This window comes from Haliscomenobacter sp. (genome assembly GCF_033763495.1).
In the GTDB taxonomy this organism is placed as follows: Bacteria; Bacteroidota; Bacteroidia; order Chitinophagales; family Saprospiraceae; genus Haliscomenobacter.
The window spans coordinates 1-57,671 of the sequence record NZ_JANRKL010000192.1 but is presented as its reverse complement, the minus strand read 5'-3'; the positions used below and the strand labels follow the sequence as shown (position 1 = coordinate 57,671).

Annotated in this window: 44 protein-coding genes; 24 read left to right on the top strand and 20 right to left on the bottom strand. The window is 46.5% G+C overall.

Annotation, left to right across the window (positions count from 1 at the left end; translation table 11 throughout):
• The first annotated feature begins 239 nt into the window (after positions 1 to 239).
• From recF to SFV55_RS22070, 3 genes are all read left to right on the top strand, one after another.
• A complete protein-coding gene (gene recF / locus SFV55_RS22080) occupies positions 240 to 1,346 on the top strand; it encodes a DNA replication/repair protein RecF (protein WP_320031728.1) in 1,107 nt (368 codons plus the stop codon).
• 161 nt (positions 1,347 to 1,507) lie between these two features.
• Positions 1,508 to 2,614, top strand: a complete 1,107-nt coding sequence (locus SFV55_RS22075; protein WP_320031727.1) for a carboxypeptidase-like regulatory domain-containing protein — start codon at positions 1,508 to 1,510, stop codon at positions 2,612 to 2,614.
• A gap of 79 nt (positions 2,615 to 2,693) precedes the next feature.
• Complete coding sequence (locus tag SFV55_RS22070) at positions 2,694 to 3,962, top strand: outer membrane beta-barrel family protein (RefSeq protein ID WP_413776729.1); 1,269 nt, start codon at positions 2,694 to 2,696, stop codon at positions 3,960 to 3,962.
• A gap of 44 nt (positions 3,963 to 4,006) precedes the next feature.
• On the opposite strand, the gene SFV55_RS22065 is transcribed toward SFV55_RS22070, so the two are convergent.
• From SFV55_RS22065 to SFV55_RS22045, 5 genes are all read right to left on the bottom strand, one after another.
• Positions 4,007 to 5,632 (bottom strand): sulfatase, encoded by a 1,626-nt coding sequence (locus SFV55_RS22065; protein ID WP_320031726.1) that lies wholly within the window; start codon positions 5,630 to 5,632, stop codon positions 4,007 to 4,009.
• Between the two features lie 159 nt (positions 5,633 to 5,791).
• The gene (locus SFV55_RS22060; protein WP_320031725.1) at positions 5,792 to 7,900 is read right to left on the bottom strand and encodes a glycan-binding surface protein; all 2,109 of its coding nucleotides are present in this window, start codon (positions 7,898 to 7,900) and stop codon (positions 5,792 to 5,794) included.
• Positions 7,901 to 7,923: 23 nt separating this feature from the next.
• Complete coding sequence (locus tag SFV55_RS22055; RefSeq protein WP_320031724.1) at positions 7,924 to 9,114, bottom strand: glycan-binding surface protein; 1,191 nt, start codon at positions 9,112 to 9,114, stop codon at positions 7,924 to 7,926.
• A gap of 27 nt (positions 9,115 to 9,141) precedes the next feature.
• The gene (locus SFV55_RS22050) at positions 9,142 to 10,800 is read right to left on the bottom strand and encodes a RagB/SusD family nutrient uptake outer membrane protein (protein WP_320031723.1); all 1,659 of its coding nucleotides are present in this window, start codon (positions 10,798 to 10,800) and stop codon (positions 9,142 to 9,144) included.
• A 95-nt stretch (positions 10,801 to 10,895) separates the two neighbouring features.
• On the bottom strand, positions 10,896 to 14,099 hold the full coding sequence (locus SFV55_RS22045) for a TonB-dependent receptor (RefSeq protein ID WP_320031722.1): 3,204 nt from the start codon (positions 14,097 to 14,099) through the stop codon (positions 10,896 to 10,898).
• A gap of 293 nt (positions 14,100 to 14,392) precedes the next feature.
• On the opposite strand from SFV55_RS22045, the gene SFV55_RS22040 reads away from it, so the two are divergent.
• The 3 genes from SFV55_RS22040 to SFV55_RS22030 all read left to right on the top strand — a co-directional run bounded on the left by SFV55_RS22040 (position 14,393) and on the right by SFV55_RS22030 (position 16,750).
• A complete protein-coding gene (locus tag SFV55_RS22040; RefSeq protein WP_320031721.1) occupies positions 14,393 to 14,950 on the top strand; it encodes a hypothetical protein in 558 nt (185 codons plus the stop codon).
• Positions 14,951 to 15,170: 220 nt separating this feature from the next.
• Entirely contained in the window at positions 15,171 to 15,635 is a 465-nt protein-coding gene (locus SFV55_RS22035; RefSeq protein WP_320031720.1) for a hypothetical protein, read from the top strand.
• A 20-nt stretch (positions 15,636 to 15,655) separates the two neighbouring features.
• Positions 15,656 to 16,750, top strand: coding sequence for a DUF6544 family protein (locus SFV55_RS22030; RefSeq protein WP_320031719.1), 1,095 nt, complete (start codon positions 15,656 to 15,658; stop codon positions 16,748 to 16,750).
• Positions 16,751 to 16,793: 43 nt separating this feature from the next.
• On the opposite strand, the gene SFV55_RS22025 is transcribed toward SFV55_RS22030, so the two are convergent.
• The gene (locus SFV55_RS22025; protein WP_320031718.1) at positions 16,794 to 17,510 is read right to left on the bottom strand and encodes a DUF5020 family protein; all 717 of its coding nucleotides are present in this window, start codon (positions 17,508 to 17,510) and stop codon (positions 16,794 to 16,796) included.
• Between the two features lie 194 nt (positions 17,511 to 17,704).
• Between SFV55_RS22025 and SFV55_RS22020 the strand changes: the two genes are divergently transcribed.
• Complete coding sequence (locus SFV55_RS22020; RefSeq protein WP_320031717.1) at positions 17,705 to 18,880, top strand: hypothetical protein; 1,176 nt, start codon at positions 17,705 to 17,707, stop codon at positions 18,878 to 18,880.
• Positions 18,881 to 18,899: 19 nt separating this feature from the next.
• Here SFV55_RS22020 and SFV55_RS22015 read toward each other — a convergent pair whose 3' ends face one another.
• The 3 genes from SFV55_RS22015 to SFV55_RS22005 all read right to left on the bottom strand — a co-directional run bounded on the left by SFV55_RS22015 (position 18,900) and on the right by SFV55_RS22005 (position 23,619).
• Positions 18,900 to 19,463 (bottom strand): hypothetical protein, encoded by a 564-nt coding sequence (locus SFV55_RS22015; protein ID WP_320031716.1) that lies wholly within the window; start codon positions 19,461 to 19,463, stop codon positions 18,900 to 18,902.
• 233 nt (positions 19,464 to 19,696) lie between these two features.
• Positions 19,697 to 21,043 (bottom strand): ammonium transporter, encoded by a 1,347-nt coding sequence (locus tag SFV55_RS22010; RefSeq protein WP_320031715.1) that lies wholly within the window; start codon positions 21,041 to 21,043, stop codon positions 19,697 to 19,699.
• A gap of 230 nt (positions 21,044 to 21,273) precedes the next feature.
• Positions 21,274 to 23,619: a mechanosensitive ion channel family protein gene (locus tag SFV55_RS22005; protein ID WP_320031714.1), complete on the bottom strand. Its 2,346-nt coding sequence runs from the start codon at positions 23,617 to 23,619 to the stop codon at positions 21,274 to 21,276.
• 364 nt (positions 23,620 to 23,983) lie between these two features.
• Between SFV55_RS22005 and SFV55_RS22000 the strand changes: the two genes are divergently transcribed.
• The 10 genes from SFV55_RS22000 to SFV55_RS21955 all read left to right on the top strand — a co-directional run bounded on the left by SFV55_RS22000 (position 23,984) and on the right by SFV55_RS21955 (position 37,038).
• Complete coding sequence (locus SFV55_RS22000) at positions 23,984 to 28,210, top strand: T9SS type A sorting domain-containing protein (RefSeq protein WP_320031713.1); 4,227 nt, start codon at positions 23,984 to 23,986, stop codon at positions 28,208 to 28,210.
• Between the two features lie 38 nt (positions 28,211 to 28,248).
• Positions 28,249 to 29,544, top strand: a complete 1,296-nt coding sequence (locus SFV55_RS21995; RefSeq protein ID WP_320031712.1) for an ABC transporter permease — start codon at positions 28,249 to 28,251, stop codon at positions 29,542 to 29,544.
• A 9-nt stretch (positions 29,545 to 29,553) separates the two neighbouring features.
• Entirely contained in the window at positions 29,554 to 30,207 is a 654-nt protein-coding gene (locus SFV55_RS21990) for a hypothetical protein (RefSeq protein ID WP_320031711.1), read from the top strand.
• 157 nt (positions 30,208 to 30,364) lie between these two features.
• Positions 30,365 to 31,312 carry a magnesium transporter CorA family protein gene (locus SFV55_RS21985; RefSeq protein ID WP_320031710.1) on the top strand — a complete coding sequence of 316 codons (948 nt, stop codon included), beginning with the start codon at positions 30,365 to 30,367 and terminating at the stop codon, positions 31,310 to 31,312.
• Between the two features lie 443 nt (positions 31,313 to 31,755).
• Positions 31,756 to 33,570: a DUF6089 family protein gene (locus tag SFV55_RS21980; RefSeq protein ID WP_320031709.1), complete on the top strand. Its 1,815-nt coding sequence runs from the start codon at positions 31,756 to 31,758 to the stop codon at positions 33,568 to 33,570.
• Between the two features lie 25 nt (positions 33,571 to 33,595).
• Positions 33,596 to 34,309 (top strand): DUF6089 family protein, encoded by a 714-nt coding sequence (locus SFV55_RS21975; protein ID WP_320031708.1) that lies wholly within the window; start codon positions 33,596 to 33,598, stop codon positions 34,307 to 34,309.
• 99 nt (positions 34,310 to 34,408) lie between these two features.
• A complete protein-coding gene (locus SFV55_RS21970) occupies positions 34,409 to 34,975 on the top strand; it encodes a Crp/Fnr family transcriptional regulator (RefSeq protein ID WP_320031707.1) in 567 nt (188 codons plus the stop codon).
• 104 nt (positions 34,976 to 35,079) lie between these two features.
• Entirely contained in the window at positions 35,080 to 35,898 is an 819-nt protein-coding gene (locus tag SFV55_RS21965; protein ID WP_320031706.1) for an SDR family oxidoreductase, read from the top strand.
• A gap of 104 nt (positions 35,899 to 36,002) precedes the next feature.
• Positions 36,003 to 36,536: a TetR/AcrR family transcriptional regulator gene (locus SFV55_RS21960; protein ID WP_320031705.1), complete on the top strand. Its 534-nt coding sequence runs from the start codon at positions 36,003 to 36,005 to the stop codon at positions 36,534 to 36,536.
• A gap of 67 nt (positions 36,537 to 36,603) precedes the next feature.
• Positions 36,604 to 37,038 (top strand): hypothetical protein, encoded by a 435-nt coding sequence (locus SFV55_RS21955; protein ID WP_320031704.1) that lies wholly within the window; start codon positions 36,604 to 36,606, stop codon positions 37,036 to 37,038.
• Between the two features lie 71 nt (positions 37,039 to 37,109).
• Here the strand turns inward: SFV55_RS21955 and SFV55_RS21950 are convergent, their stop codons facing one another.
• The 8 genes from SFV55_RS21950 to SFV55_RS21915 form a co-directional block, all read right to left on the bottom strand.
• Positions 37,110 to 39,350: a T9SS type A sorting domain-containing protein gene (locus SFV55_RS21950; RefSeq protein ID WP_320031703.1), complete on the bottom strand. Its 2,241-nt coding sequence runs from the start codon at positions 39,348 to 39,350 to the stop codon at positions 37,110 to 37,112.
• Between the two features lie 184 nt (positions 39,351 to 39,534).
• The gene (locus SFV55_RS21945) at positions 39,535 to 40,566 is read right to left on the bottom strand and encodes a substrate-binding domain-containing protein (protein WP_320031702.1); all 1,032 of its coding nucleotides are present in this window, start codon (positions 40,564 to 40,566) and stop codon (positions 39,535 to 39,537) included.
• Complete coding sequence (locus SFV55_RS21940) at positions 40,563 to 41,540, bottom strand: ABC transporter permease (protein WP_320031701.1); 978 nt, start codon at positions 41,538 to 41,540, stop codon at positions 40,563 to 40,565. Before SFV55_RS21940 ends, SFV55_RS21945 begins: the two co-directional genes overlap by 4 nt.
• A complete protein-coding gene (locus SFV55_RS21935; RefSeq protein ID WP_320031700.1) occupies positions 41,537 to 43,012 on the bottom strand; it encodes a sugar ABC transporter ATP-binding protein in 1,476 nt (491 codons plus the stop codon). Before SFV55_RS21935 ends, SFV55_RS21940 begins: the two co-directional genes overlap by 4 nt.
• A gap of 11 nt (positions 43,013 to 43,023) precedes the next feature.
• Positions 43,024 to 44,040 carry a Gfo/Idh/MocA family oxidoreductase gene (locus SFV55_RS21930; protein WP_320031699.1) on the bottom strand — a complete coding sequence of 339 codons (1,017 nt, stop codon included), beginning with the start codon at positions 44,038 to 44,040 and terminating at the stop codon, positions 43,024 to 43,026.
• A gap of 5 nt (positions 44,041 to 44,045) precedes the next feature.
• A complete protein-coding gene (locus SFV55_RS21925) occupies positions 44,046 to 45,419 on the bottom strand; it encodes a glycoside hydrolase family 140 protein (RefSeq protein WP_320031698.1) in 1,374 nt (457 codons plus the stop codon).
• A gap of 11 nt (positions 45,420 to 45,430) precedes the next feature.
• On the bottom strand, positions 45,431 to 46,264 hold the full coding sequence (locus SFV55_RS21920; protein WP_320031697.1) for a phosphogluconate dehydrogenase C-terminal domain-containing protein: 834 nt from the start codon (positions 46,262 to 46,264) through the stop codon (positions 45,431 to 45,433).
• Entirely contained in the window at positions 46,230 to 47,105 is an 876-nt protein-coding gene (locus SFV55_RS21915; protein WP_320031696.1) for a sugar phosphate isomerase/epimerase family protein, read from the bottom strand. Before SFV55_RS21915 ends, SFV55_RS21920 begins: the two co-directional genes overlap by 35 nt.
• 137 nt (positions 47,106 to 47,242) lie before the next feature.
• Between SFV55_RS21915 and SFV55_RS21910 the strand changes: the two genes are divergently transcribed.
• The 3 genes from SFV55_RS21910 (at position 47,243) to SFV55_RS21900 (ending at position 52,532) form a co-directional block, all read left to right on the top strand.
• Entirely contained in the window at positions 47,243 to 48,115 is an 873-nt protein-coding gene (locus SFV55_RS21910) for an AraC family transcriptional regulator (RefSeq protein ID WP_320031695.1), read from the top strand.
• 11 nt (positions 48,116 to 48,126) lie between these two features.
• A complete protein-coding gene (locus tag SFV55_RS21905; protein WP_320031694.1) occupies positions 48,127 to 49,803 on the top strand; it encodes a DUF5060 domain-containing protein in 1,677 nt (558 codons plus the stop codon).
• A gap of 281 nt (positions 49,804 to 50,084) precedes the next feature.
• Positions 50,085 to 52,532 carry an ABC transporter permease gene (locus SFV55_RS21900; protein ID WP_320031693.1) on the top strand — a complete coding sequence of 816 codons (2,448 nt, stop codon included), beginning with the start codon at positions 50,085 to 50,087 and terminating at the stop codon, positions 52,530 to 52,532.
• Between the two features lie 17 nt (positions 52,533 to 52,549).
• Here the strand turns inward: SFV55_RS21900 and SFV55_RS21895 are convergent, their stop codons facing one another.
• Complete coding sequence (locus tag SFV55_RS21895) at positions 52,550 to 53,755, bottom strand: retropepsin-like aspartic protease (protein WP_320031692.1); 1,206 nt, start codon at positions 53,753 to 53,755, stop codon at positions 52,550 to 52,552.
• Positions 53,756 to 53,893: 138 nt separating this feature from the next.
• On the opposite strand from SFV55_RS21895, the gene SFV55_RS21890 reads away from it, so the two are divergent.
• Both SFV55_RS21890 and SFV55_RS30280 read left to right on the top strand, forming a co-directional pair.
• Positions 53,894 to 54,316 (top strand): thioesterase family protein, encoded by a 423-nt coding sequence (locus SFV55_RS21890; protein WP_320031691.1) that lies wholly within the window; start codon positions 53,894 to 53,896, stop codon positions 54,314 to 54,316.
• A gap of 44 nt (positions 54,317 to 54,360) precedes the next feature.
• On the top strand, positions 54,361 to 54,531 hold the full coding sequence (locus SFV55_RS30280) for a glycoside hydrolase family 3 C-terminal domain-containing protein (protein ID WP_413776728.1): 171 nt from the start codon (positions 54,361 to 54,363) through the stop codon (positions 54,529 to 54,531).
• An 18-nt stretch (positions 54,532 to 54,549) separates the two neighbouring features.
• Here SFV55_RS30280 and SFV55_RS21885 read toward each other — a convergent pair whose 3' ends face one another.
• Both SFV55_RS21885 and SFV55_RS21880 read right to left on the bottom strand, forming a co-directional pair.
• A complete protein-coding gene (locus SFV55_RS21885; RefSeq protein ID WP_320031690.1) occupies positions 54,550 to 55,713 on the bottom strand; it encodes an L-dopachrome tautomerase-related protein in 1,164 nt (387 codons plus the stop codon).
• A gap of 88 nt (positions 55,714 to 55,801) precedes the next feature.
• Entirely contained in the window at positions 55,802 to 56,374 is a 573-nt protein-coding gene (locus SFV55_RS21880) for a TetR/AcrR family transcriptional regulator (protein WP_320031689.1), read from the bottom strand.
• 194 nt (positions 56,375 to 56,568) lie between these two features.
• On the opposite strand from SFV55_RS21880, the gene SFV55_RS21875 reads away from it, so the two are divergent.
• Both SFV55_RS21875 and SFV55_RS21870 read left to right on the top strand, forming a co-directional pair.
• Entirely contained in the window at positions 56,569 to 57,132 is a 564-nt protein-coding gene (locus SFV55_RS21875) for a Crp/Fnr family transcriptional regulator (RefSeq protein WP_320031688.1), read from the top strand.
• 85 nt (positions 57,133 to 57,217) lie between these two features.
• Positions 57,218 to 57,671, top strand: a 454-nt coding sequence (locus SFV55_RS21870) for a hypothetical protein (RefSeq protein ID WP_320031687.1), incomplete at its 3' end; no start/stop codon positions are given.

The window sequence follows — 57,671 nt, the reverse complement described above, 5'->3', positions numbered from 1 at the left end:
GAAACCTGCCTTTTAAACCTGCTCTTAGCGAAATTTCGCTATGTTTGTTGAATAGTCGAGCTAAAGATAAGGCAAATATATATCTTCCGACAAAAGTGTCTGGCAGATTTTTATTTTTACCTTCAACGCCCGAAAAGCCATTTTGTTGATCAGCAATCAGCATTCAGCAATCAGCCTTCGGAGATCGTCTGATCGCTCATAGCTGATAGCCTGATCGCTGATCGCTCAATTGACGCTTCATGTACCTCGAACGCATTGCTTTAGCGAATTTTAAAAATTACGAAAACCAAAAGCTTGACTTTTCCACCCGCTTGAATTGCCTGGTGGGCAACAATGGTATGGGCAAAACCAATTTGCTCGACGCCATTTATTATTTGTGTATGGCCAAAAGCCACTTCAACCTGACTGACAATGCCATCGCCCGGCACGATGAAACTTTTTTCCGCCTGGAGGGCCATTTTATTTTGCAGGGAAAAAAAGAAAAAATCGTGGCCAAGGTGATGCCACGCAGACTCAAGGAACTCGAACGCAACGACGTAGCCTATTCTAAGCTGGCTGAACACATCGGCCTGTTGCCGGTAGTTTTTATCGGCCCCGATGACATTCAACTCATTCGAGAAGGCAGCGAAGAACGGCGGCGTTTTTTGGACAATACCCTCTCCCAACTCGATCAGCGTTATTTGTACGAACTGATTACCTATAATAAGGTGTTGCAACAGCGCAATGCCCTGCTAAAAAGCCTGGCCGAACGCAGCGGCGGTAGCATGAGCCTGTTGGATGTGTACGATGAGCAGTTGATCGACCCGGCTTTGTATGTTTTGGAGCAAAGGGCCGTATTTACGAAAAAATTTACGGCCATTTTCCAATCGACCCATCAATACATCACCGGCCGGAAGGAGGCGGTGCAATTGAGCTACGAGTCACAATTGCTGGAAAACGATCTGGAAGACTTGTTGAAACAAAGTCGGCAAAAGGACCTGGCCCTGCAACGCACCACCAAGGGGGTACACCGCGATGACCTGGTCTTTAGCCTGGGCGAGCACCCCCTGAAAAAATATGGCTCGCAGGGGCAGTTGAAGTCCTTTTTGCTGGCGCTTAAACTGGCGCAATACGAGATGTTGCGCCAAAACAAGGGGGTGTCTCCAATTTTACTCCTCGATGACTTGTTTGACAAACTGGATGCCCAGCGGGTCACCCACCTAATCCGCCTGCTCACCGAAGGGCAGTTTGGGCAGATTTTTATCACGGATACGCACGAGACGAGGATTGCGGAGATTGTGGAGCAGTTTGGGGTGGATTATCGGAGGTTTTTTGTGGAAGGGGGGAAGGTGGATCTACAAGCCTAATCCAAAGCATCTACCATTTCCCCCAATCAGCAGAATTCTTAACCCTCAATTAATCTTTATGATCTAACTTTGAAGTCAATTACAATTCCAAGAACATTCAGGTTTCACATTCACTCCATGTCAAAGGAAAGCCCATTTGGATTGCCCCCTAATTACCTGCGATGAACCTTAAACAACTGTACCTCTCCTCCCTGTTTATGCTGTTTGCCTTGGGGCTCTTTGGCCAAAAGAGCATCACTTTGTCGGGCAAGTTGATAGACACCCTATCCACGGAGCCATTGAGCTATGCAACAATCAGCTTGCAACACTCCTCCTCCAAAGACCTCATCTCAGGCCAAATTGCCAATGAAAAGGGCGGTTTTAAGTTTGAATCTTTGACCAAAGAACGTTTTTACATCAAAGTAGAGCATGTGGGCTACCGCACCAAGTACATCGAAGTCAATCTGGAAACGGTGGCGGACAAATTAGACCTGGGAGCCATCGAGCTCGCTCCACTGAGCCAGTTGTTGGAAACGGTAACCGTTCAGGGACAAAAAAAGAACATCATCGCCAGTCTGGAAAAACAAGTATTCAAAACCGAACAATTTGAAACGGCCAAAGGGGGAACCGCCATTGAAGTACTGCGCAACATCCCTTCCATCACCATCAATGCAGAGGGAGAAATTATGGTGCGCGGCTCCAAAGGTTTTTTGATTTTGGTGAATGGCAAGCCTAGTCAGGTGGATGCCGCTACACTGCTGAGCCAAATTCCGGCTAACAGTATTGACAAAATTGAAATGATCACGGCCCCTTCCGCTTGTTATGACGCCGATGGCAAAGCGGGGATCATCAACATTGTCACCAAAACGGGAACAACCGATGGCATCTCCATCCTTGCCAATACCCAGATTGGTGCTCCGCGCCTGAAGACCTATTACAACCTCAACGAACCCCAACGCTACGGCCTGGATGCAACCTTGAACTTCCGTAAAAAAGCCTGGGATGCCTTCCTTTCGGCCAACTACCTGAAAAATGACATTGCTGGTCAACGCATCGGTGACGTCAATACCACAATCAACAACATTTTCACCCAATTTCCCAGTAGCGGCGAGCGCAGCCACCAACGCGACAACTATGGCGTGAGGGCTTTGGTCAATTTCAAACCCAACAAGGCCAATGAGTTTTCCACTGGCTTTTATCACGGTGGCCGGACTCAATACCGCCGTGCCGATATTTTTTACAACAACAGCAAAACCGACCTGAGCACCAACACCCTACTTTCCAGCTAACCCCAATCTGGTCAAAAAGCAGGGAACCTTTACCGTATTCAATCTTGATTACGGCCATAAGTTCAGCGACAACAGCCTTTTGCAATTGTCGGGTTTGTACGAGAATGCAATAATTGAGGGCTGGACAAAAAACGCCAACCTGAACATCAACAACCTTCAGGATACCATTCAATACACCCTGAACAATGGCTACAACCCCCTGAATGCCTTGCGGCTCAAAGTGGATTTTGAGCAAAAAATCGGCATTGGCAAACTCTCGATGGGTTATCAGTACCGGGATCAACAGCAGGATGGGCGATTTGATTATCAGGAAAAGGCGGGGAACGGTGCTCCATTTGTACTCAATCCCGCATTTACGGCAGACATCATGGTCTTGAACCGGATCCACGCCCTGTACACCCAGTATGCCGGAACGTATAAAAAGGCCAGTTTTTCAGCGGGTTTTCGATATGAAAATGCCTTCCGCGAATTTAAAGACAACAAGGGCAACCCACCGCAGGTGCTGCAATTGTCCAATTTGTTTCCTTCCGCCAATGTACTGATTGACCTGGGCGAAAATCTAAAATGCAAACTGGCCTATAGTCGCCGGGTGCAGCGCTCGACCAACAACGAACTCAACCCTTACCCCGAACGCGAACACAGCGAAACCCTGGAACAGGGTGACCCTGGGATCAAACCCGAATTCATTGGCATTTATGAATTGGGCTTGAGCAAAGATTTCAAAAAAGGCTCGTTGTACTGGAATGTCTACTCTCAACAGATTACCAATATCGTCAATCGGGTAAACAGCGTATTCAATGACACCATTCTGAATCGCATTTACACCAATGCTGGCAATGCTCAGTTGTGGGGCTCTGAGGCAGGAATTACCTTGTCACCCAGCAAAAAATTGAAACTTTTTCTGGGTGGGAATGTATACAACCTGCACATTCAGGGAGCTTTGTTCAATAATCAGGTAGAGGTCAATACCCGAGGATGGATGCATAGCCTCAACAGCAATCTCAACTGGCAAGTGTCAAAAACCCTGAGTGCTCAATTCAATCTGTCGTATTTATCGGCGCGCACTACGGCACAGGGTGAAGATTCTCGCTTTTACCTACCTGCATGTTCGGTCAAAAAATCATTTATGGACAATCGGCTTTCAGCCACGCTGCAATGGCAAAACATGTCCATCAGCAAGATGGGGGTAAACGAGCAACGGATTACCACCTTCGGGCGGGATTTTTATACTACTACCAACTACATCCAGGAAACGAATATCTTTTTGTTGAACCTGGCATATAACTTCAATCAATCGGAACGGAAATCGAAGTTGCCGGGAAGTGAGTTTGGGGAGCGGGAGTATTGAAAGCATGGTTAGTGATTTGGGAAAAATCACTAACCATGCCTTTTTTACTTAAAAATCTTCCCCTGCGCTTCCAACTCCTTGTATTTCTCAATGTACTTCTTATCCAGTGTTTCGGAATCCTTGTATTTCACCCTGAGTTTAGCCAGTTTTTTGTGCAACTCGACCCTGACCTTGGCGTATTTTGGATCGTGGTACACGTTTTTCATTTCATTTTTGTCGTTGGTGCGGTCGTACAGTTCCCATTCGTTGATGTCGTAATAGAAGTGCACTAACTTGTATTGTTCAGTTACAATCCCATAGTGACGCTTGACCATGTGTACGCTGGGGTATTCATAGTAGTGGTAGTAAGCGGCATCGCGGAAATTTTGCCCCTTGCCTTTAAAAATAGGGATCAGGCTTTCGCCTTGCATATCAGAGGGTGCCTTGATGCCCGCCGCTGCGAGGAAGGTTTGCGCAAAATCGAGGTTTTGCACCATTTGAGAATTGCGTGACCCCGCCTGAATGACCCCTGGCCACTTGACCAATAGTGGAGTTTTGAAAGACTCATCGAAGATGAAGCGCTTGTCAAACCAGCCGTGTTCCCCCAGGTAAAAGCCTTGGTCAGAAGTGTACACCACGATGGTATTTTTATCCAGTCCATTCTCCTTTAAAAAATCCAGAACTTGACCGACACCCTCGTCAACCGCAGCAATACTGCCCAAATAATCCTGCATGTAGCGTTGGTAACGCCAGCTCATGAGGTCTTCTTTGGTCATATTCGGGTAGTTTTGGATGAATTCCGCATTCATTTTGTCGTACACCGCATCCCATTCTTTGCGTTGCGTTTCATTCATTCGCCCCACTGTTGCCTTATAGTTGCCTTTATCGTAAGGGTGGGACTCCTTGATGCCCAGTTTGTCCATGTTTTCGGGGCGGATTTTGGAATCACCCGCCCAGTTCATGTGCGCGAGTAAGTTCATTTCTTGCTCTTTGGAAGCACGGCCGCGACCTTCGTAATTGTCAAAAAGAGTCTCTGGTTCGGGGAACTTACGATTGATGAACTCCTTGTAGTGACGTTCGGCAGGCAGCCATTCGCGGTGAGGGGCTTTGTGCAAATAGGCCAAAAAGAAGGGTTTGTTTTTGTCTCGGTCCTGCTTTAGCCAGTTGAGGGTCATGTCCGTGATCAGATCGGTGACGTACCCGGTTAATTTGATTTTTCCCTGCTTTTTGGTGATGAAGTCAGGGTTGTAATAATGCCCCTGATCCGGCAGAATTTTGAATTCATCAAAACCTTTGGGGTTGTTGCCAAAATGCAGTTTACCAAACATGGCCGTTTGATAGCCATTGGCCTGAAGCAGTTGAGGGAAAGTAACATTGGTGGTGTCAAAAGGAAAATAGTTGTCGATTTTGCCGTTGATGTGGCTGTGTTTTCCGGTGAGAATCACTGCACGGGAAGGCGCACAGATCGAGTTGGTTACACAGGCGTTGGTGAACAGCATACCTTCTTTGGCAATGCGGTCGATATTGGGGGTTTGTAACAATTTGTCGCTGTAGGCCGAGATGGCCTGGTAGGCATGGTCATCAGACATGATGAAGACGATGTTGGGGCGTTCTGGTTTTTGGGGTTTGAAGGAAAAAAAAGCCAAAACAGCAACGAAGAGTGAAAGCAGACTGAGATATTTTTTTTTCATAAAGGCAGGTTTTTATGGAGTGCAAGATAAGATAGTCTGTCATTTTGTTGCGCTAATGTAACAAACAACGAAATAGAAATGGTGCTTATAAAAACCAAAAAAGGCTGACCAGATTACCCTGGCCAGCCCCACAATAGAACACTGTAATACTTAATATCTTTACTTCTTCTCGAAGCGTACATTGTCAATACATACATTCACCGATGAGCTGCCAGCGTTGAAGGCCACGCCAAAGTCCTCTGTGATTGAAGCTAGATTCACAATCCCTTTGCTGCCATCTGAGAAGGCCGTAATAGGAACTGTCACTGTAATCCAACCATCGGTTTTGTAGGAACCAGTAGCTTCCCAAGGCTTCCAGCGGTACCAAAAGTCCCCTTCAGAACCCTTCAAACGCCAGGCAAATTCGCCTCCCGTAATGGGTGTAAGCACATTAACGTCAAACTTTAACACATAATTGCCCACTTGGGTTCCAATGACGCTGCCAGGAAAATTATTTGCTCCATTGCGCCAGAAAAAGCCCGTCCAGCCATTGCAACTTTGGTTGACGCGGAAGTATTTGCTACCGTCCACACTGAGGTTGGGGTCATTTTCATTTGCCCCCGCATCACCCCACCAGCGATCCAGGCCGTCAAAGTTGAAGAACACCAGGCTCAGGTCAGCTACCGGATCGATACCTTGAAAGTTGATTTCGGGAGATTCGATGGTTTCCCCTTTGGTGGTAATGAATTTGATTTTACCAATCCCATTTTTGGTTTTGATGGGCACTACCACCTCAATGATGCTATTGGATTTGGCCCCAAACATCGTTGCTGCGATTTCACCAGGGAAAATCACTTCACTGATTTCGTCCAGGTTTTCGCCCTCAATGCGGATTTTTTGGCCAGGTTTGGCTGTAGTTGGCATTTTGGTGATCACCGAAGAAGTGGAAGCAAGGATATTGAGTTCTTGGGTTGAAGCCACTTCATCTCCATTGTTGGCCACCAGGGTAATGGTACCAGAGGTAGTTCCAACGGGTACAATCACCTTAATTTGGCTCGCAGTGGCATTTTTTACATCTACTTCTTTGCCGCCGCTGAATTTCACTTTCGCCACAATGTCCAGATCATTACCATTAATAATCAGCTCTTTGCTGACCTGAATATCTGTTGGCGTAATGGACGAAATGCTGGGTTTAACCAGTTTCAGTGCATCAGCCGAAGTCACCGATTTGTTGGCAGCGGTGCCAAAACTGACCGTACTTACCGTTGCATCGGCGGGTACCCGCACCTGCATTTCACTCTCGCTGCGCTCCGCTTGGATGGTCCCCGTTTTGTTGCCACCAAAAGTTACGGACGTCACCAAATCTAAGTCTTTACCCTTTACGGTGATGAGCCCGCCCGTTTTGGCGGGATTGGGGCTTATGCTGCTAATGGTCGGCGACAACATGGTCACGGTAGGGGTGCTGCTTACTTCTACCAGAGAAGCCATACTGAGTTTGATGCTGCCATCTTGACTGTTGGCGGGTACTTTCAGGACAATCTTTCCAGCTTCAATGCTTTCGAAAGTACTGACTTTGCTGCCACCGGGGAACGTGACTTCTTTGGTCAAATCCAGATCAGTCCCCGTAATGGTTAAACTTCCGCCAGCTTTTACCGGGCTTGGCGCAATACCACTAACCACCGGTGTAATAATTTCCAGCGGAGTAGCCGACTCAATCAAAATCGGATCAGCCAATCCATTTGAGATAACAAACAGGCCGCTTTGGGCATCAGCAGGCACCACTACTTCCAGCTTGGTTTCGGTTTGGCTCTTGAAAGCTGTTACCGATTTTTTGTTGCTAAAAATGACCTCTTTGATCAGGTTCAGGTAAGTCCCTTCGATGGTCACCGTTGCACCTGGCCGCAATTTAGCGGGGCTAAAGCTGGTGATGGCGATCGGCTCCGAGATGGTCAACAAAGATTTGGAGGTAATGTCCCCATTTGGCGTTTTGAGGGTCACCTTCCCCGCCACGGCTGCCTTGGGTACATCGATTACAATCGATTCGGAGGTTTTGGTTTTGAAGGTGGTGACCTCTACATTATTAGGCAGGACAATGGCTGTTACCTTGTCCAGGTTCACTCCAATGAAATGCAATTCACCACCCCGCAAAGCAGGCGAAGGCCCAAAACTGTTGAGTTGTACCAGCCCAGAGGCGATGTCATCGTCCTTTTTACAGTTGTTGAGCACAAAAAGCACTCCCAACAACAAGCCGAGAAAGAGGACGGATTTTATGGATAGTTTCTGAAACATAACTTAATTTTTAGACGAGTCCCTTAATTTTGAACGATCCGAATGTTGTCCACCGCGATTTTGACCGGATTGGTGCCATTGGCTGGGCCAAAAAGCATAAAGACCACATTCGTTAAACTGGACAGGTTCTCAATTTTCCGGGTGCCAGTTTCATCAGAATCAGAATCGTCCTTGCCGTATTTAAATTCAGTCAATGGAATGGAAATGGTCACCCAACCATTGGTTTTGAAAGGGCCATTTTTCCAGGGCTTCCAGCGTGCAATTGCTGTTCCTGCAGCGTCGCGGCCATGATCATCGGCATAGGGGCCAAAGAACATTTCCATGCGTACATCCTTCCATTCCTGAGGTACATTGCATTCAAACTTGAGAGTCAGGTCGTTGATGGAACCTGTAGCAACGGGGACCCGACCGCGGCCACGGGTCGCCCAGTATTGCATGGTCAGCTCGTTGGTCCATTGCCAGGCACCATTGGCATTGTGCTTGAATAATACATAACTGCCGTCGCAGCCAGGCATAGTTGGATCGGCGTTGGCAGCAGTGATGGGTGCGGTCCAGGTTTCGTGGTTTTTACCATCGTAGTTCAAGATGATGTTGCGGTTGTCGCGGAACAAAAAGCGCGATTTTACTTTGCCAAAGTTGGTTTGGATGGTAATTGGCCCGGGCTTTGCTCCAGCAGGTACCTTAACCGACAAAGCGGTTTTGGAAACCGAGACGATTTCGGCAGCCAGATTGTCGGTAAAAAAGACTTTTGGCTCAAAAAAGAAGTCTCCTTCCAATTCAACCACACCACCATCGGGCACATATTCACACTTGATAGAACTGAGCAGCGGTGCAGGTACATTGACTTTGAAGTCGTACAACATTTCGCTGCCATCCTTGAAGACGAAGCGCATTTTGTCCGACACCTTGCTGGGTACGGTGCTGGGCACGTTCACCAGAATCGTTTTGTTGGTGATGTAGGTAGGGCTCAAATTGGCCTTTTGGTCGTTGAACCACAATTCCCGGGTATTTTGCAGGTTTTCGCCCACAATGGCCACGAGGCTGCCCATAAAAGCGCCCACTACCAATGAATCGGCTGCCTTCGGATCGGTGATCCTCACGTATTTGACTACTGGCGTACCCGTACTGACCTCGTCATTGTCTTCCTTTTTACAGGAAAAAATGCTGACAGCCAAAACGATAAATAAGGCAGTATATGAAAAAAAAGATTTCATGTTGTCTGATTTGGTCGTTTAACAATACTACTTAAACTGATAGGTTTCTGCGGCGACACCAGGTGCCAACTTCGAATTGGCCACAACTTCCGCTGCAGGAATGGGCAAATTCATCTTCGATGCATCTACCTTGATCAAACTTGGTGGAGGATTGATTTGATATCCCGCCATGGTGTTTTCATCAGGAGCATTCGGCGTGTTGATGCGGTAAAAAGTGGTTTCTTTTTCCTGCGCACTCAAATAAGCGAGGGCCGCTTGAGGATCACGGTAGTAAAAGCGTTTGATGTCGAACCAGTTGATGCTCTCCAAACCAAATTCAATTCGGCGTTCTTTCAACAGGTCGTTAAAAGTAATGCTGCTCTTGATCGGTAACCCAGCCCGGGTGCGGATTGCATTGAAATACTGGAGCGCTTTGGCATCAGCGGTAGAATGTGCTGCCCCCAAAGTCGCTTCGGCATAAATCAGGTATACATCGGCCAAACGCAGCACATATTGATTCAGCGCTACAGCTTGTCCGGTAGATACTTTCCCCGCGTTGTCTTGAGCGCTGCCCACGATGTACTTTTTCAAACTATTGAGCACTGGTGGTGCATTTTCCAGGGTGATGTTGGGATCACTGGGGTCGCGGTTGACCAGTTTGAAGGTATAACCTCCATTGTCCTTGTTGATTTCTGGATAATGATCCCCTGGTTTCATGTAAATGGAAGGCTGACGCTTGTCGCCAGGCTCTACATCCTGCATGAAGTCGTAAGTCACCCCTTTGCCACCGCCCCAGGCTTCGCTGTTGCCCGTAATGACGCTGGAACGTGCCCAGTTGGCCTGGCGACTATTGCCCAGGGCATAGGAACCTTCCATCCACTGCATGGCAAACAGGGACTCGGGATTGTTGTTGTTTTCAATTTTGAACAAATCAGCATAGTTGCTCATCAAAGACAAGCCACTGGTTTCGATCACTTCGGCAGCCAGTGCTTTGGCCTTGGCGAAGTTTTCAGCCGACTTGGCATCACTCAGGTTTTGGGCCATGGTGAGGTGCAATTTAGCCAACATGCCTTTAGCCGACCATTGGGTCACCCGACCGGGGCTATCTGAGGTTGGCAGGTTTTCGGCCGCGAAAGCCAAATCGCGGCGAATGAATTCGTAAATGCTGGCCTTGGTGTTTTTGGGCAAAATCAGGTTGTTTGCTGCCACTAGTTCAGTAGAGTTTTCTACAATGGGCACTTCGCCCCAAAACTCAGCCAACATGTAATAAGCAGTACCTCGAATGAAACGTGCTTCACCCAAAGCCCGGTTGATCACTTGCTCACTTACCTTCCCGGCTGCTGCGGGAGGCATGTCGTTGATGATGGAGTTGGCGTAGGAAATTACGCGGAATAAGCCCTTCCAACCAGAAGAAATGTGGGCATTACCTTCGGTGTAAGAGAAGTAAAAAAACTGACCTTCCTGATCCCAGGTATGGTACAGGTTGCCCGCCATTTCGTCGCCCGCGCACCAGAAGAACTTGTCGTTGAAGTCAAACCAGGGGAAACCGTACAAGGAAGCAGTCGAAGCCTTGATCTCGGTTTCGTTGCGGTAAAAATTGTCGGCAGTGAGGCGATCCACTGGCGTGATGTCCAGGAAATCCTTGCCACAAGAGGTGGCCAACAAGACTGCACAGAAAGAAATGATGTATTTGAAATGATGTTTCATGTCTTGATTTTTATGTTGTTGTGCCGTGTGTAGAGACGCACGGCGTGCGTCTCATCTCCACCAAGCCAAGACGCACGGTCGTGCGTCTCTACGGTTTAAAAATCCACATCCAAACCAAAAGTGATCACCCGAGGCGTTGGGTACCGACCCATATCCACGTTTTGCAACAATGGATCCTGGTTGAAAGCACCAATTTCCGGGTCATAACCAGAGTAGTTGGTAATGGTGTAGATGTTTTGGGCATTCACGTACAATCTCAATTTTTGCACCCGTATTTTTTGTAAAATTCCTTGCGGGAAAGTGTAGCCAAAGCGGATGTTCTGGATGCGGGTATAAGAACCATCTTCGATGAACCGATCCGACATCCGGGTATTCCGGTTGTTGTCGGTTGTGGTTGGCCGGGGTAGGGTAGCACCTGGATTGGCAATCACTACATTGGTAGGATCGAGGCTGGAACCCGTTGGATTTTTCAAGGCATAACGCACCCGATTGTCCACTGTCCGTGCCTGATTGCCAAAAATGGTAACCTGACCTTCGGTCAATACGCGAGAATAGTTCAGTACTTCGGCACCGTAAGAACCGGTGAGGTAAACGGTAAGGTCAAAGTTTTTGTAGGTGAAACTGTTGTTCAAACCCATGGTGAAATCCGGGTTTGGATTCCCAATGATGGTTTGATCCTGGGTATTCACCACCCCGTCCCCATTCAGGTCTTTGAACTTGATGTCGCCAATCCATACTCCGGTTCTTTTGTCCACCAGGTTTTTGCCTTCATTGGATGGATCAGGAATTTGAACCGCATGGCCCAAAATGTCTTCCTGGCTGGTAAACAAACCCTCGGTTACATAGCCATAAAACTGCCCCAGGGGCAATCCCACTCCAGTCCGGGTTGCGGTTTGGAATTCGCTGTACCAATACAAGTTCCGCCAGTAAATACGTGCGTCATTGTCCAGGGCTACCACTTTGTTGCGGTTCAGAGACATGGTGAAGTCGGTATTCCAGCTGAAATTGTCGGTTTTAATGTTGCGGGTATTCAAACCAATGTCAATCCCCTTGTTTTCCATTTGGCCTACGTTGGCATAGGGGGCACGGATGTCGTTGTAGCCGGAACCGCCGAGGTAGCTGGGAACAGAAAGCTGGAGCAACATGTCGTTGGTGCGTTTTTGATAGACATCAATGGTCAGGTCGGCACGGCCTTTGAACATCGACAAATCCACCCCTACATTCCATTGTTGGGTAGCTTCCCATTTCAACTTGGGGTTGGCAATTTGCTGCAAGCGGTAAGCGGTCCCAAAAGGAGTAGTGATGGTTTGCAGTGCAGATCCAAAGAGGTAGTTGCCAATGGCCTGGTTGCCCACTTCGCCATACCCAATGCGCAATTTGATGTCCGTATTCAAACCTTTCATGAATTCTTCTTCACCCAATCTCCAGGCAAAAGAGCCTGAAGGAAAGTAACCCCAGCGATTTTCAGGGCCAAACTTGGAAGAGCCATCTGCCCGCATGGTGAACGTAAAGAGGTAGCGCTCACCAAAGTTGTAGTTGAAGCGGCCAAAATAGGACTCAATTGAAGCCCCATCTTTCCATCCCGATGTACGGGAGGTCACGTCTTCACCTTCGCTGAGGACCTGAATGTCGTTGGATGCGAAGTTTTTCTTGGTCACTACCGAGCCTTGCCAGTTGGATTTCTGAGCTTCCTGGCCCAACATGGCGGTCAATTTGTGTTTGGTGCCCAGGGTAAAATTGTAAGTCAGGTAGTTTTTCAAAATCCAGAAAAAACTACTCTCTTCCCGTTGGCGCAACTGGTTTTCGCGGTTGACCAATACGCCCCACTTGTAGGTAGGCTGGAAGGCTTTGTTCAGGGAGTTGTTGTCGTCAAAGCTCAATTCTGAGCGGAAGGTCAGGCCTTTCATCAAAGTCAGGTCTCCGTACACGTTGGCCATAATGCGCTGGCGTTGCAAGGTGTTGTTCCGTTGCAGGGCAGCCGCTACGGGGTTGTAGGAAGAGGCACCTGCCTGGGCTTCTGGCCCGGCGTAATCACCATTGATGTCCTTGACTGGCACATCGGGTGCCATAACCAGAGACTGGATGATTACTCCATCACCACCGTCGTTGAGGGTGATTTTTTCATTGGTATTGGCATAAGCGAAGCTACCGCCAATTTTGAGCCAGCTTTTCACCTGATTGTCCAAGTTGATACGGGTGGTGTAGCGGTTAAAATCCGAACCAATGATGATACCATCCTGTTGGAACAATCCACCTGAAATGGCATAAGTCATCTTGTCGTTACCCCCCGAAACCGAAAGTTGGTGGCTGTGCATGCCAGCCTGGCGAAAAATTTCATCCTGCCAGTCGGTGCCAGGGCCTAAAAGACTGGGATCGAGGTACCTTTGGTTCAATTGTAAGCCCAAATCTGCGGTCACCTGAGCCTGATAATCGGCAAATTGCGGGAGGTTCATCATTTCAATACGCCGCGGCAGTTCTTGCTGGGCGTAAAAAGCGTTGTACGACACTTTTGATTCGCCTTTTTTACCTCGTTTGGTGGTCACCAGGATCACCCCGTTGGCAGCGCGAGCCCCGTAAATGGCGGATGCCGAGGCGTCTTTTAATACTTCAATACTGACAATGTCGTTGGGGTTGATGGCAGCAAGGGGGTTAACCCGGTTTTGGCCATTGGCGCCACCAGCCCAGTCAAAGCCGGAAACGCCTGAACCATCACCCTGGAAGGGGATCCCATCGATGACGTAAAGCGGCTCGCTTGAACCCGTAATGGAGTTGGCACCCCGAATGCGGATCGATGCCGCGCCACCCGGTGCGCCCGAGTTTTGGGTCACCTGTACCCCTGCCACCCGGCCTTGTAGCGCCTGGTCAAAGTTGGTAAATACCGAACTTTTGATTTGTTCTCCAGTTACCGAACCGACGGCCCCGGTGAGGTCACTTCTTTTGGCGGTGCCATACCCTACCACTACTGTTTCTTCTAAAAGGGTAGCGTCGGGTTCTAGTTCAACATTCAAAACGGTTTCATTCCCTACAGTCAGGGTTTTGGGACTGAGCCCCAGGTACGAAAACACCAGTACTTCGCCCTTGGCAGCCTGAATAGCGTAATTGCCACTGGCATCCGTCACCGTGCCGCGTTCGGCAGCCGCTTGCACTTGTACGGTTGCCCCAATCAGCGCTTCTCCTGTCGAGGAACTAAGTTTCCCGGTGATTGTTCGCATCTGCGCACTCAGTAGGGTGGCGAATAGCAGTCCCAGAGGAACCATCGTCCACCTCATCATTCTTGGAAAAGATGTAGAAAATTGCATAAGTGAGTGAATTAGCAGTTTGGTAAGTGTATTTGCAGTGATCTTGGTGTCCGTTGACACAGTGATACGCTAATAAAGTACACTCCCAAATGTCCGATCTCAGCAGCAGAATAATAGGGGGAAAATTGTTCAAAAAGAGGGGGGATTTATTACAGGGGCGTGGCTTGGGCATAATTATCTTTGGAAATGTGTGCACTCAATGATGGAGTTAAGAGCCTGAGGGAACCTTTTGGCGAGCTGCCGACGTTTCTTGCTTATTTTCGGGTCATTCTTATTGTTTATACTTTTGGATTATGAACGTTCTCTCCTTCATTTTGCCTAAGCCCGTACTTTTTCACCCCTTGAAACACCACCTAGGGTATATCCGCCATTTTATCCAAAATACTACTGATGATGAATTTTATGCTGCGATACCCCGGATCGGCGCTTCCCAAATGGATTTGTATTGCGGGGAACTTAGCTTGCTCAACATAGGTCAGGAGATTTTGGTGCAGTTGGCTGCCATGGAAATCGCAACGGAGTCCGACTTTATTTCTTTTTTAGCAATAGGTAAAGGGCATCAAAATTTAATCATTTCTGACGGTTCAAGCTGGACCTTGTTGCGCGGCGATGATCCTGAATTTTATGTGCACATCCATCCGGCGCGTTATGCTCGGCACTGCATTCGGGTCAAGGCTGGGGTACTCAAAACTGCGGTGATGATGCAGCGACATGGTTTGACGCTAGAAAGTGGAACAGTTCAAGTCAATGCTTTGCGGAAGTGCATTGGTCTTTCGGCGATTAAAAATTTGGAGGAGAGTGAGGGGATTGGGCGAATTTGGGCGGTATTGAATGGACCAATTGAGGTTTGATCCCCTGTTGAGGTGTCCCTTAAGTGTCTTTGGTTCCTAAGGTGGTGAGAAACGTACTCTTCGCGCTTGCGCGCAAGAGTTTTTATTTCTTACCACCTTAGGAACCAAAGACACTTAAGGGACACCTCAGCTGTTCTTGTTTAAACTTCACACTTAGCTCTGACTTTCATCATTTCCCAACGCTCCAATACTCAGCAGTTTTGCTCAAATTGTATGAGGTATGAAAAATGCAATCACACCCAAGCCGCTTGGTTTGTATTTGCTGCTCTTCCTGCTCCTGTTTTTAGCCATTGGCGGGATTTATGGCGGAATGATGCTGATCACCGACCCTTCGGGCCAAAAGATTCAATTTCCTCCCGAGATTATAGCACGATTGCCCTTTCCCGATTATTTGATTCCTGGCATCATCCTGATCCTGGGGATGAGCATTTTGCCCCTACTAACCACTTATGGCCTTTGGTTTCGCCCCAACTGGAAATGGCCAAAATTCCTGAACATCTACCCTGAGCAACATTGGTCCTGGACATTTGCCCTATACACAGGCATCATCCTGGCGATTTGGATCAATGTGCAAATCCTGATCACCGGAGCAATTGGCCAAATTCAGCCTTTTTATGGTTTGTACGCGGTAGCCCTTATCATTTGTAGCCTGTTGCCAAAGGTGATGCGCTACTATCGGATTTAATGAAACTAAATGCTAAAAACATGCTACGTAATCTCTTCCTATTCATGCTGCTGCTACATGGTGCAATCCATGTGCTTGGATTTGTAAAGGCGTTTCGCCTGGGAGCCGTTGCTCAACTTAGCAAAGACATTTCCAAACCGATGGGTTGCTTGTGGTTGTTGGCAACAGCTCTATTTTTTTTGGTGGCTATTTTTATGCTTTTGAAGAAAGAATGGTGGTGGATACCGGGCCTGGTAGGGGGGCTTTTATCCCAAATACTCTTGTTCAGTTCCTGGGGTGATGCCCGTTTTGGTAGTATTCCCAATGCGGTAGTTCTGATTGTAGCCCTATTGGCTGGAACGGCCTGGTGGTTTGAGCAGGATTACCGCAGTGATGTAAAAACGCTTTTACTTAAAAATGAGGCTCCGTCTGAAGAATTGTTAACGGAAAAAGACTTGGAACATTTGCCTGCCCCCGTGCAGCGTTACTTGCGCTACGTGGGCGTTGTAAACAAGCCCAAAGTTAAAAATGTCCACATTGTTTTTAAGGGACAGATGCGGGAAAAGGGGAAGGATTGGTTCCCTTTTCGCAGTGAACAATACAATGGTTTTGAGCAGTATGCCCGTCTGTTTTTTATGAAAGGGAAAATGTTTGGGCTGACTGTGCCGGGTTACCATGCTTACCAAAATGGGATGGCATCGATGCGCATCAAGGTGTTTGGCTTATTCCCTGTTGTAAATGTAAAGGGGCAAGGGTTGTTTAGAGCGGAAACGGTGACGATTTTTAACGACATGTGTTTGTTGGCGCCGGCAACCTTGATCGATTCCCGCATCAGCTGGGAGGCGATTGATGATACTTCAGCACGAGCCACTTTTAAAACCGAGGGCCTCAGTATTCAGGCGACTTTGTATTTTAATGCAATGAGCCAATTGGTCAATTTTGTTTCCGACGACCGCAATGGGGTCAGTGACCTCAATAAGTATCGCTTTTCAACCCCGATTTCCAACTACAAAAGCTTCCATGGTTTTAATGTAATGTCATTTGGCGAAACCATATGGCATTATCCCGATGGAGAATTTGTGTATGGAAAATTTGAGTTGCAGGAGCTGATGTACAATGTAGGTTCCAAGTATTGAACTCATTTTATTAGTCCCTTAGAGATTTTTTAAGTTTTTAAAATTAAAACTCTCTTTTAAGCGCCAAACTTGGATATACCTGCAAAGTATGTTCACTCGTCAGGACATGGTAGAACATACTATACCTGGAACCTATGGAATACTTGCCTTTGATGCGGTACCAGATTTGTGGATCGCCGAAAAAGGCGAGTTTTTTTCCCCTCAAGTCCTTGGTCCATTCATTCCCGTGATTACGGTTTTCGGAATAGGCTACAAAACTACCTGCCACCAATAATTTGTAATTGAAAAACCCTTTGCCAAAATACAGCGTGCCTTGTAGGTCGTGGCTGGGTTTAGCAAATGTATTATAACGGTAGCCCATGCTAGCGTTCATCCAGGCACCCTTCCATTGAAAAGGATAAGCAGCACCTAATCCAAAGGAATTGCTAAGGTAATACCCATAAGATGGAGGGGTAACGCCCAATCCGCCCGTAAAATTTAATGCCATAAATACCTTGGGTTTCCAAAAGCGCAGGTTTTGAGACACCTGTAAGAACAACTGTCCAATGTTGTTCTTTTCCCCGTTGAAATCCATTTGGGCTTTTAGCAAAAAAGAACCAAGCGAGTCGTTGGCATTAAAATATTCAAAACTCAAGTAGCTGAAATTCCGACGGTGCAATTCGGGATCAATGGAATGCCTAAAATCATAATGCAATTGCAATTGCTGGGCTTGGAGTGCCAAAGTGGTGCACAAGAAAAAAAGGATGCTCAGTTGTTTCATGGCTTATTTGTTTTGCCACAAAACTGCGGGATACGAGCATTGGGCAGCGGAATTGCAGCGGAAATATCCCGGAAACCTGATTTCTAGGGGAAATGATTTATAATTGAGCCTATGAATTGCATGGCTTAATTCAGAAAAGCACTTAATTTTACCTAGGTCTTGATGGATGTATAAACCAAAAATCTCCAGCAAATATGAACAAGCAGGATTTGCTTGCCTTTACTTCTCTTTTTATTGCAGTTTGTGAAAAATGTTTTGCTCAGCCCCTAAGCAATGCACTTTCTGAGGCTGAAAGCCGGCATTTGAGCCATGAAATCGAATTACAAACCGGATTGGTGGTAGGTTGGAAAAGCATCAAAAATTATGCTGCCTTTGTTCTGCAAGAGTCACCTTACAAACCAGAGAATCCATCCCTGGCTACTCTGGATACCCTGGCGCGTTATCATTTTGAAGCAGCGGTGACTACGGAGGTCCAGCGCAAAAAAAGTGCGAATCTTTATCCTTATTGGTTCAAATACAAGGATCAAATCATTGCGGTTAGATCTACTCCAACGCCTCCCCTAATTCTCCCGCGAAAAACTTATAGGTGGTTGGCCATTGGATTGGGATTGGGATTTATCATCATGCTTGTCTTTTACTTTCAAGCAAAAGATTTGGAGCAGTTTTATGATGATTTTTTAAACGTTGAGGAAAGGGTGCTGATCGACAGAGGTTGGTTTGTACAATCCAAAGAGGCAAGGTATTGGAATCAAAGAGGGCAGCATACGAATCATTTGAGCCTTTTTACCCTCAAAGGCGACAATTGGCCCCAAAAAGGAGAAAAGCCGCTGATTCAGAACCTGTTGCTACGCAAAATCCAAGATGAATGTTTTAGCACAGAAGTACATTTTTCGGAATTCATCCCCCATGAAAGTTGGCAACAAGCGGGACTCCTGCTGTTGGAGGACACTACTTTTACTGGCAAAAGTATTCGTTTGTCTCTGTCGTACAATGATTTCTTCGGTGGATATGCCAAACCCGGTGAAATCATCATCCAAGGCATTGCTTCATTGGGCAAAAAATATTCCAATCTGGAAGAAGTGGTCCATCAACCCTTATTTACCCTTGAGCAGGGCACCGAAACGCTGATTGTCAACAATCTGAAAAATTCCGCCGTGAAAATTGAAAAACAGGGGCAGCAGTTTCGTTTTTTGTATTCAAGTGGGAATAGCGAAAACTTCTCCTTCAAAGAGCTGAAGGTTTATGAATTTGACATGAAGCCCAAGTATGCAGGCATTTTCGCCTTAAAAGGTTTTGTGGATACGAGTGCGACCATTCCAGTGAAAGTGAAGTTCTTTCGTCTGGAAGGTCGGAAATGTAAACCGGAATGAATTAAACCGTTGAAACGACCTAATTTTTCAAAATTTTCCCGGGAACTTGTTGTTTTTTTTGCCCATAGGTAACTTTGAAGTGGTATAACTGTCCATCTTCTTCCATCGGAATCAGCATGACCATGCGGGAAGCATTGGCTGATTTCAGGATCATTTTGGCTTCAATGGTGCCGTCAATGATGGTGAAAGTGCCGTTCGTGGCCAATTTCCACTTGTAGGTTTCTACAGCTTTTTCTGAAGACACACAACGCTGGCGGCGCTCGAAACTGACCGTATGATTGGGATAAATTTTCATCACGTCATCGAGGGCACAAGTGGGAGTTTCAGACATGATGTCGGTGGTTTCATAACCATCTCCATTGACATCGCAGGGTTTGTCTGCCGTAATGGAAAGAATTTTCCAACTACCCTTCATTAGGTATTCTGAATCAACATCCAACATTTGGGCTGACTCCCCTGTGGCAGCCTTTGTGGCTAGGGCAATGGACGGAGTATTATTTGAGGTCTTGGCTTCTTTTTCGACTATTTTATTGGGTGAAAAAGTGGATACCAAAATGGTGGAAAGAAGAATGAGGATACGCATGGGACGATGTTTATGGGTTTAAAATAACCACAGCTTAATGTGGTCAGCTGCTATATGTGTATTTATACGTAAAAACGTCCCATTTGTAACACCCAAAAATGCATTTTCATTCCAAAAAAATGTGTTTTTTGGGGTTTTTGGTCGAAAAGGTAGAATGAGGAAAATAAGCAACAAAAAACGGGTTTGATGCACCGCACCAAACCCGCTTTTTTATTTTACTGTTGAATAGTCAATTACATTGCTAATTCAATTACAGTTTCTTCGTGCTGGCTGATGTCCAGACCTTCTTCTTCCTGATCTTCAGATACACGTAGTGGAGTAATCAAGTTGGTGATTTTGTAAACTAGCCAAGAACCAACACCAGTGAAAGCTACAACAGCCACCAGAGCGATCAAGTGATTGATCAATAGTTTGGGGCTTCCTGTTGCAAAAACGCCACCAAAAGCATCCGTTGCGTAAAGTGCAGTCATCAACATACCCACGATACCACCAATACCGTGGCATGGGAATACGTCCAGTGTATCATCCAAGCTGGTGCGAGACTTGCGAACAACGGCATAGTTTGAAACGGTTGCAGCTACTGCACCAATCAGCAAACTTGGGCCGTAGTTGATGTAACCACAAGCAGGGGTGATAGCCACCAAACCAACTACCGCACCGATACAAGCACCCAAAGCGGAAGGTTTGCGGCCACGCATGGTGTCGACCAAAATCCAGACAATAGCAGCAGATGCAGAAGCCAGGTTAGTGTTTACAAATGCAGTTACTGCCTGACCATTTGCAGCCAATGCAGATCCACCGTTGAAACCGAACCAGCCGAACCACAATAAGCCAGTACCCAGGATAACATAAGGTGTATACAATACATTGTGAGATTGTCCTTCGATGTGGGTTTTTCTTCTGCCCAACACCATTGCACCAACCAAAGCAGCAATACCTGCAGAAATGTGCACAACAGTACCACCTGCAAAGTCAAGTACGCCTAACTTAAACAACCAACCTTCTGGATGCCATGCCCAGTGTGCCAGAGGTGCATAAATCAGCAAACTCCACAGTACAATAAAAACAATGTAACTCCAGAAACGAACGCGCTCAGCGAACGAACCCGTAATCAGGGCAGGAGTGATGATGGCAAACTTCAACTGGAAAGCTGCGAACAAAACAAAAGGAATACCTTGGTTGATACCAGGATTGGCTGCGGGTGCCGTACCAACTCCATTGAACATGAAGTGGGTCATTGGATTACCAACAAAACCACCGATGGAGTCACCGAAGGCCAAGCTGAAACCTACCACGTACCAAATTACACTGATGATTCCCAGTGAGATGAAGCTTTGGAGCATGGTGGAGATAATGTTCTTAGGGCTAACCATCCCGCCATAAAAGAACGAGAGGCCTGGTGTCATCAACAATACCAAGCTGGAAGCGACCAGAAGCCAGGCTACGTTGCCTGAATCAAATGTTACGCCTTCTGCAGGTGTTGGAAAAGTTGCCGGATAAAAGGAGGCAACAATAGAGATGATGAGGAGCAGCACAAAGCTGAACGTAGCCATCGGCTTGTTCGTAATCAATTGTGTCATACCGTTTCCGATTTAAAGCTTTAGTTGATCTTAAAGCAGTTAAAAAAAAGGGTTAAAAAATTTTTTTGCTTTAGTTGTATGGCAAAAGTACAAGTAATTCTTTGAAATATTCTCAACTTCAGGTCGAGAATTTTACAAAAATGCTCAAAAGAAAATAAAAAAGAAAATTTGGGGGGATCAGAAAAATTAATTTTAGCTAAGTTCCTTCTCAGCATAAATATCTTTGGCATTTACAGCAAGCCTTCATTTTTTAAAGTAGAATAAATCCGGGAAGAAAGGCGGCTTTTCGCTTGATGTCCGGCCTGTGTCACCCAGAATTGAATTTGGAAAACCTGTTGCCCGTTGGGGTCAATGCCCTCAAAACTTACCAGTGGTTCGGGTTGTGTCAGGATAGCTTCTTCCCGAATAGAACAGGCTTTGATCATTTCCATTACTCGTTTAGGATCTGAACTTGCCTGGGTTCGAATTGCCAACTCGTACATCCTGGGGCCCACCGATCGACTGTGACAAACCACCTGTTTGTACACCAAATCGGTATTGGGTACAACGAGCATACCGCCATTGATTTTTCGAATTTTACTGCTGCGCAACTTAATTTCCAAAATTTCCCCTTCCTCTTCATTGACAATAACCTGATCTCCCACCCGAAATGGCCGCCCAAAAATTAGCACCAAACCTGCAAGTACGTTGGCAATAAAACTTTGCAAACCAAAACCCAGGCCAATGGCCATTGCGCCAATGATCAGGCTCAGTTTTTGCACGTCAAAACCAAGGTAAGCAATTGCCAGGAGTACACCCACAAAGACGATCAGGTATTGCACCAAATGCCCAACCGCCATGGGTACGCCATATTCAAATTGAAATCGGGTCAGAATTTCTTCTTCCAAAAGGTATTTAAACAATTTTCCGATTAGCCAGGCAACAATGATGATGGCACAAAAACCCAGCACTCCACCAACCGTGAGGCGAACTGCCCCAAAGCTATAACCAGCATCCCAGAATTGCCCGAAGGTGTATTCTAAAGGCCCTAACAAACGCAAGGCATTGAGTACAAATCCAAACCATACCAATACACCACTGATGCGCAGGAATTTACTCATGCCGTTCAAAAAAGCATTGCGGTCTTTTGCCACTGTTTGACCTTCCTCCACAGGGCGCAAATTGAGCACAAAACGCAGCAGCCCCTCAATGACCATCGTTGCACTAAAAATGATCAAACCTGTAAGGATGATTTTTTCGAGCGAAAGATTAAATACCTCAGCAAGGGTATCGTAACCGGTTATATTTCCCAGTGCCGCCATACTGGCCACAACCAGAAAAATGGGGGCAGCAAATTGCATTATCCGCGCAAATACTGCACTGGTCAATGGTTCGCGGAACCATTGTCGGTCGCGGAAACCCACTGAAAAGACAAACAGCCCAAGGGAAATACTTTCCAATACCATGAACCAGCGAAAAATGACCTGATTGGCGATGGCTGATTTAAGCATCAAGTGGACAAAAAACAAGGCGCCAACCAGATAAATACTCCAGCGAATATTGGGAATGACAAACCTAGGAACGATGACCACAAAAGGCACAACCAGGGCCATCACAATCATTTCACTAAAAACAGAAGGCCGATTGGGGTACAACAAGGGAGTCATCAACAAGGTGATCAAAAAGGCGGTAGTCAGTGGTTTGGAAAAAACAATCTCAGTTGCGAGATTAAATTCGTTCTGTTTGTTGTATTTACGGTCTTTTTTGAAAAAGGAGTTGCCCAACATAAAAAACAGTCCAATGCCCAGGAAGAGCATCAGGTGGAGAAACATGCGGTCACGATTACCTTGTAAAAATTCGTTGAACTCTTTTTTGAAATAATCCAGGGCTACCTTGCGGTAACTTTGTTCAGCAGTAGATTGGCTAAAAATGGGAATTTCAAAGATATTCTGCCGGCGTTTGGTCAGCATACTTTGCAACTCCAGATTTTCCAAACCCTCCATATTGGAAAGGTGGTACTGGCAGAATAGTTTTTGATCCAGTACCGTGCTTTGTAGTCGTAATACGGCATTGCGTTGAGTCAAAAGCCCGGTATTGGCTTGATTTAGGTCGTATTGTAATGAATCAATGCGCTGTTTGACCTCGACTGGAATGTCTTTAAATGCAGTGGTGGTGAAGCGCCATTTTTCCTGCATGGTTCCCAGCTGTTCGAGCAGGGATTGCAGGCTGCTGGAATAGTTCTGCAAACGTTTTCCTTCTTCTTGTAATTGACGCAGATAACGCCGCCAACGTCCCGCCAGACTACCACTGATGCGGCTGGCTACTTGTTGCTCCCACACGTAATTGGAGGTTTTTTGCAAACTATCGGCTGCCCGGCGCAGCGAATCGACGGACTCTTGTACGCTACTCAACACGGCGTTGCTTTCCAGCGCAGGCCGCAATTGATTGCGTAGAAACAATTCGGAATTGCCCAGCTCTTCAGCCAGTTGCAAAATGGGAATGGCCACCACAGTGTCTGCTTGGGCAGCAATAGGAGTTTGGGAAAAAACGGGTAGGGCGGATAGCGTCAATAAAAGCAATAGGATATAGCCTCTCATGGATGTGCACATATTTGCAACGAATGATGGGAGCAAGGTAGGGAGGAATGACGAATTTTTCGAATGAGGAGAGACGAATTTGCCATATTGCCCTTAAAGTTGGTGCATAATTTCATGTAAATGGAATCTACCTCCAACATTCCCCCCAAATGCCAGGTACTTCAGCGCTTAATCGTCATTCGAAAAATTAGTCATTCCTCTCTCGAATCTTTGGTCATTCACTATTTGTACCCCTTCAGACTAAACTTTTTACCTCCTAACACCTTATATTACGCAAATGAGCGTTAATTTTGAGCGAACGGTACAGCTTTTTGTATAAAAGGAAAGCCCCGTTGATTTGTAAGGCGATCTATCAAACCGAACTATGCGATTATTTTCTACTGCCGCATGGTTGTATTATCTTTTTGTGGGGGCGTTAACGGCGACCCTTCCACAACAGGTAAAGGTTTGGAAATCCCCATCGTCCTTTTCCAATATTGCGGCCCTAAGTTGCCGTCAAGATGTCATCTTTACGCTCGACGAAAATTGCCAAATCAGCCTGAGTCCACAACAAGTTCTGCTAGGTGGAGACGATGCTACCAACTGGGCGCGTTTGCAGGTGCTGGTCAATGACTCGAATCCTTTTAACCGCAACATTGCGGATGGTGCTGGTAGGCATGCCTATTTAGTGCGCGATATCATTACTGGGAGTATCGTTTGCCAGAGTACCTTGATTACGGAGGACAAACGCCCTCCCTCGGTTCAGGCCATAGACTGGGCCCGAGATACCCTGGATTGGTTGTGTTTTGACCTCGACAGCATTTACAACATTCCCGCTTCCTGGCAAAAAACAAATTACAAATACTACACAGGAAGAGTGGTTTTTAAAGACAATTGCAATGGGGTTCTGGTTGATCTTAAAGTCAATGACCGCCTGGTACTAGGAGATTGTGACAGTACTTTTTTCGCAAAAATATACCGCAATTTTTCTGCGGAGGATGCCTCAGGCAACCGCAAAGACACAACGCAAGTGATTGTTTTTTGGCGGCCGGATTGGAAAAAGCTACATTTTCCGAAAGATACCGCCATTCACTCCTGCATTCCTGAAGTCATTCGTACTCCGATTTTGTACCCGTTCTGGATTAATGCGGTAGGTGATACCACCATTTTTGACCGCGAGTACTGTGGCTTGTCCATCGAACGTCAAGTCAGCGAAGTGCTGATTTGTCGTCGGGGCAGAAAGGTGATCCAATCTTTAAAGTTGTTTGATTGGTGTGCTGGAAGCATTGTTCATATCGACACTACGCTGATGAAAATCGGCGATTTGCAAGCCCCGGTCATTACCAAACCCAGTAAACCCATTGAGGTTTCAACCCAGCCCATGAGCTGTAGTGCAGCTTTACCCGTCAGCCCCGATCAGTTGCAGCGCCTTTACCAGATTGGATTCAGTGATTGTGATGCGGTGCAATTGAGTGTAAAGGTTAAATCCTATGTTGCGCGCCCCAGTGTAGGGGACTCAGTGTGGTTGGAGAAAGTATATCCTACTAGCAATGGCGTAATGAACAATTTGCCAGTAGGAAAACATCGCCTGCTATTGTACGCCAACGACCCCTGTTTGAATACTAGGCTTGATTCCGTGGAGTTGCGGGTTAAAGATAAAATAGCGCCCCAGGTGCGTTGTGATAATGCCATTAATGTGAGTGTAAGCAATGGTTATGGCAGACTTACGGTAATAGATGTAGACGAAGGCTCCAGCGACAATTGCCAATTGCAGTCCCTCAAAGTACGAAGGGAAGTTTCTACAGCTTGTACTATGGCATTTGACCAGAATGGCAATGGGAAATTGGATACTGCTGATGCCCTGACGCTGGAAAATGGTGTTTTTTATACTCTGCCTGCCGAAAGGATTGACTTTTTCTGTTGTGACATTGGTGCCAAAGTTCGGGTAGAACTGATAGCCCTCGATGTCGCTGGTAACAGTAGCAAATGCTGGTTGGATGTACCCGTAGAGGACAAAACCTTACTGCAATGTGTGGTTCCAGCAGATACCAATATTTTGTGTACCGATAAAAACCTGGGCAACCTTAGTCTTTTTGGCGTAGGCAAAGTACTAAATGATCCCTGTGGTTTGTTAAGCATTGTGTCGTTGCCTGCTTTGGACAAATTGGACAATTGTGGCGTAGGGACCATAACTCGTCGCTGGCAAGTGGTGCGCAACCTGGGCAAAGCCAATGAACAACGCAGTCCGGAGTGCATTCAGGTGATTCGGGTTTTGGCGATACGGGATTATGCGATTCGTTTTCCCAAGGACACCTCGGTGAATTGTCAACAAATTCCACCTGGCAATAACCTCATTCACCAGGAAAATGGATGCAATGTTCTTGCTTTTAGTGTGAACGATGTGAAATTTAGCTCCACCGGACAGGAATGTTACAAAATATTGCGCACCTGGACCATTATCAATTGGTGTGAGTACAAGGAAGGAAACCAGCCAGTTATCCTGGATCGGGATTACGATGGAGATGGTGAACGTGGAAACACCGCATTTTGGTTGTTGGTCCAACCCAATGATACGACTTATATCGACCAGGACCAGGTCATAAACAATACCATACCCAATGACAAAGGCCATTGGACCAATAGCATCGAGCGCCCCCTCTTGCAATCGCGAGGCATCTGGGAGTACACCCAGTTGATCAAGGTTTACGACGATGAAGCACCCAAAATCACTCTCCTGAGCAGCAGTTTTTTTGACGCACGCAACAATGACTGCACCGGCGATGTCAATTATCTGTTTTCGATTGCTGAAAACTGCAATAGCCAGGATCTGAAAGTGGAAGCACTTTATGATGAAAAGGCGGATGGTAAAATTGACCGTACCCTGAAACTGGTGGGCACTTACCCGCGTTACCGCATTCAGGAGCGATTGCCTATCGGCATCCATAAAATTCAGATCAATGCCTCCGATGGCTGCGGGAATATCGGTCGTGAAACCATCCAGATTGAGGTGCGTGATGTAAAAGGCCCAGCCCCGATTTGTATCAACGGGTTGGTTGTTGAATTGATGCCATTACCAGTGCCAAAAGACATTGACGGTGACGGTGATCCAGACCCAGGAGCTGCAGTAGTTTGGGCCAAAGACTTTGTTGCCAGTAAAGTTGAGGATTGTTCGGGCATTGTGGCTTATTCGATTCACCGGGCGGATGAAATCGAAAGCGGAAGGGAAAAACCTGACCCTAATCACATCAGTTTAACCCTAACTTGTGATGATCGGCCCAGCATTCTGGTGTATGTGTACGCCTGGGATACCAGGGGCAACTATGGTTATTGTGAAACCTATGTCTTGGTACAAGACAATCGCGGTTTGTGCCCCAGAGTTGGCAGCGCCAGCATCAGTGGCACCATCAAAACCTTTACCAACAAACCTTTGAATAATGCCAATGTGCAGTTGAGTGGAGTACAAGATGTCACAACGCTCAGCAACAAGAGCGGGCAATTCAGCTTTGAACAATTAAGAGAAAACAATGATTATACGGTTACCCCTTCATTGAATACCAATCATCTGGATGGGGTAAGTACTTACGATATTGTGTTGATTACGCGCCATATTTTAGGATCGATGCCCTTTGATTCCCCCTATAAATTCATTGCTGCGGATGTGGATTTGTCAGGTTTTGTATCCACCTACGACATCATCCAAATCCGCAAAGTAGTACTACGCCTGGATCTGGAATTTAAAAAATGCCCAAGCTGGCGCTTCGTAGATGCCTCTTTCCAATTTAAAGACCCACAAAACCCCTTGCTGGAAACCATTCCGGAAGTGCGCAACTACAATAACCTGAACAGTGAAATGTTGGGCGCGGATTTTGTTGCTGTAAAAATGGGCGATGTAAGCGGCAACGCCGCAAAAGAAAATGTAAATCCCTCTCCTGAATTGCGCAATACCGCCGAGCGGACCTTACAAACTGGTGCTTTGCCCGCGGAAATTAAAGCTGGTGAACTGTACACCATTCCGCTTAACTTGTTCGAAGCCAACGAGTTGATCGGGGCTCAGTTTAGCTTACATTTCAATTCTGAATTTTTGACCTTCCAAAACATTGAATATCGCGATGCGGGCATGGAGAGTATCGGTTTAAGCGACCTTGAACGCGGGCTGATTCGGGTATCATGGCTAAATACATCTAAAAAAACAGGCCAATTGGCCACACTTGAATTCAGGGCTAAAAAGTCGGGCAACTCAAGTGAATTATTCCAATTGGTAGAACTGGATTTAGCCGCAGAGGCCTATACCCATGGAGGTGAGTTTGAAAAAATTGTTCTTGAGCGCAATTTGCAGTCTGAAAGCATTCAACCTCAATTTCAGCTTTATCCCAATTCTCCCAATCCTTTTAGTCAATCTACAACCATTGAATTTGACCTGGGAGAGGCGGGCCCTGCAACCTTGCAGATCAGTGATCTATCGGGTCGGGTACTCAAGTCCATTAGCCAGGAATACCCCGCAGGCCATCAGCAAATTGTCATCGATAAAACGGATTTGAACCAGGTTGGAGTGCTGCTTTATACTTTGCAAGCCGGGGCACATCGGAAGACGATGAAGATGGTGGTGTATTAACCTTGGAACCCTGAAACCTTACGCTTATCTTCGCCTCTATGAATTACTCCTTTTTTATCGCCAAAAAAGTTGCTGCCGAGGGAGAACAGTCCTTTGCGCGGGTGATCATTCGGATCGCAGTTATTGCTATTGCGCTCAGCATCAGTGTGATGATTTGCGCTACTGCCCTGGTTTCGGGGTTCAAACGGGAAATCAGTAGTAAAATTTTTGGTTTTTGGGGGCACATCCACATTACCAATGCCAGTGTGTACGAGAATTTACTAGAGGAGTCTTTTGTGGATAAAAACCAGGATTTTTACCCTTCTCTGGATACGATTCGCCGGGTAGCTTTTCTCGAGAAGCGCAATCTTCTGGGGCGGGAGCTCAAGAGAAAACGCTTCACCAATGGTGGCGTAAGGCACATTCAGGTGTATGCTTTTAAAGGGGGCATCATCAAGGCAAAAGACGAAATAGAGGGCATCTTTTTAAAAGGAGTAGGGCAAGATTTTGACTGGCATTTCTTGAGCCAATACCTGGTGGCAGGCAAACCTATCAACACCAAGGACAGCACAGCATCCAACGAAATCCTGATTTCCCGTACCACGGCCAATCGCCTCAAGGTTGGGGTAGGGGATGGCTTCCGGGTTCATTTTGTACAAAATGGCGAACAACTCAAGCGCAGCTTCAAAATATGTGGCATTTACAAAACCGGTCTGGAGGAATACGACCGCCAATTTGCCCTGGTAGATATCCGCAAAATTCAGCAATTACTAGGTTGGACCGAAGACCAGGTGGCCGGATTTGAAGTTTTTCTGGACGACATCAATGATTTGAAGCCCCTTTCCGAAGACATTTATTACAACCATATCCCCAACGAACTTTATGCCGAAACCATCCGCCAAAAATTCCCGGGTATTTTTAACTGGTTGGATTTGCAAAACATCAATGAAGTGGTGATCCTTAGCCTGATGGTCATTGTCGCCATCATCAACATGATTACCGCCTTGATGATTCTTATTTTTGAACGTACCAATATGATCGGGGTACTCAAAAGTATGGGCGCACGCAATTGGGGCATTCGACGCATTTTCCTGTATTATGCTTCCTACATCATCCTCAATGGGATGTTTTGGGGGAATTTGTTGGGGATTGCCTTGTGCCTGCTGCAAAAATATTTCAAATTCATTCGCTTGGATGAAGAGAACTACTACCTTTCTTATGCTCCGATTCACTTCAACCTTTGGAGCATTTTGTTGCTGAACATTGGTACATTGCTGATTACCTTACTTTTTTTGATTATCCCTTCTTATTTGGTCAGTAGGATTAGTCCGGTGAAGGCGATCCGATTTGATTAACCCAATCCCATGCACAAAAAAAATAAACCCTATGGCTTAGTTCGGCTGAGGTGGTGCTTTGGAAGTTACCCACAACGCTTTCGCAGGTTGTTTAAGCGCTCAAGCTTCCAACATCCGGCTGATTTCGCCTTTGTTTTAATCGATTTGTTCGGAGTACTGGACGGATTTGAATTGATCAATGCAATACTTCTGAAACGAAATACCCGTGGCCTGAGTGATGCAGAAAAATTCTCAGCACGTATGGTTTTTGGCAATGCCATACCTCTGGATTTGGTGCGCATTGACGAAAATGCCCGGATCGGGACGCGGAGTACGGGTATTGTATACGTTTCCGGCTTTACCATCAACGGTTGGGGGCCATTTCCCGAGGCTATACTAATCCACGAATTGGTTCACGTATGGCAGTATTGTCAGCAAGGTGCAGCTTACATCCCTAGAGCACTACGGGCACAACGCAGCACCATGGGGTATAACTACGGTGGGCTTCCTGCCTTGCTAAAAGCCAATCACCTATCTGAATTCAACCTGGAACAACAAGGGGATTTGGTGATGGACTATTTCCTGCTTTTGCAAGACCGCCAGGCTTCCTGGGCCCCAGATGCTGGTGCCATCGACCTCCCTTTGTACGAAACCTTCGTTGACCAGATACGAAATCCAACATAATACCGTTTTTGAGGCGGATTTAGGAACAGATTTGTTAAGTTTGCGGGCGAATTGAGGAGTCGGGACATACAGCGTGTATTTGAATTATGGATTGGGAACCCAATTGAAAAATTCAAATAAACACTTACCAGATTCTGGAACCCAAACGCCGAACGTTATGGTCAGATATTACCTCAAAGTGGATGGTCGATTGAAGGAGCTGGAGCAACCTGAGCCAGGCTGTTGGGTCAATATTACCCCCCCCTTCAACCAGGAAGAGCTGGAAGAGGTGGCGCAAACCTTCGATTCCCCCCTCGAATTTTTTACCGACTCTTTGGACATTGACGAACGTTCGCGTTACGAAATCGAAGAGGATGTGCGGCTCATTTTGGTCAATACTCCCGTTTTAAATCCTACCGAGGAAGAAAACGATGCCATTTACATTACGGTCCCAATTGGTATTATTCTGGCCGATGAGCACGTGATCACCATCACTTCCATCGAGAATCCGGTTTTGCAGCGATTTTTGGACGACAAAGTGAAGAATTTCGACCCCTCTGATTCTGTTCAATTCATCCTCCAAATTCTGGAGCAAAACGTATATCGTTTTTTGACTTGCCTGAAAAAATTAGACCTCAAACGCAACCTCATCGAACAAGAGCTTTACCACTCCAGCCGAAACCGGGAGTTGCGACAATTGTTGAGCATAGAAAAAAGCCTTGTTTATTTTGTAAACTCACTCAGTGCCAACGACTTGCTCAATATGAAGATGAAACGTACTGATTTTTTGACCATCCGGGATGATGAAGAAAAATTTGATCTCTTTGAAGCCATCATCATTGACAATGGTCAGGCCTTGGAAATGTCCAATGTGTATAGCAACATCCTAAGTGGAACGATGGATACCTATGCGTCCATCATTTCCAATAACATGAACGTTACCATCCATCGTCTGACGCTCGTAACCATCTTTCTGGCTGTGCCAACCCTGATCGCCAGCTTTTTTGGCATGAACGTGCCCCTGCCGTTTCAGACCAGTCGATTTGCCGTTTACCTGATCATCGTACTGGCTTTGGTCATCAGTTTGTTACTCGCCTTGTATTTTCAGCGCAAACGCTTGTTTTAAAGCTCATTCCTACCATGGTTTTCCACATTTTATTTGAGTTATCCACATGTGGAAAAATAATTCAAGCTTTTAATTTATTGATTAGTAATGTTTTGTAAAAGTTTTCCACTTTGTGTGGATAACTATTTCTTACAAGTTTTTCTTGATGATGCTAATTTTACAAAAGATCATTAAGGAAAAAATTTTCTTTTAAAGATACAGGGATGCTGAAAAGAATCCCTCTTTGTTGCTTACTGGTACTGGGGTGAACCATTCAATTAAGGTTCACCCTTTTTTCTTATTTATTATTTTTATCTTCACGCTATACCATAAATCTTAAAAAATCGTTAAAAAAAGCATACTTTCCCAACTGAATCCATAATTCTATTTTTGTCGTCCAGGTTTACTTCAGTTTTTGTTAATTTCGGGAGCTTGCACAATGAGCTACGAAAATGAGAGAAGGAATGAGAAACTACATCATTGCTTTACTGTGCTGCTTTTTGCCTTTTGGGCTCGCAGCACAAGTAAGGTGGGAAACTGGATTATTGCTGGGTGGCGCTGGATATCAAGGTGATTTAAATCCTGAGAATTACCCGCTTTTAAAAGAATTGAATCCAGCTTATGGTGGGTTTTTTCGTTATTATCTGACCCCCTCGTTTTCGACCAGATTGTGGGGATTAAGTACCCAGCTTAGTGGCAGCGACCGGAATTTTCCACCTGAAGCCCCTCATCGTTTGCGCGATTTTTCTTTTCGAACCAAATTTACAGAATTCAGCCTCACTTTTGAATGGGACCCTTTTGGTAAAACCCATTACCCTGAGAGTAAATACCGCTATCAACCTAAATTCACGCCTTATTTTTTTGTAGGCATTGGGATGGCCCGGTTTAATCCTGAAACGAATTACTTGGTCGATTTCAAAATGGATGAAAACATTGCTCCTCCTATTCTCGCCGATGAAGCCCAAAGCCGTACTGTTCAACTGCCAGTTGTTCCATTTGGCGGCGGGTTGAGGTTGGATTTAAGCAAATCGAGTACCCTCGCTTTTGAAGCTGCGCTCCGTTTTGCCGATAGTGACTACCTCGATGGCGTGAGTGCCACCGGAAACCCAAAACGGAGGGATTGGTATGCTGCTGCTGGTGTAAACCTGATAGTCAGGATGGGCGTTAAGGACAGCGATGGCGATGGCTTTTTGGATAAAATAGACGCCTGTCCCAGGTTAAAAGGTGTAGAATCTGCTAGGGGCTGCCCGGACAGTGACGAAGATGGAGTGGAAGACGCCGAAGATGCCTGCCCCGAAGCAAAAGGTAATCCTCTGACCGGCGGTTGCCCGGATACTGATGGCGACGGCTTTATGGATTCGGCCGACCTTTGCCCCCGTGATTCGGGCATTGTGGAAACCGAGGGGTGCCCGGATCGAGACAACGACTGCATTGCGGATATCGACGATGCCTGCCCTGATTTGCCGGGCATGCCTGCCTTCGGTGGCTGCCCCGATACCGATTGGGATGGCGTATCGGACAAGGACGATCCTTGTCCGGACGAAAAAGGATTGCCTGGATCAAATGGCTGCCCCGAACCTGATACCGACTGCGATGGTTTGATTGATAAATACGATCGTTGCCCCGAGGTTGCCGATACGACCAATCAGTTTGGCTGTCCGGACACAGATAAAGACGGATTGATTGATCTGGATGATCGTTGTCCGGAGAAAGCCGGGCCTCTGGCTTTTAAAGGTTGTCCGGATACCGATGGCGATGGATTTCCCGACCCAGATGATCGTTGCCCTGAAATTGCCGATACAATAGCCACCCATTTTGGCTGCCCCGATACAGACAAGGATGGTGTCATTGATTTAGATGACCGCTGCCCGGAAGTAGCCGGGTTGTTAAATAAATTGGGTTGCCCGGAACTGCGCAAGGAGGATCAGGCTGTACTTCTGCGAGCCAGAAAAGAAGTGCGTTTCAAGACCGGAAGTGCAATATTACTACCCAGTTCCAAAAAAATTCTCGATAAAGTGTCCGCCTTGATGATGCGGTATCCCGCATACCAATTGAGCATTCAAGGACATACAGATAGCCAAGGAAAAGATGAATTTAATTTGAATTTGTCAAAAAAACGGGCCCAATCATGCTATGACTACCTGCTTTTACGTTCTATCGACGCTAAACGAATCGAGCATGAAGGATTCGGCGAAACAAAACCAATTGCGAGTAATAAAACGGCCCAAGGAAGGGTGCTCAATCGCCGGGTCGAATTCGTATTAGATGTTGTGCAGTAGTGTTTTTTCCAAAAACTATTTAAGTATGAAAGAATCAGTACTTTTTTTCTGTTTGATCATGACGACCATGGTGATCAAAGCCCAAACCATTTGGGAAGGTGGTGTTTTTGCTGGAATGGCGGTTTATTCAGGGGATATTAACCCAACACTTACTCCTCGCTTCAAGGATTTTACCCCAAGTTTGGGGCTGATTGCCAGAACAAATATCTCTAACCGCATGGGCTTTCGGGGAGGCATTACTTACCTCAAACTCAAGGGGGATGATGATAACTTTGCAGGCCGTGAATCCCGCGATTTTGATTTTAGTACCGACTTGGTTGAACTAAGTGTTTTGGGTGAATGGGAGCCCTTTGGTTCCAATCGTTATTACACCGATGCAGCTGGAAATTTAAACATGGACAAATTGATCTCTCCTTACCTGTTTACCGGAGTTGGGCTTTTAGGAGGGGGACTCAATACCAATTTTTCCAATTACCAGGGGAACAATGAAGACCTCAAAGCAGGGATTCAGAAAGACCGAGCCTATGGCAATTCTCTGCTTGGAGTGAGTATCCCTGTTGGATTAGGAATAAAGTTTGACATTTCGGAGGGCTTTACTTTTACCTTGGAGGGGTGTATCCGAGCCAGTTTTACGGATTACCTGGATGGGATCAGTTTTGCGGCCAGCCCTGAGGCTAAAGATACCTACATGAATTTGGGGATCGTAGTGTATCGTCGTTTTGGCAATCCTCGCCGTTGATGTTAGATTTGCTGAATTTTTAACAAATGAAGCAAAATTTTATTTAAGTAGATCAAACCTTTTTGTCAAATTCACATTTGATAAAAAAGGTTTGATCCAATGCTTCAATTGAAGAATGTACTGAAACAAATGATTCACATCTCAGAAGAAGAACTGGAAGCATTCGCTGAGCTGTGTTATCAAAAAGTATTCAATCGAAAGGCTTTGCTGAGCCAGGAAGCGAAATTCATCACCGAAGTTTATTTTATAAAAAAAGGCATCATTAGGGTAAAATTGGATGATCTTGGCGGCACTGAACACACCATCCATTTTGCCATTGAAAACCAGTTTATTGCCGATTACCGTGCCTTTTTGACCCAACAAAAATCCGCGTATCAGTTGCAAGCATTGGAAGATACAGATGTGATTGTAATGCCCAAAGCGGCCATTGAATGGGGCTATGCCAATCTGGAGCAAGGCGAGAAGTTAGGCCGATTGATTGCCGAGTACTACTTCATCTATCTGGACTCTCGCATCCAACACCTCTATACCTTGAACCCGAAAGAGCGTTACGATTTGTTGAACGAGATTTTTCCTAACATCCACAATCGTGTTCCACAGCACATGATTGCTTCTTACCTGGGGATCACCCCCGTTCACTTGAGTCGACTCAAAAGGCAAAGCTAGGAGCACCCAATCTGACAGCAGGCCCTCGAAAGCCTTAACATTTGTTATCGTTTTGTACCCTATTAAAGATTCATATTTGCGGTGAATTTAAAAAGGCACACACAATGAATCTTTCCAATCAAGAAAAAAAAAGACTGAAAGACAAATATGGGGACTGGGCCGTCGTGACTGGGGCATCATCGGGAATCGGTTTGGAATTGGCTACACAGTTGGCTGCGGCAGGCTTTAACCTCATCATCAATGCCAGAAACGAGGAGCGTTTGCTCAAGGTTGCACAGCAGCTCAAAAGCCAAAATATCGAAGTTAAATCGGTCATTGCCGATTTATCGGACAAGGCTGGCGTGGAAAAAATGATTCAGTCTACCCAAGGCTTGCAGGTCGGCTTGTTGATCAACAATGCCGGTTATGGAACTTCTGGCTTGTTTGTGGATGCATCCATGGATGCGGAAATCAACCTGTTGCGAGTAAACTGCGAGTCGGTGCTTGCCCTTTCTCATTTTTTTGCCAAAAAATTTAAGCAGCAACAACGTGGAGGAATCATTTTTCTGAGCTCCTTGGTTGCATTTCAGGGAGTTCCCTATGCAGCCAATTATGCGGCCTCAAAAGCCTATATTCAATCCTTCGCGGAAGCCTTGGCCGTGGAGTTGAAACCTTTTGGTATAGATGTGTTGGCCGCTGCCCCCGGGCCAGTCGAGACTGAATTCGGTCAAAGGGCTAATATGCAAATGGACAATGCCATGTCGCCGGACCAAGTTGGCGTTTCTATTCTTGCTGCCTTGGGTAAAAGAACCAATGTCGTTCCCGGGCTGTTGTCAAAAGTACTGACTTATGGTTTGCGCACTCTGCCGCGTTCTATGAAGGTAAAAATCTTGGAAAAGGTGATGGCTGGGTTCACGAAGCACCAAAGGTCAGGAGCGGAGTGATGCCCGGTATTTGTAAAAGTTTGGGAGAACCATTTCGTTTTGCGTCAATATTTTTAGAATTTCGCAAAATCGAAGTTCTAATAATTTTCCCAGACCAATAACTTATGACCGAAAATAAAGACATCTGGATCAAATTTGGATACGAGGTATTTGCAGTATCGGGTGAAAACGGATTAAAAATTGAAACACTTGCCAAAAAGGTGGGCATCAGCAAATCTTCATTTTACCACCACTTTGCAGACCTCGAAATTTTTGTCGAGTATTTATTGAAACACCATTTGCAGCAATCCCAGGGAATGGCTGACAAAGAAAAGAGTGCAAAAAACATTGATCCCGAATTGATCAATATCTTGGTAGAACACAAAATAGACTTATTGTTTAACCGGCAGTTGCGCATCAATCAACAACACCAGCACTACAAAGAAACACTGGGCAAATCCAATCAGATCATTGGAAACGAATTTGTCAAACTTTGGGCAAAAGACCTGAACCTCAACCTCAGTCAAGGGCAGTTAGAAAGTTTATTCGAATTAGCTTTAGAGAATTTCTACCTGCAAATCAATGCCGAAAATCTCAATCCTACCTGGTTATCCGCTTATTTCAACAACCTAAAACGGATTGCCCGAAATTTCGTTTAGCCCATTGTACGGAAGCGTCTACAATCAAAGAACAGGGGCCATTACTTTTGTTCAAAATCATCATTAAATGAGCAATCTAATGACCCAACAATCGCACAAATCGTATTTGAAAATCACTGCTTTTGTGATCGGCTCTTTTGGCCCCATCTTCTTTTTAGGGACCATGTTGGCTACTGCGGAGCCAGCCAGGTGGACCCTTGATTTTTTAAGCTTTCCGTTAGATGGCGTACAAAATTATGACGCAGCCACCACTCGGTTCCTTTCTGCACTTACGGGTGGTTTCCTACTCGGCTGGGGGGTATGCGTTTGGTGTTTGCAAAAATGGGTGTACGACCTGGCCCCCGAAGGCGTAAGGAAAGCGGTAGTCTGTGGGCTTTTGGCTTGGTTTGTTTTGGACAGTTCTGGATCAATCGCTTCAGGCAATGCTTCCAATGCTGTTTTTAATGTGATTGTACTTTTGCTTGCGGTAGGTCCGCTGTGGAGACCTGCTAAAGCAGACTAAAAATTAGAGCGCCTGGACTTTGTACGTTCAAAACCCAGGCGCATCTAATCTTTCTTTACGACTGATTGAGCTTATTGCTTACTAAACTTCAACATTTCACCCGCCTGTCCCTCTGCAAAAACGCGCAGATAATACATTCCAGCCGGGAGGGTATGGACATCCAATTCAGCTTGAGTACTGCCAGCATCCAGGTTTTGGCGCTGGGTGATTTTGCCATTCAGGTCCAGTACCTCTAGCGTAATTTTTCCCGTGCCCAGCTTATCGCCCAATTGAACATTGAGTAAATCCTGGGTCGGATTCGGGAAGATCGCTGAACTTTCCAGGGTACCTACCACATTGCTGCCACAGCGTCTTACGGTGAAAGCGGCTCCGGGTACATCCAACCCGGCACAAATGCTGCCTCCGCCTTGTACCAATAGGCCATTCACATCAAATCCGGTGGTTTGACCGGGTTTAACGATGCTCAAATCCAGGGTAGCCGGATTGTACACCAAGGTGTGGATGCGGTATTTGCCTTCACGGGTTACAAAAAACTCTGGGTTGTTGGTATTCACCGCTCGAATGATCAGGCTATCTCCTTCAGTCAATACCCACAATGAACGGTAGCCGCTAGGACCACTGGGTTGATGCAGAATGCTTGCTTTCAATCGTACAGGACGTATGCCACTCAGACAAGTATTTGGCTGCGGTACAATGCGACCGATGTTCACTTGACATGGGCAATTTTTTACATTGAAGCTCGCTCCGGCTACATCCAGAGCCGCACAGATGGTGCCTCCACCTTGAATGAGTAAACCATTGACATCTACCCCAGTGGTCTGACCAAACTTGACGATGCCCAAATCCAAGGTTGCAGGATTATACACCAAGGAGTGGATGGTGAATCGACCAGTGTCGCGCACAGTAAACAACGGTAGGTTGTTCACCTGCTGAATCACCAGTTTGCTGCCCGAAGTCAGCACATACAACAAGCGGTAACCTGTAGGTACAGTTGGCAACTTGCTAATACTGGCCGCAAGTACTGCCTGACCACCTTGCAGGCAAGTTGAACTGCCCAGCGCGCGCAAAGTGCCAGCATTAGCCTTGCAACATACCGCAGTAGATACCTCAAATTTCGCTCCAGCTACATCTAGTGAAGCACAGATCGAGCCCCCACCTTGGCGCAATAACCCATTGACGTCAAAACCAGTAGTAACTCCAGGTTTTACAATCCCTAAGTCCAAAGTGGCAGGATTGTATACCAGCGTGTGAATGGTATACTTGCCCGCCGCATTTACGGTAAAATTGGGGCTGGCTCCTGCATTGATGATCACCAAGCTGTCACTCCGGGTAAGGACATAAGCCACTTGATAACCCGCAGGTACAAATGGGCGAGACCCTTGTACTGCTCTTAAATTGGCCGAACCTGATTGCAAACAACCATCGGTCAATGGGCGCAAAGTTCCGGCATTGGCAGTACATGGGCAAACCTCAACATTGAATTTAGCTCCAGCTACGTCTAATGCAGCACAAATACTGCCCCCACCTTGCCGCAACAAACCGTTGACTGCAACACCCGTAGTGACGCCGATCTGCACGATTCCTAGGTTCAAGGTAGCTGGATTGAACACCAGGGTATGGATGGTATATTTCCCTGGAGCAGTGACTTTGAACTCCGGTTTGGCACCAGCGTTGATAATGACCAGGCTATCACCACGCGTCAGCACATACACCACCTGGAAACTATCGGGTACTATTGGGGCAGTACCTACCGAGGCCCGTAAGGTCAGGGTATCCCCATCCAAACAGCCGCGGGTTTCCGGACGTAGGGTTCCAGCAGTGGCAAAACAGGGTGCCTCACAAGCACCAAAGCTGAACTTGGCTCCTGCTACATCTAAGGCAGCACAAATTTTGCCGCCACCCTGGACGAGCAAGCCATTGACGTCAAAACCTGTTGTCACACCTGGCTTGACAATGCTCAAATCCAGGGTGCTGGGATTGTAAACCAAGGTGTGAATGGTGTAATTGGCATCAGGGGTTACGCGGAAGTAGGGAAAGCGGCTCACACCCTGGATCACCAGACTGTCGCCTTTGGTCAATACGTAAAGTACTTGGAATCCGCTGGGTACTGAGGGTGCTACCACTTGAGTGGCCTGCACACTGTTGTTGGTGCCGATCTGGCACATTTTGAGATCGCCCAAACGGCCTACGCTTGCGCGGCAGCTGTTTTGAGCCTGGACTGAGGTAACAATACTAAAGCTGAACAGGGTTAAAAAAAGGCTGTAGGCATAGATCTTCCAGCCTCTGCAATTGAGGTGAACTTTCTGATTCATAATGATTTCGGTTTTTAGAAATACGTTTCTTTAACTAGAGAGAGTGGGGATTGTTGAGGAAAAAAAGAGCTAAACTTCAGTTTTGTCGGATTTTTGACTTAGGTCTAAAATTGCATGAACAAAAAAATAGAACAAGATTTTGGCAATTGTTCATCTAAAAACCAAAGTCCTAACCTAAAGGACATCAAAAGGCACCAACATTCTTTTTATCAATCTCAATCGAACCCGTAATCACCGTACGAGGAATCGGCACTACCCCAGCTGCTGCATCATTGTTGGATAGTTTTAGGGTGCCGTGGCGCATATCGTAAAGGAATTGTGCGCCAAGTGCAGTGAACAACTCCCGCTTCTGGCCAACCAGGTAATCGATTACACCTTCTTTTACCAGCTTTAAATGTTCTGGTTCGGCGTCAACGGTGGTGATTTTTACCCTGCCGATCCGATTGGATTCTTTTACAGCCAGGGCGATACCTGGGCCAGAGTTGGAGTCAAATCCAGCCATTCCGGCAATATCGGGGTGCGCCGCAATCAGGTCAGCAGCCAGTCGTGCGGCGGTTTCCACATTGGCTTTGTCGTCGTATTTTCCCAGGAACTCTATGCCTGGATAGGGCTTGATGGCATCCTGAAAGCCCCGGAATCCTGCTTCCATGTTTTCCATGCCCAAAATACCCATCACCGCAACTTTTCCCTTCCCTTTGAGCAATTTTGCCATCCGTTCGCCCTGCAAACGCCCCATTTCGTACCAATCACTGCCGATGAAGCAGTGGCGCTGCGAATTGGGAATTTCCGAATCATACACTACCGTAGGAATACCTGCCGCTACTGCCTTGCGTATGGCCTGAGCAATTCCGGGATCGGTCCCATTGATGAGTAAACCTGCTGGGCGCAGCGGTATGACCTGTTCGATGGTCGCGATCTGGGTGGGTACATCCCATTCGGAAGGCCCCAGGATACTTGTTTTTACTCCCTTTTTGCGCCCCCAGGCCTTAAAAGCGCTTTGATCATGGTTGACGTAAAGAGGAAGATTGATGGCGGTGGTCACCATGATGTATTCTTCAACTTGGCCCAGTGTCTGATCGCTTTCGGCGGACTGCCTGGGCTGTGGACTGGTTGTGGTATGGCCTTTATCAGCAGCATTTGGACGAGGAGGGAGTTCGCAGGCGGTATTTAGCATTAGCGCCAAGGACCAAAGACAGATCTGAAGTGATGCTTTCATAGGGTCTGATGTTTGGTTTTTACTTTATGCAACAACATTTGATCGAGAACAACTGCAGCGATGAGGATGATCCCCAGGATTACTTCTTGCCAATAGCCTGAAACGCGTCCGATGATTAAGGCATTGTTGATCAGTGCCATGAACAGCGCCCCCAAGAATGCCCCCATCACCCGCCCTTGCCCACCGGAAAGACTGGCCCCACCTAAAATCACCGCAGTGATGACGCGCAATTCCAGCCCTCGGCCCGAGGTGGAGAGTGCTGCCCCCAAACGGGAAGAAAGCAAGATGCCCGCAATTCCCGCCAGAAGGGCTGAGAGTACAAAGGCCCAAATTTTCATTCGTTCGACCTGAATACCGGACAAACGGGCGGCTTTTTCATTGCCACCAATAAAATAGTAACGGCGAAAAAAACTGCTGCGCTCTACCAACACATGGAATAGCAGGACGATGCCCAACATATACCAGATCGGCATGGCAATGCCCAGGAGTTTGGACTGCCCCAAAATCAGGTATTCCCAGGGGAAATTTTGCAAACCAGCCCCACTGAGCATCAGGGCAAAACCCCGCACAATCCCCATCATGGCCAGGGTTTGAATCATTGGATTAATGCCTGCCCTGGCGATCAAATAACCATTGATCCAGCCAATGAGCAAAGCACCACCAAGGCCAGCCAACACGGCCACTTGAACAGGCACGGCGTGGTAGTACATGAGGTAGGCCGCCAGTCCGCCGGAGAAAGCTACAATTGAGCCTACAGAGAGGTCAAACATACCTCCAATCATCAGGATCATCATGCCGACCGCCACAATGGTATCAATGGATAGATTGAGCAAAATTTGGGAAAAATTATCCCAGGTGGCAAATTGCTGGGGATAAACCAGGCTAAGGATAATCCCGAGTACAACAATGGTGCTGCCGAGGGTGATTACCCGGTCGCCCAGGTAATGTGCCCAGGGGATGGCGCTTATTTTCATTGGCTTTGAATTTGTTGGCCTGTAGCCAATTGCATGATTTTTGCTTCGCTTGCTTGTTCTTTGGGTAAAATCCCGGCTATTTGCCCTTGCTGCATCACGGCAATTCGATCGGCAAGCAACAAGAGTTCGGGCAGTTCGCTCGAAATCAACAGGATACCGATCCCTTCTTGGCTGAGTTGTTTGAGGAGCTGGTAAATTTCTACTTTTGCTCCGATGTCAATGCCTTGGGTGGGCTCATCCACGATTAGTACCTGGGGCTTTGTGGCCAACCATTTTGCAAGGACAATTTTCTGTTGGTTGCCACCGCTCAGCAATCCAACTTGCTGGGCCAAAGAAGGCGTTTTGATGCGTAGTTTTTCGCGGTAATGTTCAGCAATTCTGGGCACTTCAAGGTTGAGCCAAAACTGCTTGTGCAAAAACACCGACTGGATGTTTTCAAGCATACTTTTGTCCAAAAAAAGCCCCAGGTTTTTTCTTTCTTCGGGTACATAGGCCAAACCCGCTGCAATAGCATCGAAGGGATGTTTGAATTGCACTGCTTTGCCGGCTAGCTCGATGGTTCCAGTTTGGATGGGCTGGTCACCAAAGAGCGCTCTGGCCAGTTCGCTGCGCCCAGCTCCAATCAGGCCCGCCAGCCCCAGGATTTCACCTCGGTATAGCTCGAAGGAGATATCGCTAAAACCTACTCCCCTGAGTTGCTCAATCTTTAAACATACCTCCTTGCTGGCGAAGGAGGCAAAGGACTCTTGCGCCAACTTGCGCCCAACCATGAGTTGAATGAGTTTTTCATGGTCCAGGTTTGCGGCTGGATAGCTGCCCTGGCTTTGGCCATCCTTAAGCACGGTGATTTGATCGGCGATTTGAAAAATTTCGGCCATGCGGTGCGAGATGTACAAAATGGCAGTTCCTCTGAGTTTGAGTTGTTGCAACAAGCCGAATAACAACTGGGTTTCTTGTTCACCAAGGGAAGAACTTGGCTCATCCAATATCAGCAACTTAGGTGCTACTGCCAATGCTTTGGCGATTTCAATCAACTGTTTTTGCGCGGGCGAAAGGCTGCTGACAAGCTGTTGAGGGGAAAGCTGGAGCAAGCCCAATTCAGCCAGTAACTGTTGAGTCTGCTGGTTCAATGCCCGCCGATCAATCCATCCCCAACGCTGACGGGGAGCTTTTTCCACAAATACATTTTCCGCAATGCTCAGGTTTTCCGCCAAACTACGCTCCTGATGCACAATACCTATGCCCAAGTCCTGGGCAGCTCTGGCGGAAGTTATGAAAATGTGTTCACCTTGCCAGCGAATGCTGCCCTCATCTGGCTGAACATTGCCCGCAATGATGTTCATCAAAGTGCTTTTTCCCGCTCCATTTTCGCCACAAATGGCGTGGATGGCTCCGGGAATTACACATAAGGATACTTGCTGAAGTGCTTTTACCCCTGGATAAAATTTGGAAATGTTGATCAGTTCGAGCATAATTCCATCGTTTAGGGGAATACTACTTGTTGGGTTGCCGCAGATTGATAAGCTCCCCAAACCAGTTTGACGGTATTCAGATTATCCGCCCCGGTGGTTTCACATTTTCCGCCTCGTAATCCATTGAGAATGTCTCGATTGCAATCTACAATACTGGAGTGTACCACTGCGTAATCGGGATCAAGCCAAGGGTACAATTGCGGACGAATGGTGCTTACCTGGGTTCCCGTAGCGGTATGGATGCGCAGTTGGAAATCATGGGTGAGCTGGATCGAGCCGAGTTCACCTTCCACTAAAACATGAGTTTGAGGGAAGGCTTCTTTTTCCAGTTTTGAGGCATAAGACATTTCGGTGAAGCAGTGTACTCCGTCCTCCATTTCCATCAACACATTGGCTACATCTTCTCCTTTGATTCCCGGGTTGACCCGCCGGGTCAGCGCGTACAAGGTACGCGCCTCGCCAAAGAGATACCGGCAAATGTCCAGCACATGTGAGCCAATATCCGTGAGGATGAAGTGCTCCAATTCGGCTAAAAAGGGTTGGTTGTCAAAAACCGGGAATGCCGAACAAAAACTGACCCTGGCTTTGAATACTTTCCCGATTTGCCCGGAGTCCATGGCCTGTTTGGCCGCTCGGATGGGGGCTTGCCAGCGAAAATTTTCGTGAATAAAAAGGGGTACTCTCTGCTGTTGACAATATTCCAGCATGGTGCGGGCTTGTTCCAGGTTGCTGGCCATTGGTTTTTGACAAACCACTGCCAAGCCTCGTTCAGCGGCTTTTTGGGTGAAATGCCAATGGGTATCTACATCGCTGATGATGTCCACAAAGTCCAGCTCTTCTTTAGCCAATAACTCGTCCATGTTGTCGTACACGCTTGGGATATGGTACTGTTGAGCCAGATCTTCGGCCTTCGACCGGGTTCGATTGTAGAGCGCCACCAATTCTAGGCCCTCTAGTTCCAGCCAGGCTGGTATTTGATACCGGGCCCAAAACCCAGTTCCAATTACAGCAAAACGCAATTTTTTCATGGGTACTATTTAAGCAAGGGATAGTTTTTGCTGCTGTCGTCCAGGATGAGGACCCAGTCTTGACCATAACCCTGGCTTGGTGGGGTGAAATTTTTTTGCCCGACGTTTGGCACTGTTTCACCAGTTTTACTTTCACCGCTGCGCGGATTGTACCAGGTAGCCTTGAGGGTTTTGCCGCTGATTTTGCCCAGGTTGAGGGTAAAGCTTTTGCCTTGAGAGGAATAAACTAGGAGGTAGTCTTTGCCCCGGGTTGCCTGGATCCGGTCGTGTTCGCCACGGGCATTGCTGAGTAAGCTTTGATCAGGAACCCGGTCAAGAATAGGTCGGGATTCCATCAGGATACGCAAAAACTGCATCTGCCCCGCCCCGGGCAAATTCATCGCCTCTTTCCAGGAAAGATGTGGCCCATTGATGGGCTCCCGGCCCTGGTCGTACATTTGCCAAATGTCGTGACAGCCATAGGTATGCCCACAAGCACCCGCAAACACATCAAGATAAGCGTGCTTGCGTACGTCGTAAGCACTGGACGTACCCAGGTCTTTGGCGTTGAAACATACCGGGTGGTCTTCGTAAATGGTCTCCCCATCCAGTACGGGTTTGATGGGTTTCTTTTGATAGGCTACCTGGATACGATCCCAGACATTGTTTTCGCGACAATGCCCCGTTTGAAACATATTGAAATCGAGCCAGGCATCCTGGTGGAACCATTTGGAGGAGCCCCCGTCTGCTAAGTCATTGGGCTGTGGGTGAAAGGTCATCAGGGCTTTGCCAGGACTACCTACTCCCTCGGTGATTCCTGCGGCCATGGCGCGCCAGATGGCCAGATCTTCGGCATTGCGCGGGTTGCGGTCACCTCCCAGAATCCAGATGAGGTTGCTGCGGGTGCCGTAACGCTGGCCTAGCCACTTGCCGTACACTTTGGCATTGTCGGGATTGAAAATCACCGGGCCTTTTCCCCAACGATCCGGGAATACTTTGTCGCCCCAGGTAGGTAAAAAACCGATGTAGAGGCCGAGTGCAGCGGCCTTGTCGATGATGAAATCTACATGGGCAAAGTAGGCTTCATTGGGTGTGGTCGGGTCATTGTTGACTAGGGGCCGTTCTCCATAAGCATTCGGTGTGTTCAAGCCATCCAGTTCGGCCAGAGCCACGGCCTGGATCACATTGAACTTTTTATCAGCGCGATTTTGGAGGTAGTCCGTTGCTTCTTCTCGGTTTAGGCGGTGAAAAAGCTCCCAGGCGGTATCGCCCAACCAAAAGAATGGTGTGCCGTCTGATTTGACCAAATACCTTTGATTGGCACTCACTTGGAGCGAAGCTTGAGCGTAGGAGAGGAGTACAATGAGTTGGAAAAGGATAGTGCTTGCGATGGTTTTCATGACTTGGTGATTTATTTTTCGGTGATGTCGCGAACTTGCTCGCGGATGTCGGATAGCTCAAATATTTTTTGCCAGTTTTCTTTGAATAAAATTGGCTTGGCGCGTTTGCTGATTTTATAGGCTGCATCCGAAAATGTACCGTTGACCTCCTTAAACAACACGGCAATTTGAATGCGCAGGTGGCCCAGTACAAAATCTCTTGCTGCTGCTTCGGGCACACCCAATCCCACTACCCGGTCGTAACCTTCCTTGACTACTTCCATGCAGGTTTGGGCCAGCGTCTCTACCATGGCGGGCTCCAGAATGGCCATTTGTTCCAGGGTAATCCGGTAGGTTTGATCAATGGGGGCATACATGTCCTGCGCAATTTTTTCACCCAATTGATAATGCGCTTCGCTACCCGCCATCAGGGCGACTACAATGGATTGTTTGGCCGAAATACCTCCGTAAAAATCTCTGAATGCTGCCTCAGTAGGCTCCCAGTTGAAGATGCTGGGATGGCAAGGATGCGCAATGACATAGCCCAAATCCTCACGGTGTGCAATTTTCCCATCGAGGGGGGCGGCGGGGTCTAAAGTCAGCACTACCGCTCCAGCTTTCATCAGGGGGATTAACACCTCAGAAATGGCTCCAATGGCTACGTCGGGTACTGCCAAAATCACCACGTCTGCCTCCTGAACGCTGTCGTTTGTTTCTGTAGCTTTGATTCCTCGTTCAGCAAGTTTGTCGATGCCTACTTGGGCAATCTCCACATAGGTAACTTCGTATTGTGGATTTTTGAGGAAATTGTCACTGAGCCGAACGCCCATTTTACCTCCTGCTCCGATGAGTGAAATTTTCGTCATGGCTGTTTTTGTTTTTGTGAGTACGATAGATATCGCATAGCGATTTTTTTAGGTAACCAATACTTGTGGCAGCCCATTGTCGCTCATTTTCGAGGGTATCTTCCTTCGTGGTAAGCGGAGAGGACCACAACTCAAGGGTGACGGACTGGCAGGATTCGTAAGCTGCCACTTGCTGCAACAATGCGGGTATGTCCAGAATGCCCTGCCCGGCTGCACAACCTTCTACCCGGAATCCCATCAAATGGGGCCAACGCTGAATGCGAAAATCCTTGATGTGCAAATTGATGGTGTATGGTGCCAAATAGTCCATTACCGTGGAGATACCCTCATTGGCACCCAACGAATTGGCGGTATCTAAACAAATACGAACCCAATCTGCATCACTTGACTCAATAAACCCTTGCAGCATGGACGCTGAAAATCTGTCGTGGTTTTCAATGGCCAGTATGGTTTTTTGGGCAATTAAGTCGGGAACGAGTTGGTTTAAAATTTTTACAATTTGAGAAGAGTCGGGCTTGTAGCCCAGGTCATCGATCACGACTCGAATAAAGGGGGCCTCGAAAATTTCGGCAAGTTTGAGATATTGTTGGATGTGGGCAACTTCGAGCCTGCGTGTACCCACTTCAATTTGGATGCCCAAATCCTTGGCCAGAGCAGCCCAATGCTGACAGTTCGTCTTGAATTGCAGGTGTAAAGGAAAGTTGTCACCAACCTGGACCCGGCCAATGCCTTGTTGATGAGCGTAGTGCAATAAATCGACCAGGCTCATGTTTGCAGCATACCCCATACTGGCTACACCAAAAGCCCAGGGGAAAGTGTAGGTGCTTAATCCTAGTTCCAAATTGTTGTTGTTTTGCGACTTGATTACAAAGGTGCCATTTCAGGTGCGAAAGAATTGTCACTCAGTTTCCCAGTTGTTGAACTATATTAGCAGAATAGATTCAATTGAGATTATTTTTCGCTAATATTATGCCCATCATGTATGAACCATCTTATCGTTTGATTAACCCACAGGCCAATCGTTCCTTTGTGTTCAAATGGGAAGCATTTGACCTCACGACCCGTTGGCACTGTCATCCAGAACTGGAACTGATCTATTTCATGAAAGGCCGCAGCAATGCCATCATCGGTAATGGATTCAATGAGTTTGAGGCGGGTAATCTGGTCTTGCTGGGCTCTAATTTTCCCCATGTTTTGCAGGAAAATCCGACCTATCGATTGCAATACCCGGAGGAAAAACCCTTTGGTTTGATCATCCAGTTTAGGGAAGATTTCCTGGGAGAGCCTTTTCGCAATGCTCCAGAATTACACCCTTTGCGCAATTTGTTTCAGTTGGCTAAACGTGGTTTGGTTTTTGGCGAAAAAGTGGGCAGGATTGCGAAACCTTTATTGGAGCAGATGAACCTCGTACAGGATGCACGCAAGTTGATTCTTTTGTTGGAAATATTGCTGAGCTTAGCGGAGAGTGACGATTTTAGTTTTTTGCTGCACGAAGACTATTATTTTGATTTTAGCCAAGACGAAGAGCGAATGTGGCGAGTGAAACAGTACGTATTTGCCAACTTTAAAGAGCAATTGAGCATTGACAAAGCGGCTGAATTGGCTAACCTGAGCAAAACGGCTTTTTGTAGGTACTTCAAAAGCCGGACCCTCAAAACCTTTACCCGTTTTATCAACGAGGTAAGGGTCGCTTACGCTTGTAAACAATTGCTGAACCGGGATTTTTCCATCGGTGCAGTTTGTTTTGAGGCAGGATTTAACAGCCTGTCCTACTTTGACCGCATTTTTAAAGAGATTACGGGTAAGACACCACAGGAGTACCGGCAGGTCAGTCTTTTTATCCACGGATAAACAATGAGAATATGAAAAAATCATTGCTAGGTCTAGTTTTGTTGATGGGTTTGTGGGCAACCCTTTTTGCCCAGCCTTTAAAGCCAATCTTGAGCAAAGAACAAGTTGAAGTCTATGATTTTCAGGAAATCAAGATCGACATCAAAAAGCCTGATCCTAAGTTAAATCCCTTTAAACAGGTTCAGCTCTTGGGAGCATTTACCGCTGAAAATGGAGTGACCAAGAACGTAGCAGGTTTTTGTGACAGCCAGGATGGCAGCCTTTACCGATTGCGTTTTATGCCAGATCAGGTGGGCAAATACAACTTTGAGGTGACCCTTTCGCAAAATGGGAAAACCCAAAAAACTGCCGGGACCTTTGATGCCATTGCCTCCAGTCGCAAAGGGATTTTGCGCCTGGATAAAGATCACCCCTGGCATTTTAAATTTGACAATGGCGATCACTATTTTTGGAACAGTACTACTGCCTACTGGATGTTGGGGCTTAAAAATGAAGCGGAAATCACCGCCGCCATCGATCGCCTGGCGGGCTATGGCATCAACCGGATCAGGGTTGCCATCAATGGTCGTGCTCACGGCGGTGAGCGTTGGAACGAGCCAACAGTGGTGGAATCCAACAATTTTACCTTTAAACTCAACCCCTGGCTGGCCGAAAAACCGGATGATTTGGATGCCCCCAATTTTGATGTCACCCGCTTCGAAGTGGGGCACTGGCAAAAACTGGACCGTCTGCTGGCTCACTGTCGGGAGCGGGGCATCATCGTATCCATCATTTTTTACGTAGATGGGCTCGACCATGCCTGCGATCCCTTCAAAAAAGCCAACATGGGCAAGGAGGACGAGCAAATGTATTATGCTTATGCCGCCGCTCGGTACTCGGCCTACGAAAACATCATGTGGGACATCGCCAATGAATACCACTTGTTTCGTACGCCGGAATGGGCCGAGCAAATGGGGACCTTCCTCAAAAGTAAAGACCCTTACAATCACTTGATTTCGGTGCATGGCAAAGCGGATTTCCCATTTCGTAAATCGCCATGGGTAGACGTGGTGATGTACCAAAGCTGGGATGAATGCGGCGGCTACGATTTTATGATGAACGCCAAACGCCTTCAGCAAGAAACCGGGCGAATTTTACCGGCCATCAATGAGGAATACGGCTATGAAGGCCACTATCCACCCTGGGGTTGTGGGGCTACTGCTACCAAGGAGCGACCAGATGGCCGTTCTGGATTGAACCGTAGTCAGCTGGCCTGGGAAATTTGTATGACTGGTAGTTACCAAACTACGGGGGAAACGGCTGAATATGGCACTGGTGCTGGTGAAGATACCGGCGGAGGCTGGATCAATGGACGTGGCAACGACAAAATGACCATGCTTAAGTACTACAGAATTATGAAAGAAGCTTTTGAACGGACCCAATACTGGAACTTATCTCCCCGTAACGACCTCGTCAGTTTTGGAAACCTCTGCTTGGCTAATGAAGGCCATGAGTACCTGATCTACACCCGTGTCCAGCATTGTAGGCTCAAGCTGCCTGCTGGTCAGATGTACAGCGTCACCATGATCAATCCTAGAACGGGGGAGTCCAGACAATTGCCCGATGCCGACAGCGAGGTGGATAACCATGCCTGGCAGTATCGTCAAAATATTGAATCCAATACGGTGTTTGTTCTGAAAAGGAAATGAACTTACGCGTCAAACTCAGTCTTGTGGGAGTTGCCAAAAGGTAGGAAATAGTAAAATTACCGGTGCGGTAAATCTATTATTCAGTTGATTAGGTTTGTAACAAATCTGAACAAAGTTGTCCGAATTTGAACATCTGTTCTTGTTTCAAAAAGCTACAAGTGTTTGATATTCAGTTTTTGGGAAAAATGGCATGTTTTATGGAGTTCTTCTTTGAAAAAGCTTGAGATTCTCCAATCGAACCTTTGTATGATTTTTCGGTTACACTCCAAAACTGCTCATTTATGTTCAGCACCCTCTTCAAATTATCCCTGCGTCGTTTCCGCCAGAATCCATTGTTCAGCTTGTTGCAAATCGGCGGCTTGGCCCTCGGGATTGCCACTGCGTTGTTGCTTTGGACTTACATCAGTGCTGAACTGTCTTTTAATCGTTACCACCAAAAAACCGATCAATTGTATCGAATCCTGGTAGAGGACAAGGATGGAACAATCAGCGATTATACTCCCCCTGCTTTGGCACCCTGGCTTAAAAAGGAGTTTCCTGAAATTCAAAATTTTGCCCGTACCAACAGCAATAGTGAAGGTGTGGTATCCAGTTTTGGTACCAGCCTTAATGAAGACAAACCCCGCAATGCTTTTCGGGAGGTGAGTACCATTGCTTATGCAGACGGTGATTTATTTCGCCTCTTTAGTTTTGAGTCAAAAAGTGGAAAGGTCAATATTGACAAGGCTCAGGAAGTAGCTATTTCCGAATCTTATGCCAAAAAATATTTCGGCGAGGATGACCCACTGGGTATGACGCTGAAGTTAAACAACCAGTTTGGTGCACTGCCCTATACCATCACCGGGGTCTATAAAGACATGCCGGAGACATCAGACTACCGCTTTGACCTTCTGTTTTCCCTTCGCACCCTGGAGAACCCGGCTAATTTAAACGGAAATGATTGGGCAGCTTTGGATACCTGGTATTCGGCTTCGTATGCCAGTTTTGTGGAGCTGCGCGACGGTACGGCTTTGGATCGATTGGAGCAAAAAATCAATGCGGGTTTAAAAAAAGTGTTGCCTGAAAACGAGTCTCGGGTACGGCTACAGCCACTTGCAGAAATGCACCTCGGCAAGAGTAATGACGATCCATATCCTACTTTTGGCAATCGCAGCTTGATATTGGCTTTGGGTGCCATTACCTTTTTGATCCTTTTTATCGCCTGGGCCAATTATGTCAATTTGTCTACGGCTCAGGGCTACCAACAAGTTCAAAATGTAGGTATTCGCCGTACAATTGGTGCTACCCGCATTCAGGTAGCTGCGCCCTATTTTATGGATTCTTTGCTATTAACCACTTTTGGCGTACTGATTGCTTTGCCCTTGATTGCGGCATTTCGTCCAATGGTATCCTCCATGATCGGGCGTGATATCAATCCCTTTAGCCTTTTGGGCCAATCTTATTTGTGGCTTTTTGTTGCCGTAGTTTTGCTGGGCACTGCTACGGCTGGAGCTTACATAGCCTGGTTGCTGTCGGGAGTTAAACCGGTTCAAATGCTGAATAAACAAACCCAAAGCGCTCGCTCGGGAATAGGAACCCGGAATGTATTGGTCATTGTACAATTTGCCATTTCTATCTTGTTTATCATCGGAGCTTTGGTTATGCAACGCCAATTGCACTTTATGCAAGGCAAGGACCTGGGCATGAACCTCGAACAAATTTTGGTCATTCGCGGTCCAGAAAGTGGTGAAGCCGAGGCAAGAAAACAAAACCTGAATGTCCTGAGGAGTGAACTGGAGAAGTATGCCTGGGTAGAGGATTTTTGTTTTACCGGCTGTTTACCAGGTGCTACGTTTAACCAAAATTTCTCCACAGCAGGTTTTGCTTCACAGTTTTCTACCCCTGAGGACAGCAAAAAGAGTTACATCATTGCTATGGTTGACCACTTGTTTCAGCCTACGTACGAAATCCCTCTCCTCGCGGGCAAAAACCTTACGGTTGAAGATGCCCGCAATGGATATAGCCAAAGCAATTCCCTTATGTTGAATGAAACAGCCGCCCGGCAAATGGGATTTGATCGTCCTGCCGAAGCTGCAGGTCAATTGATTAAGTGGAATGATCAAAATATGTTGGTAAAAGGAGTACTCAAAGATTACCACAACCGAGGTTTGCAACAAGCTATCGAACCAATGGTGTTTTTGCCATCCACCAATTCCAATTTGATCAGCATCCGAGTGGGTACGGAGCAATTAGCCAGTCACTTAACCCAACTGAAAGAGCTTTATAATAAACTTTTCCCCACAGAGCCGTATGAATATTATTTTGAAAAAGACGACTTCGACAAGCAATACCTGGCCGAGCAGCGCCTAGGCAATATTGCCACTTCGGCTACTTTCATGGCAGTGTTGTTGTCTTGTTTCGGCTTGTTGGGCTTGATTATCCATTCCATTGGTCGTCGCACCAAAGAGATTGGGATTCGGAAGGTATTGGGCGCTTCAATAGCAAGTATTACCAATATGCTTACGCTTGATTTCCTTAAACTGGTGTTGGTTGCGATTATCCTGGCTAGCCCAATTGCCGGGTATTTCATGCAGCAATGGCTGAGTGGTTTTGCTTACCACATCAATTTGGATTGGTGGATCTTTGCTTTGGCTGGTTTGATGGCATTACTCATTGCCGCCATTACAGTGGGTGTGCTTAGTGTAAAAGCGGCAATGACCAATCCGGTGGAGGTGCTGAAAACGGAGTGAATTGAGAGGTGTTCTGATCACTTTTCCTTACCGATAGAGACCGCAACAATCTTCCCCTGTTCATCCAGGTACTCAAGATTGATGACGTCTCTGGAGGTGTAATCGCCCATGATCAGTTCACAGTCGAGCTCCGGTGTCCTTTTGGAAAAGTCAACCCCTTCAATGCGCTGGATTTTGTAGCCATTCTTTAGTCCAAGGCGGGCTGCTGGGGAGTGGTTCCAAATCATGCCGATGGAGTAATGGTCTTCTTTGGGAATAATATTTAGCCCTTGTGCAATGACAAATTGATCGACTTCGATTTGAGATTTTCCTTCGTAGCCTTTGAAATAAAATTGTTTGTGTAGGTAGTCCACCGTAATGATTCCGTATTTACCAAGGCCGATTCCAACCCTACTTTCGGTTTGCTCCTGCCCAGGAATGGAGTTGGTATTTAATAGATGGGTATTTCCTATACCAATGGTATCAAAGCTAAAGAGTCTGAACCATTGCATTTGCTGAGAATCAGTTATTGACATAATCATTTTGCCTTCGCCAAAATTGATCAATCGAGCAACCTGATTTTCCAACGGAATGGCCGAGTCTTCTTTAGAAATACAAACTACATCTTCATCGCCTGTATCAAAGAGGGCTGCAATTCGGTGACCCTTACCCAAGGAGAGTTCGATGTACGGATTGCTTTGTTTCCTGTTGAGTGCAAGGGGTGTTTGGGAATGTCCCGCTAAGTCCAGTTTTTTCAGTTCATTGCTCAAAATCAATTTTCTTGCCTGCAAGTCGATTTGTAGGATACAATTCCGCAAGGCATTGCTTCCAATTATTCCATCAACCCCCCAGCACTTGAGTAATCTATCGGTTTCTTCGGGCAATACAAAAGCCGGAATATTCCTGAATGTAATTTGCCCAAGATTAAATGATTTTAGTTTAATTCGGCCCCATTGAACAACGCCACCTACCGCATCGGTGAGTTTTTCACTATGGCTTATTTGGGCATCCACTTCCTGATGCAAATCTTCAGATATTACACATGGTGCTCCTGTGTCTAAAATAAATTTCTGCAGTTTGCCCCCGATTTCAAGTGGTAGAACTACTTTCCCATTAATGAATTCAATGGGGATGGTATCATGAAAAATGATGGGAAATATCTTGCCTTTATTCAGCGTGTTTTGCGCTTGGAGGAAACATGCCCCAAAGAGGATGAACATTATTACCAGCAATCGATTGATCATGTCTAATTGGATTTTGGTTTACAAATATTTGAGCTAAAATTGTATTGCTTTGGATGCTTCAGATTGTATAGTTGATTATTTATTTCAACATTTGTATTCCGATTCTGTTCTTTTGAATACCCAAAACATGGATTCCCAATGAAATTATTAGCCCTTCACGATTTTCCCCTCCAAGCCTTCGACAAGCTGCGTTATGCTGATACCGATCGCCAGGGGCATGTCAACAATGCCAACTTCTCTACTTTTCTGGAAACTGGACGGGTGGAGTTTTTGTACCATCCAGAATACCCCATTTTGCAGGATGGCTACAGTTTTGTCATTGCGGCGCTGCACCTGAATTTTATCGAAGAAATGACCTGGCCGGGACGGGTGGACATTGGGACTGCTGTGCTTAAGATTGGCAATAGTTCAATCACCCTTTATCAGCAATTGTTTCAACAAGATAAATGTGTAGCCAGTGCGGAAACGGTGATTGTGCAGATGGACGATAACAGCCGGAAAAGCGCTCCGCTTGGTGCCCTGGCAAAGGAGAAGTTGAATCGGTGGAAAATTGAGTTTTAGGTATAAACTAGTAGATTCATCTGAATTTCGGGGCTGAAGGTGAGGTGATGCTCAGGGTATTGTTTGGAAAAATCAAGCCACAAGGCAAACTTCCTTTTGAGCTCCCAGCCTCCATGAAGGCAGTGAAAGTGCAAAAGGAAGATCTACCTTATGATTCAAAGTATCCATTGTATCCATTAGGATTTGGCTTGGCTTACAGGGATAAAAGCAATTAAAACCTGTATTGGCGCATCTCACTGCCCGGCACGGGCCCCCGCTAAGCCCTTGAACCGCCACAAATAATGCGGCGCATTTTTGCGCATATGGGCCTTGCTCCGCATCATCACATCAGGTATGTCGCTGTCGGCCACGTATACGTATCCATCTGGTCCAAAGCTCATTCCATCGGGCCAACGCATTTTAGGGTGGGCAACCAGGGTATAATACTGGCGGGCGGTATCAATCACCGTGATGGCCCCATTCTCGATATCAGTTATATAAATGTTGTTGGCGTCATCGATGGTCAAGCCATCGCATTGGCCCCGATTGGCATACACTTCAACCCTGGTGCTCAGTTTTTCCTCACTTAAGGATGGATCATTGAGGTCACGTACCCTAACCCGATATAATTTACTTCCACTCATTGGGCCGAAGTACAAATATTCATTGTTCCGATCCAGTACGATGGGATCCACCGCCGGATGAAAATGATAAAAAGGGCCAGCAGGGCGCATCTCGCGTCCTTTGTTGATCACACTGTAGTTGCCCTCAGGCACCATGCTTACATGGTTTTCCAGTACCCTTCGACAGGTTTTGGTTTTGATGTCAACGATCACTAGTGCAGGAGTTTGGCCAAAAGCGGAAAGGTCGGCGATGTAGATTTTTTCACAAGCAGTATCGATCTGCATGTCTTGTACATAGGAGCCTCGTCCAGCGACCTCTTTGGGCAAATCTATACGTTTGAGCAATTTGCGGGAATGGATATCAAAGCACAAAAGGCGGGGCGTTTTGAACCCATTCTGACCGTGGTCCAAAGTCCACAAACGATTTTTTGCGTCAATGCGAATGTTGAAAATCGCGTCAAGAAAAACGGGACCATTGGATTTACTCTGCCATTGTTCATTGGGAAAAGGTACGGGTTTCCCATCAACCAATTCCCATACTTTGATAGCCGGGTGTCCTTCGGCGTGGTAGGTGCAAAAAATACGCCCTTCCTGGCTCACCGCCAGATTGCCTGGCGCTTCAGGTAATGTAGCAATGATTTGTAGGCTATCAGAAGGCCATTTTGGTGCAGTCCCACGATCTGAGAATGCTTGGCCACTACCCCCGTAGCGCAGGTAAAACCAACTTAAAAAAATGATCAGGGCTGCAACGGTGGTCAGGAGTATCCATTTTACCACTTTCCATAAAGATTTCATAAGATCAGATTTTAGCACGTCGCCGGCAGCATTTCAAGCTGCTTTACGACGTATAATGGAATAAATATTCAGTTTTTTTGAAAAAAAATTACCGCCTGATACTGTCCCAGCACAGGACAAAAGCCTGATCAATCCAGGTCTGACTCAATTCCTGACCAGATTTCAGCGCCAAGTTGGCAATTTCATTGGCTGACCCCATCAAATGAGCGATCAATAACTCATTTTGGATGTTTTTGACCAACAGCTCTGTTTTTCCGCGATTGAGCAATTCATGCAAGTTTTGAAAAGCGGACAAATCCAGCTGCACTGCTTCCTGATCGAGAAAATGAGAATGGACGCATTGCTCAATGAAAAAATGCTCTTCATAAAACCGGACCCGGTTGCGCAGGTAGTTTTCGTACAATTGCTGCAAACAAATGGCAAAAGGAGCCTTTTCATCCAAGGACGCATAAATTCTACTGGTATTCAATCGCTTAAGGCGTTTAAAGAGAGAATTAATCAACTCTTCCTTGCTTTTGAAATACACATAGATTGTACCCATCCCCAGTTTGGCCACTTTGCTCAATTCCGCCATGGTCAGGCCAGTGAGTCCGTTTTGCCGAACCAGCTGCAGGGTGGCGCTGTAAATAACCTGTTCTTTTTCCGGGTCTTTTGGCTTCATGGGGCAAAGATAATAGAATAAATATTCTGCAAACCTTTAGGGTGGATTTTTTTGTATTGGTCTTTGTTCGAATTCCATTTCCTGCGGCCCGCAGTGTTTGCCTTAGGGCAACCCAGTTGGCCTTTGATTTTGTCTAGGCCAAACTGCAGATTATCTTTGTGCCTCAGATAAGCATAAAACTAAAGCAAACAACAATGGATAATTTAGTAAAATATTTTCAAAACCTTGGTTTTACAGTCGATGAAGCTACTACCTTGGCGTCTGCATTTCATGGTAAGGAACTCAATAAAGGCGATTTCTTCGTGGAGGCAAACAAAATATCCAGGTCGCTCGCATTTTTGGAAAGTGGTCAATTGCAATATTATTTTTTGGATGACAATGGAGAGGAACGAACGACCTATATATCCTTACCGAATACCTTCGTCACCTCATTGTTGAGCTTCCTGCACGAAACGCCTGCAAATGAAAACATCAGAGCCCTCACCCGCTCCAAAATCTGGACCATTTCCAAAGAAGATTTAATGCATTTAAAAAATGAAAATACCAAGTTTAAAGATTTTTACATCAGTTTATTGGAATGGCAAATCTGCTGCATTGACAAAGATCGCTTTGACCTGATCACATTGACCGCAGAACAGCGCTATGAAAAGTTGGTAAATGAGGAGCCAGACTTGCTTCAACAAGTTCCCTTACAGTACATCGCATCCATGTTGGGCATAACACCGAGGCATTTGAGTCGCCTGCGCACAAAAATTTGAGCAATTTTTATTTCAGGACATATGTCCAGAAGATTTGCTGCTGCACTACCGAATTTTGTCTCATCAAATTGTAAAAACAAAAACGATGAAAAAGCAAATTCTCGTAGTGCTCATGCTCTTTGTAGCTAGCCTAACTCAAGCTCAAGACCGTTTTCCTAAAAACCAATTGAGTATCAATGGATTCCGAAATCCATCCATTGGATTAGAGTACCACCATAAACAAGTATCCATCCATGCCGGTTACTATCCCACCAATTTCACCAAGGATGTAACCACTGAATTTTTAAAAGCTGGGGTGTCTTACTGGCTCTTGCCATGGGGAAAAAAAGAAATCCCTTCTTCGTTCTACATCGGTTCTTCCTACCTGCGTGGTTTAACTCGCGACTACAAAGACCAGGATGCCCTGGCTTTTGAAGCAGGTGCAAGATTTGTCGTTTGGAAAGGTTTGAACTTCCGTTTGGGCGTAATCGCGCTAGCGGCTGAAGGGCAAAGCCTCAAAATCAATCCCACACCAAGCATTTCCTATTCCATCAAATTTT

What these genes read in the sequence shown, in the direction of transcription:
- SFV55_RS22005 (WP_320031714.1), bottom strand. Translation starts at nt 23,619, where the DNA reads ATGAGAGGCTATATCCTATTGCTTTTATTGACGCTATCCGCCCTACCC.
- SFV55_RS22010 (WP_320031715.1), bottom strand. Translation starts at nt 21,043, where the DNA reads ATGACACAATTGATTACGAACAAGCCGATGGCTACGTTCAGCTTTGTG.
- SFV55_RS21970 (WP_320031707.1), top strand. Translation starts at nt 34,409, where the DNA reads ATGCTTCAATTGAAGAATGTACTGAAACAAATGATTCACATCTCAGAA.
- SFV55_RS21920 (WP_320031697.1), bottom strand. Translation starts at nt 46,264, where the DNA reads ATGACGAAAATTTCACTCATCGGAGCAGGAGGTAAAATGGGCGTTCGG.
- SFV55_RS21910 (WP_320031695.1), top strand. Translation starts at nt 47,243, where the DNA reads ATGTATGAACCATCTTATCGTTTGATTAACCCACAGGCCAATCGTTCC.
- SFV55_RS22025 (WP_320031718.1), bottom strand. Translation starts at nt 17,510, where the DNA reads ATGAAACAACTGAGCATCCTTTTTTTCTTGTGCACCACTTTGGCACTC.
- SFV55_RS22035 (WP_320031720.1), top strand. Translation starts at nt 15,171, where the DNA reads ATGAAAAATGCAATCACACCCAAGCCGCTTGGTTTGTATTTGCTGCTC.
- recF (WP_320031728.1), top strand. Translation starts at nt 240, where the DNA reads ATGTACCTCGAACGCATTGCTTTAGCGAATTTTAAAAATTACGAAAAC.
- SFV55_RS21875 (WP_320031688.1), top strand. Translation starts at nt 56,569, where the DNA reads ATGGATAATTTAGTAAAATATTTTCAAAACCTTGGTTTTACAGTCGAT.
- SFV55_RS21890 (WP_320031691.1), top strand. Translation starts at nt 53,894, where the DNA reads ATGAAATTATTAGCCCTTCACGATTTTCCCCTCCAAGCCTTCGACAAG.
- SFV55_RS21985 (WP_320031710.1), top strand. Translation starts at nt 30,365, where the DNA reads ATGGTCAGATATTACCTCAAAGTGGATGGTCGATTGAAGGAGCTGGAG.
- SFV55_RS21900 (WP_320031693.1), top strand. Translation starts at nt 50,085, where the DNA reads ATGTTCAGCACCCTCTTCAAATTATCCCTGCGTCGTTTCCGCCAGAAT.
- SFV55_RS22065 (WP_320031726.1), bottom strand. Translation starts at nt 5,632, where the DNA reads ATGAAAAAAAAATATCTCAGTCTGCTTTCACTCTTCGTTGCTGTTTTG.
- SFV55_RS21965 (WP_320031706.1), top strand. Translation starts at nt 35,080, where the DNA reads ATGAATCTTTCCAATCAAGAAAAAAAAAGACTGAAAGACAAATATGGG.
- SFV55_RS22060 (WP_320031725.1), bottom strand. Translation starts at nt 7,900, where the DNA reads ATGTTTCAGAAACTATCCATAAAATCCGTCCTCTTTCTCGGCTTGTTG.
- SFV55_RS21975 (WP_320031708.1), top strand. Translation starts at nt 33,596, where the DNA reads ATGAAAGAATCAGTACTTTTTTTCTGTTTGATCATGACGACCATGGTG.
- SFV55_RS21945 (WP_320031702.1), bottom strand. Translation starts at nt 40,566, where the DNA reads ATGAAAGCATCACTTCAGATCTGTCTTTGGTCCTTGGCGCTAATGCTA.
- SFV55_RS21960 (WP_320031705.1), top strand. Translation starts at nt 36,003, where the DNA reads ATGACCGAAAATAAAGACATCTGGATCAAATTTGGATACGAGGTATTT.
- SFV55_RS21990 (WP_320031711.1), top strand. Translation starts at nt 29,554, where the DNA reads ATGCACAAAAAAAATAAACCCTATGGCTTAGTTCGGCTGAGGTGGTGC.
- SFV55_RS21940 (WP_320031701.1), bottom strand. Translation starts at nt 41,540, where the DNA reads ATGAAAATAAGCGCCATCCCCTGGGCACATTACCTGGGCGACCGGGTA.
- SFV55_RS21880 (WP_320031689.1), bottom strand. Translation starts at nt 56,374, where the DNA reads ATGAAGCCAAAAGACCCGGAAAAAGAACAGGTTATTTACAGCGCCACC.
- SFV55_RS22030 (WP_320031719.1), top strand. Translation starts at nt 15,656, where the DNA reads ATGCTACGTAATCTCTTCCTATTCATGCTGCTGCTACATGGTGCAATC.
- SFV55_RS21955 (WP_320031704.1), top strand. Translation starts at nt 36,604, where the DNA reads ATGAGCAATCTAATGACCCAACAATCGCACAAATCGTATTTGAAAATC.
- SFV55_RS22020 (WP_320031717.1), top strand. Translation starts at nt 17,705, where the DNA reads ATGAACAAGCAGGATTTGCTTGCCTTTACTTCTCTTTTTATTGCAGTT.
- SFV55_RS21895 (WP_320031692.1), bottom strand. Translation starts at nt 53,755, where the DNA reads ATGATCAATCGATTGCTGGTAATAATGTTCATCCTCTTTGGGGCATGT.
- SFV55_RS22015 (WP_320031716.1), bottom strand. Translation starts at nt 19,463, where the DNA reads ATGCGTATCCTCATTCTTCTTTCCACCATTTTGGTATCCACTTTTTCA.
- SFV55_RS21980 (WP_320031709.1), top strand. Translation starts at nt 31,756, where the DNA reads ATGAGAAACTACATCATTGCTTTACTGTGCTGCTTTTTGCCTTTTGGG.
- SFV55_RS21995 (WP_320031712.1), top strand. Translation starts at nt 28,249, where the DNA reads ATGAATTACTCCTTTTTTATCGCCAAAAAAGTTGCTGCCGAGGGAGAA.
- SFV55_RS22045 (WP_320031722.1), bottom strand. Translation starts at nt 14,099, where the DNA reads ATGCAATTTTCTACATCTTTTCCAAGAATGATGAGGTGGACGATGGTT.
- SFV55_RS21905 (WP_320031694.1), top strand. Translation starts at nt 48,127, where the DNA reads ATGAAAAAATCATTGCTAGGTCTAGTTTTGTTGATGGGTTTGTGGGCA.
- SFV55_RS22050 (WP_320031723.1), bottom strand. Translation starts at nt 10,800, where the DNA reads ATGAAACATCATTTCAAATACATCATTTCTTTCTGTGCAGTCTTGTTG.
- SFV55_RS21935 (WP_320031700.1), bottom strand. Translation starts at nt 43,012, where the DNA reads ATGCTCGAACTGATCAACATTTCCAAATTTTATCCAGGGGTAAAAGCA.
- SFV55_RS21930 (WP_320031699.1), bottom strand. Translation starts at nt 44,040, where the DNA reads ATGAAAAAATTGCGTTTTGCTGTAATTGGAACTGGGTTTTGGGCCCGG.
- SFV55_RS21950 (WP_320031703.1), bottom strand. Translation starts at nt 39,350, where the DNA reads ATGAATCAGAAAGTTCACCTCAATTGCAGAGGCTGGAAGATCTATGCC.
- SFV55_RS21925 (WP_320031698.1), bottom strand. Translation starts at nt 45,419, where the DNA reads ATGAAAACCATCGCAAGCACTATCCTTTTCCAACTCATTGTACTCCTC.
- SFV55_RS22075 (WP_320031727.1), top strand. Translation starts at nt 1,508, where the DNA reads ATGAACCTTAAACAACTGTACCTCTCCTCCCTGTTTATGCTGTTTGCC.
- SFV55_RS22000 (WP_320031713.1), top strand. Translation starts at nt 23,984, where the DNA reads ATGCGATTATTTTCTACTGCCGCATGGTTGTATTATCTTTTTGTGGGG.
- SFV55_RS22055 (WP_320031724.1), bottom strand. Translation starts at nt 9,114, where the DNA reads ATGAAATCTTTTTTTTCATATACTGCCTTATTTATCGTTTTGGCTGTC.
- SFV55_RS21885 (WP_320031690.1), bottom strand. Translation starts at nt 55,713, where the DNA reads ATGAAATCTTTATGGAAAGTGGTAAAATGGATACTCCTGACCACCGTT.
- SFV55_RS22040 (WP_320031721.1), top strand. Translation starts at nt 14,393, where the DNA reads ATGAACGTTCTCTCCTTCATTTTGCCTAAGCCCGTACTTTTTCACCCC.